Annotated in this window: 48 protein-coding genes (2 of these 48 running past the window's edge); 15 read left to right on the top strand and 33 right to left on the bottom strand. The window is 64.1% G+C overall.

The features are described from left to right. Nucleotides 1-102, top strand: the 3' portion of a protein-coding gene (locus ACSQ3E_RS26495; protein ID WP_436124949.1) for a MarR family winged helix-turn-helix transcriptional regulator. It extends 387 nt beyond the left edge of the window; the window shows 102 of its 489 coding nt (coding positions 388-489); its start codon lies off the left edge, out of view; its stop codon occupies nucleotides 100-102. A gap of 280 nt (nucleotides 103-382) precedes the next feature. Here ACSQ3E_RS26495 and ACSQ3E_RS26490 read toward each other — a convergent pair whose 3' ends face one another. After that, nucleotides 383-1,549, bottom strand: coding sequence for a cystathionine gamma-synthase (locus ACSQ3E_RS26490; RefSeq protein ID WP_310327505.1), 1,167 nt, complete (start codon nucleotides 1,547-1,549; stop codon nucleotides 383-385). After that, nucleotides 1,546-2,934, bottom strand: a complete 1,389-nt coding sequence (locus ACSQ3E_RS26485) for a pyridoxal-phosphate dependent enzyme (protein ID WP_436124948.1) — start codon at nucleotides 2,932-2,934, stop codon at nucleotides 1,546-1,548. Before ACSQ3E_RS26485 ends, ACSQ3E_RS26490 begins: the two co-directional genes overlap by 4 nt. A 271-nt stretch (nucleotides 2,935-3,205) precedes the next feature. On the opposite strand from ACSQ3E_RS26485, the gene ACSQ3E_RS26480 reads away from it, so the two are divergent. Next, nucleotides 3,206-4,129: a MerR family transcriptional regulator gene (locus tag ACSQ3E_RS26480; protein WP_436124947.1), complete on the top strand. Its 924-nt coding sequence runs from the start codon at nucleotides 3,206-3,208 to the stop codon at nucleotides 4,127-4,129. 86 nt (nucleotides 4,130-4,215) lie between these two features. Here ACSQ3E_RS26480 and ilvD read toward each other — a convergent pair whose 3' ends face one another. Both ilvD and ACSQ3E_RS26470 read right to left on the bottom strand, forming a co-directional pair. Further along, a complete protein-coding gene (gene ilvD, locus ACSQ3E_RS26475; protein WP_436124946.1) occupies nucleotides 4,216-6,057 on the bottom strand; it encodes a dihydroxy-acid dehydratase in 1,842 nt (613 codons plus the stop codon). Nucleotides 6,058-6,198: 141 nt separating this feature from the next. After that, nucleotides 6,199-7,077 (bottom strand): MurR/RpiR family transcriptional regulator, encoded by an 879-nt coding sequence (locus ACSQ3E_RS26470; protein ID WP_436124945.1) that lies wholly within the window; start codon nucleotides 7,075-7,077, stop codon nucleotides 6,199-6,201. Nucleotides 7,078-7,309: 232 nt separating this feature from the next. Here ACSQ3E_RS26470 and ACSQ3E_RS26465 point away from each other — a divergent pair, with 232 nt between their 5' ends. Then, entirely contained in the window at nucleotides 7,310-8,419 is a 1,110-nt protein-coding gene (locus ACSQ3E_RS26465) for a Gfo/Idh/MocA family protein (protein WP_436124944.1), read from the top strand. A 79-nt stretch (nucleotides 8,420-8,498) separates the two neighbouring features. Here ACSQ3E_RS26465 and ACSQ3E_RS26460 read toward each other — a convergent pair whose 3' ends face one another. Further along, a complete protein-coding gene (locus ACSQ3E_RS26460) occupies nucleotides 8,499-9,227 on the bottom strand; it encodes a hypothetical protein (protein ID WP_436124943.1) in 729 nt (242 codons plus the stop codon). 232 nt (nucleotides 9,228-9,459) lie between these two features. On the opposite strand from ACSQ3E_RS26460, the gene hrpB reads away from it, so the two are divergent. The 3 genes from hrpB (at nucleotide 9,460) to ACSQ3E_RS26445 (ending at nucleotide 14,085) form a co-directional block, all read left to right on the top strand. Next, nucleotides 9,460-11,922: an ATP-dependent helicase HrpB gene (gene hrpB / locus ACSQ3E_RS26455; RefSeq protein WP_436124942.1), complete on the top strand. Its 2,463-nt coding sequence runs from the start codon at nucleotides 9,460-9,462 to the stop codon at nucleotides 11,920-11,922. A 112-nt stretch (nucleotides 11,923-12,034) separates the two neighbouring features. After that, nucleotides 12,035-13,360 (top strand): ActS/PrrB/RegB family redox-sensitive histidine kinase, encoded by a 1,326-nt coding sequence (locus ACSQ3E_RS26450; protein ID WP_310327487.1) that lies wholly within the window; start codon nucleotides 12,035-12,037, stop codon nucleotides 13,358-13,360. Between the two features lie 164 nt (nucleotides 13,361-13,524). Further along, nucleotides 13,525-14,085, top strand: coding sequence for an ActR/PrrA/RegA family redox response regulator transcription factor (locus ACSQ3E_RS26445; RefSeq protein WP_067955409.1), 561 nt, complete (start codon nucleotides 13,525-13,527; stop codon nucleotides 14,083-14,085). Nucleotides 14,086-14,169: 84 nt separating this feature from the next. On the opposite strand, the gene ACSQ3E_RS26440 is transcribed toward ACSQ3E_RS26445, so the two are convergent. Next, the gene (locus ACSQ3E_RS26440; RefSeq protein ID WP_436124941.1) at nucleotides 14,170-14,670 is read right to left on the bottom strand and encodes an MmcB family DNA repair protein; all 501 of its coding nucleotides are present in this window, start codon (nucleotides 14,668-14,670) and stop codon (nucleotides 14,170-14,172) included. Nucleotides 14,671-14,966: 296 nt separating this feature from the next. Between ACSQ3E_RS26440 and ACSQ3E_RS26435 the strand changes: the two genes are divergently transcribed. After that, the gene (locus ACSQ3E_RS26435) at nucleotides 14,967-15,587 is read left to right on the top strand and encodes a L,D-transpeptidase (protein WP_310327480.1); all 621 of its coding nucleotides are present in this window, start codon (nucleotides 14,967-14,969) and stop codon (nucleotides 15,585-15,587) included. Between the two features lie 120 nt (nucleotides 15,588-15,707). On the opposite strand, the gene ACSQ3E_RS26430 is transcribed toward ACSQ3E_RS26435, so the two are convergent. From ACSQ3E_RS26430 to ACSQ3E_RS26395, 8 genes are all read right to left on the bottom strand, one after another. Further along, the gene (locus tag ACSQ3E_RS26430) at nucleotides 15,708-16,283 is read right to left on the bottom strand and encodes a NifU family protein (protein WP_436124940.1); all 576 of its coding nucleotides are present in this window, start codon (nucleotides 16,281-16,283) and stop codon (nucleotides 15,708-15,710) included. Between the two features lie 135 nt (nucleotides 16,284-16,418). Then, nucleotides 16,419-16,910 (bottom strand): universal stress protein, encoded by a 492-nt coding sequence (locus tag ACSQ3E_RS26425; protein ID WP_310327475.1) that lies wholly within the window; start codon nucleotides 16,908-16,910, stop codon nucleotides 16,419-16,421. Between the two features lie 83 nt (nucleotides 16,911-16,993). Continuing rightward, nucleotides 16,994-18,061 carry a tryptophan--tRNA ligase gene (trpS, locus tag ACSQ3E_RS26420; protein ID WP_436124939.1) on the bottom strand — a complete coding sequence of 356 codons (1,068 nt, stop codon included), beginning with the start codon at nucleotides 18,059-18,061 and terminating at the stop codon, nucleotides 16,994-16,996. A gap of 81 nt (nucleotides 18,062-18,142) precedes the next feature. Then, on the bottom strand, nucleotides 18,143-19,456 hold the full coding sequence (locus tag ACSQ3E_RS26415) for a glycosyltransferase family 2 protein (protein WP_436124938.1): 1,314 nt from the start codon (nucleotides 19,454-19,456) through the stop codon (nucleotides 18,143-18,145). Between the two features lie 3 nt (nucleotides 19,457-19,459). Beyond that, complete coding sequence (locus tag ACSQ3E_RS26410; protein WP_436124937.1) at nucleotides 19,460-19,990, bottom strand: dTDP-4-dehydrorhamnose 3,5-epimerase family protein; 531 nt, start codon at nucleotides 19,988-19,990, stop codon at nucleotides 19,460-19,462. 160 nt (nucleotides 19,991-20,150) lie between these two features. After that, nucleotides 20,151-21,749 (bottom strand): murein biosynthesis integral membrane protein MurJ, encoded by a 1,599-nt coding sequence (gene murJ / locus ACSQ3E_RS26405; RefSeq protein ID WP_436124936.1) that lies wholly within the window; start codon nucleotides 21,747-21,749, stop codon nucleotides 20,151-20,153. A gap of 46 nt (nucleotides 21,750-21,795) precedes the next feature. Next, a complete protein-coding gene (locus ACSQ3E_RS26400; RefSeq protein WP_436124935.1) occupies nucleotides 21,796-24,591 on the bottom strand; it encodes a [protein-PII] uridylyltransferase in 2,796 nt (931 codons plus the stop codon). Nucleotides 24,592-24,673: 82 nt separating this feature from the next. Next, on the bottom strand, nucleotides 24,674-25,741 hold the full coding sequence (locus ACSQ3E_RS26395) for a glycosyltransferase family 10 domain-containing protein (RefSeq protein ID WP_436124934.1): 1,068 nt from the start codon (nucleotides 25,739-25,741) through the stop codon (nucleotides 24,674-24,676). Between the two features lie 138 nt (nucleotides 25,742-25,879). Between ACSQ3E_RS26395 and ACSQ3E_RS26390 the strand changes: the two genes are divergently transcribed. Beyond that, nucleotides 25,880-28,372, top strand: a complete 2,493-nt coding sequence (locus tag ACSQ3E_RS26390; RefSeq protein ID WP_436124933.1) for a heavy metal translocating P-type ATPase — start codon at nucleotides 25,880-25,882, stop codon at nucleotides 28,370-28,372. A gap of 185 nt (nucleotides 28,373-28,557) precedes the next feature. On the opposite strand, the gene ACSQ3E_RS26385 is transcribed toward ACSQ3E_RS26390, so the two are convergent. Continuing rightward, complete coding sequence (locus ACSQ3E_RS26385) at nucleotides 28,558-30,552, bottom strand: TonB-dependent receptor domain-containing protein (RefSeq protein ID WP_436124932.1); 1,995 nt, start codon at nucleotides 30,550-30,552, stop codon at nucleotides 28,558-28,560. Between the two features lie 673 nt (nucleotides 30,553-31,225). Here ACSQ3E_RS26385 and ACSQ3E_RS26380 point away from each other — a divergent pair. Further along, the gene (locus ACSQ3E_RS26380) at nucleotides 31,226-32,065 is read left to right on the top strand and encodes an aldo/keto reductase (RefSeq protein WP_436124931.1); all 840 of its coding nucleotides are present in this window, start codon (nucleotides 31,226-31,228) and stop codon (nucleotides 32,063-32,065) included. A gap of 17 nt (nucleotides 32,066-32,082) precedes the next feature. Here the strand turns inward: ACSQ3E_RS26380 and ACSQ3E_RS26375 are convergent, their stop codons facing one another. The 4 genes from ACSQ3E_RS26375 to ACSQ3E_RS26360 form a co-directional block, all read right to left on the bottom strand. Then, nucleotides 32,083-32,388 (bottom strand): hypothetical protein, encoded by a 306-nt coding sequence (locus tag ACSQ3E_RS26375; protein ID WP_436124930.1) that lies wholly within the window; start codon nucleotides 32,386-32,388, stop codon nucleotides 32,083-32,085. A gap of 75 nt (nucleotides 32,389-32,463) precedes the next feature. Then, nucleotides 32,464-34,917 carry an EAL domain-containing protein gene (locus tag ACSQ3E_RS26370; RefSeq protein WP_436124929.1) on the bottom strand — a complete coding sequence of 818 codons (2,454 nt, stop codon included), beginning with the start codon at nucleotides 34,915-34,917 and terminating at the stop codon, nucleotides 32,464-32,466. 175 nt (nucleotides 34,918-35,092) lie between these two features. Next, nucleotides 35,093-35,923: an EamA family transporter gene (locus tag ACSQ3E_RS26365; protein WP_436124928.1), complete on the bottom strand. Its 831-nt coding sequence runs from the start codon at nucleotides 35,921-35,923 to the stop codon at nucleotides 35,093-35,095. Further along, entirely contained in the window at nucleotides 35,920-36,504 is a 585-nt protein-coding gene (locus tag ACSQ3E_RS26360; protein WP_436124927.1) for a TetR/AcrR family transcriptional regulator, read from the bottom strand. Before ACSQ3E_RS26360 ends, ACSQ3E_RS26365 begins: the two co-directional genes overlap by 4 nt. Before the next feature lie 149 nt (nucleotides 36,505-36,653). Here ACSQ3E_RS26360 and ACSQ3E_RS26355 point away from each other — a divergent pair, with 149 nt between their 5' ends. Then, entirely contained in the window at nucleotides 36,654-36,872 is a 219-nt protein-coding gene (locus ACSQ3E_RS26355) for a hypothetical protein (protein WP_436124926.1), read from the top strand. A gap of 9 nt (nucleotides 36,873-36,881) precedes the next feature. Next, nucleotides 36,882-37,400, top strand: a complete 519-nt coding sequence (locus ACSQ3E_RS26350; RefSeq protein WP_436124925.1) for a Clp protease N-terminal domain-containing protein — start codon at nucleotides 36,882-36,884, stop codon at nucleotides 37,398-37,400. A gap of 15 nt (nucleotides 37,401-37,415) precedes the next feature. Here the strand turns inward: ACSQ3E_RS26350 and ACSQ3E_RS26345 are convergent, their stop codons facing one another. Together ACSQ3E_RS26345 and ACSQ3E_RS26340 are read right to left on the bottom strand one after the other, a co-directional pair. Further along, a complete protein-coding gene (locus tag ACSQ3E_RS26345) occupies nucleotides 37,416-37,715 on the bottom strand; it encodes a DUF6958 family protein (protein WP_436124924.1) in 300 nt (99 codons plus the stop codon). Next, complete coding sequence (locus tag ACSQ3E_RS26340) at nucleotides 37,699-38,238, bottom strand: GFA family protein (protein ID WP_436124989.1); 540 nt, start codon at nucleotides 38,236-38,238, stop codon at nucleotides 37,699-37,701. The genes ACSQ3E_RS26345 and ACSQ3E_RS26340 overlap by 17 nt, the downstream gene beginning before the upstream one ends. Nucleotides 38,239-38,364: 126 nt before the next feature. Here ACSQ3E_RS26340 and ACSQ3E_RS26335 point away from each other — a divergent pair, with 126 nt between their 5' ends. Beyond that, the gene (locus tag ACSQ3E_RS26335; protein ID WP_436124923.1) at nucleotides 38,365-39,006 is read left to right on the top strand and encodes a TetR/AcrR family transcriptional regulator; all 642 of its coding nucleotides are present in this window, start codon (nucleotides 38,365-38,367) and stop codon (nucleotides 39,004-39,006) included. A gap of 39 nt (nucleotides 39,007-39,045) precedes the next feature. Here ACSQ3E_RS26335 and ACSQ3E_RS26330 read toward each other — a convergent pair whose 3' ends face one another. Next, nucleotides 39,046-40,104: an alpha/beta hydrolase family protein gene (locus tag ACSQ3E_RS26330; RefSeq protein WP_436124922.1), complete on the bottom strand. Its 1,059-nt coding sequence runs from the start codon at nucleotides 40,102-40,104 to the stop codon at nucleotides 39,046-39,048. A gap of 127 nt (nucleotides 40,105-40,231) precedes the next feature. On the opposite strand from ACSQ3E_RS26330, the gene ACSQ3E_RS26325 reads away from it, so the two are divergent. Next, entirely contained in the window at nucleotides 40,232-41,269 is a 1,038-nt protein-coding gene (locus ACSQ3E_RS26325) for a helix-turn-helix domain-containing protein (protein WP_436124921.1), read from the top strand. A 40-nt stretch (nucleotides 41,270-41,309) separates the two neighbouring features. Here the strand turns inward: ACSQ3E_RS26325 and ACSQ3E_RS26320 are convergent, their stop codons facing one another. The 3 genes from ACSQ3E_RS26320 to ACSQ3E_RS26310 all read right to left on the bottom strand — a co-directional run bounded on the left by ACSQ3E_RS26320 (nucleotide 41,310) and on the right by ACSQ3E_RS26310 (nucleotide 44,346). Further along, complete coding sequence (locus ACSQ3E_RS26320) at nucleotides 41,310-42,314, bottom strand: hypothetical protein (RefSeq protein WP_436124920.1); 1,005 nt, start codon at nucleotides 42,312-42,314, stop codon at nucleotides 41,310-41,312. Between the two features lie 106 nt (nucleotides 42,315-42,420). After that, a complete protein-coding gene (locus ACSQ3E_RS26315) occupies nucleotides 42,421-43,545 on the bottom strand; it encodes an epoxide hydrolase family protein (RefSeq protein WP_436124919.1) in 1,125 nt (374 codons plus the stop codon). A 135-nt stretch (nucleotides 43,546-43,680) separates the two neighbouring features. Beyond that, nucleotides 43,681-44,346, bottom strand: a complete 666-nt coding sequence (locus ACSQ3E_RS26310; protein WP_436124918.1) for a helix-turn-helix domain-containing protein — start codon at nucleotides 44,344-44,346, stop codon at nucleotides 43,681-43,683. A gap of 387 nt (nucleotides 44,347-44,733) precedes the next feature. On the opposite strand from ACSQ3E_RS26310, the gene ACSQ3E_RS26305 reads away from it, so the two are divergent. Beyond that, on the top strand, nucleotides 44,734-45,936 hold the full coding sequence (locus ACSQ3E_RS26305) for an MFS transporter (RefSeq protein WP_436124917.1): 1,203 nt from the start codon (nucleotides 44,734-44,736) through the stop codon (nucleotides 45,934-45,936). On the opposite strand, the gene ACSQ3E_RS26300 is transcribed toward ACSQ3E_RS26305, so the two are convergent. The 4 genes from ACSQ3E_RS26300 to mutS form a co-directional block, all read right to left on the bottom strand. Next, entirely contained in the window at nucleotides 45,927-46,049 is a 123-nt protein-coding gene (locus ACSQ3E_RS26300) for a hypothetical protein (RefSeq protein ID WP_436124916.1), read from the bottom strand. The genes ACSQ3E_RS26305 and ACSQ3E_RS26300 overlap by 10 nt on opposite strands. A gap of 8 nt (nucleotides 46,050-46,057) precedes the next feature. Continuing rightward, entirely contained in the window at nucleotides 46,058-47,749 is a 1,692-nt protein-coding gene (locus ACSQ3E_RS26295; RefSeq protein ID WP_436124915.1) for a hypothetical protein, read from the bottom strand. A gap of 266 nt (nucleotides 47,750-48,015) precedes the next feature. Next, nucleotides 48,016-48,420 carry a VOC family protein gene (locus ACSQ3E_RS26290; RefSeq protein ID WP_436124914.1) on the bottom strand — a complete coding sequence of 135 codons (405 nt, stop codon included), beginning with the start codon at nucleotides 48,418-48,420 and terminating at the stop codon, nucleotides 48,016-48,018. A 29-nt stretch (nucleotides 48,421-48,449) separates the two neighbouring features. Then, on the bottom strand, nucleotides 48,450-51,098 hold the full coding sequence (gene mutS, locus ACSQ3E_RS26285; protein ID WP_436124913.1) for a DNA mismatch repair protein MutS: 2,649 nt from the start codon (nucleotides 51,096-51,098) through the stop codon (nucleotides 48,450-48,452). 217 nt (nucleotides 51,099-51,315) lie between these two features. Here mutS and ACSQ3E_RS26280 point away from each other — a divergent pair, with 217 nt between their 5' ends. Next, complete coding sequence (locus ACSQ3E_RS26280; protein WP_436124912.1) at nucleotides 51,316-53,604, top strand: NADP-dependent malic enzyme; 2,289 nt, start codon at nucleotides 51,316-51,318, stop codon at nucleotides 53,602-53,604. A 285-nt stretch (nucleotides 53,605-53,889) separates the two neighbouring features. Here the strand turns inward: ACSQ3E_RS26280 and ACSQ3E_RS26275 are convergent, their stop codons facing one another. From ACSQ3E_RS26275 to ACSQ3E_RS26260, 4 genes are all read right to left on the bottom strand, one after another. After that, nucleotides 53,890-54,366 (bottom strand): hypothetical protein, encoded by a 477-nt coding sequence (locus ACSQ3E_RS26275; protein ID WP_436124911.1) that lies wholly within the window; start codon nucleotides 54,364-54,366, stop codon nucleotides 53,890-53,892. A gap of 9 nt (nucleotides 54,367-54,375) precedes the next feature. Next, complete coding sequence (locus ACSQ3E_RS26270; RefSeq protein WP_436124910.1) at nucleotides 54,376-55,341, bottom strand: toll/interleukin-1 receptor domain-containing protein; 966 nt, start codon at nucleotides 55,339-55,341, stop codon at nucleotides 54,376-54,378. Between the two features lie 132 nt (nucleotides 55,342-55,473). Next, complete coding sequence (locus ACSQ3E_RS26265; RefSeq protein WP_436124909.1) at nucleotides 55,474-56,178, bottom strand: outer membrane protein; 705 nt, start codon at nucleotides 56,176-56,178, stop codon at nucleotides 55,474-55,476. A gap of 811 nt (nucleotides 56,179-56,989) precedes the next feature. After that, nucleotides 56,990-57,065 carry the final stretch of an adenosine kinase gene (locus ACSQ3E_RS26260; RefSeq protein ID WP_436124908.1) on the bottom strand. It continues 917 nt past the right edge of the window, so only the last 76 of its 993 coding nucleotides appear in the window; the start codon falls outside the window, past its right edge — the gene reads right to left on this strand; the stop codon is at nucleotides 56,990-56,992.

The following is a 57,065-nucleotide window of genomic DNA, read 5'->3' as shown; positions in this document are numbered from 1 at the left end:
GTCGCGACGCAGACACGCATCGTCTCGATGCTGACCAAGGAAGAGCGGGCGGCGCTCGACGTGCTGCTGAGCAAGTTTCTGGTGAGCTTCGAGAGCGTTTGAGGCTGACCGGTGAAGGTTAGCGCTGCATCTCATTCTACCGGAGCTTGAAGGGGCGGGCCCACTCTCAAATGAGGGTTACCCCCACCCCTAACCCCTCCCCCAAAAGGGGGAGGGAGACTAGGTTGCCGACGTCTAAGCAACCTCCTCTGTCAGAGCCAATGTCATTAAGGTCGGCGCTTCGCGTGTGAGATGGCTGTCGTGGCAGCGCCGCCGCAGAATCCCCCTCCCCTTGTGGGGAGGGGGTAGGGGTGGGGGTAACAGCCGCGCACGTCTCGGCGCTTCACCCCGCCAGCGCCTGCTCCAGATCGGCGATCAGATCATCCCCGTCCTCGATGCCCGCCGACAGCCGCACCAGTGAATCCGAGATGCCGATCTCGGCGCGCTTTTCCGCCGGGATCGAGCCGTGCGTCATCAGCGCCGGGTGCTCGATCAAGCTTTCGACGCCGCCGAGGCTTTCCGCCAGCGTGAACAGCTGCGTCCGTTCGAGGAAACGTTTGGTCGCTGCCAAGTCGCGGTCGAGGTCGACCGATATCATGCCGCCGAAATGATACATCTGCGCCTTGGCGATGGCGTGCTGCGGATGGCTTTCGAGGCCGGGATAGATCACCCGGCGCACGTCCTTGCGCCCTTCCAGCCAGCGCGCGATCTGGGCGCCGTTCTGCGAATGCCGCTCCATGCGAAGTGCGAGCGTCTTGATGCCGCGCAGCGCCAAAAAGCTGTCGAACGGCCCGGAGATCGCGCCGATGGCGTTTTGCAGGAATTTCAGCTGGTCGCGCAGCTCCTTGTTGTCGCCCACCACCACACAGCCGCCGACCATGTCGGAATGGCCGTTGAGATATTTGGTCGTCGAATGCACGACGATGTCGATGCCGAGCTCCAACGGCCGCTGCAGGTAGGGGCTGCAGAAGGTGTTGTCGGCGACAGACAGCACGCCCTTGCGCTTGGCCAGTGCGGCGACCCCTTCGAGGTCGACGACCCGCAGCAGCGGATTGGTCGGCGTTTCGACCCACAGCATCTTGGTCTCCGGCCGGATCGCCGCCTCGACGGCGGCGAGGTCGGTGAAGTCGACGAAGGTCACCTGCAGCCCTGCGGTGCGCTTGCGCACCCGTTCGAGCAGCCTGAACGTGCCGCCATAGATGTCGTCGGTGGCAACGATATGCGCGCCCGCGTCGAGCAGTTCGAACACAGTGCCAATCGCCGCCAAGCCGGAGGCGAAGGCGAAGCCGGCGGAGCCGCTTTCGAGGTCGGCGATGGCGCGCTCGAAGGCAAAGCGCGTCGGGTTCTGGCTGCGGGCGTACTCAAAGCCCTTGTGCACGCCGGGGCTCTGCTGGCCATAGGTCGAGGTGGCGTAGATCGGCACCATCACGGCGCCCGTCGTCGGGTCGTGGCTCTGGCCGCCATGGATGGTGCGCGTCGAGAATGCCAGCCGGTTCTTCACAGTGGTCATTTTGCTCGCCTGAGATGGTTGATGAGATCGACCCGGGTGATCAGCCCGACAAATTCCTCGCCGTCGAAGATGATCGCCACTTCGTTGCGGTCGAAAATCGGCAGCAGCGCGTCGAGCGTCTGGTTGGCCTGCAGCGTGTGCAGGTCCTTTGCCATCGCCGTCGAGACGGGCGCGTTGAAGCGGTTCCAGCGGCTGTCATAGGGTCCTTCGACAACGGCCAGTATGTCGCCCTCGTCGATGATGCCGACAAGCTTGCCCTCTTCCAGCACCGGCAGCTGCGACACGTCTCCGCGCCGCATCCGGCCATAGGCGGTGAGCAGGCTGTCGCCGGGGCCGACAAACACCGTGCCGCCCTCGCGATGCGAACGCGCCACCAGATCGCTGAGGTCGCCATGATGCTCGCGCTCGTCCAGCCCCTGCTCGGCCAGCCAGAAGTCGTCGAACACCTTGGACAGGTACTTGTTGCCGCTGTCGCAGACGAAGGTCACGACGCGCTTCGGCGTCTTCTGCTCGCGGCAGTAGCGCAGCGCTGCCGACAACAGCGTGCCCGACGACGACCCGGCCAGGATGCCTTCCTTGGCGAGCAGGTCGCGCACCGCCAGCATGCTCGCCTTGTCGTTGACGGTGTAGGCCTTTTTGACCAGCGACAAGTCGCAGTTCGGCGGCACGAAGTCCTCGCCGATGCCTTCGACAGTCCAACTGCCAGCCTCTTCCATCTTTCCGGTCTTGACCAGCGGCGCCAGCACCGAGCCCAGCGGGTCGGCCAGCACCATCTCGGTCTTCGGCGAAACTTTTGCGAAGAACCGCCCGAGCCCGGTCAAAGTGCCGCCTGAGCCGACACCCACCACCACCGCATCGACATCGCCTTCGAGCTGCTCCCAGATCTCCGGGCCAGTCGTCGTCTCATGCGCCAGCGGATTGGCCGGATTGGCGAACTGGTTGACGTAGAACGAGCCGGGGATCTCGGCGGCGATCTTTTCCGCCATGTCCTGGTAATATTCTGCATGGCCCTTGCCAACGTCGGAGCGCGTCAGCCTGACCTCGGCGCCGAGGGCACGCAGGTGCTGGATCTTCTCGCGGCTCATCTTGTCGGGCACGACGAGAATGATGCGGTAGCCCTTGGGGATGCCCACCTGCGCCAGCCCGAGCCCGGTATTGCCGGCGGTCGCCTCGACGATGGTGCCGCCACGCTTGAGCTTGCCCTCGCGCTCGGCCGCCGCGATCATCGACAGCGCGATGCGGTCCTTGATCGAGCCGCCGGGATTCTGGCTTTCCAGCTTGATGAACAGCCGGCACAGGCCGGTGTCGAAGCGCGTCAACTCGACGACAGGCGTTTCGCCGATTAAATCGAGCACGGACCTGAAGGGCGGGTTCAAGCGGCTCATGGCGGCGTCTCCCTCGGCAGGCAGGTTCATCGGAATATCCCATGTCGGGCGGGCGGACACCAGCCGCCCGGAAGCTTCTTGCGGCCACTTGGCCATCCTGGCCGCATTTACCGGTGCTGCCCCAAACGAACAAAGGCAGGGCTTTTCGTTTAGTGCGAAAGCTTGAGAAGGAAATTCTCACGCGCCACCTTTAGTTCCGTTTGCGGGCAATACATTTCTCTTTCCGGCTGTTGTTGACTCTCCACTTGGTGGAGCACCTAGAAGGGCTGTCATGGACGACAGGATCTACACCATCGGTGAGCTTTCGAAGCTGAGCGGCATCACCGTTCGCAAGCTCCGTTTCTACTCCGACAAGGGGCTTTTGCCCCCGACGGTCAGGGCGGAGAGCGGCTACCGCATGTTTTCGGGCGCTGATCTCGAGCGGCTCGGGCTCATCCTCGCGCTTCGCGATGCAGGCGTGAGCCTCGCCGAAATCGGCAAGATCCTGTCGAACCGCCTCGCCATATCGGCCGTGCTGGAGCTCAGGCTCAAGGCGCTCGAGGCGGAAATCAAGTCCAAGCGCCGTGTCGCCGCCGCCCTCAGGGCGGCCATCCGGGTTCCCGACCCGACAACAGACGACCTCAGGAGAATATGGACCGTGACAAAGCTCTCCCAGACTGAATTCCGCGCCGCCATCGAGCATTTCTTCGACGACGTGGCGTCCCAGGCGAACGTGTCGCCGGAATGGAAGAAGCAGATGATCGACGCTTCGACGCCCGACCTCCCCGACGACCCAACGCCCGAGCAGGTCGACGCCTGGACCGAGATCATGGCCTTCGTTTCGGACAAGGAATACGCCGCCGAGCTGCGCAACAGCATGTCGTCGATGTGGGACGGCGAGTTCGATCCCGCCGCCTATGCCGAGGCCTCCAACGCCATCTTCGCCCGCGTCCGCGAAGCCATCGACAAGGGCGAGACACCGGAGTCCGAAACCGGCAAGGCGATCGCCCGCGATTGGCTGGTTAGTTCAGCCAAGGCGATGAACAGGACGCCTGACAAGGCGTTCCTGGAGTGGCACGACAACCAGTACCGCAAGTACCATTCCCGTTCGGCGCGCTACTACGAACTGCTCCGCATCCTCAGGGGCGACCGCCAGCCCGACACGATCAGCGAGGAGTGGAGCTGGATCAACGCCGCCATGGCCGGGGCGCTGTAACTGGCGACCATCCTGGCTTGCAGGAAACCTCCAACGAAAAAGGGCCCGCGATGCGGGCCCTTTTGTATTCTTCGTCTTTGGCGAACTTATTCGAAGTCGCCGAGGTCGCGCACCGCGCCGCGGTCGGCCGAGGTGGCAAACGCCGCGTAGGCCTTCAACGCCTTGGTCACCTTGCGCTTGCGCACTTCTGTCGGCTTCCAGCCCTTCGCGTCCTGCTCGGTGCGACGGGCAGCGAGCGTCGCTTCGTCGACGCGCAGGCTGATCGTGCGGTTCGGGATGTCGATGTCGATCATGTCGCCCTCGCGCACCAGCCCGATCGTGCCGCCATTCGCCGCTTCAGGCGAAACGTGGCCGATCGACAGGCCTGAGGTGCCGCCCGAGAAGCGCCCGTCGGTCAAGAGCGCGCAGGCTTTGCCCAGGCCCTTCGACTTGAGGTAGCTGGTCGGGTAGAGCATTTCCTGCATGCCGGGGCCGCCCTTCGGGCCCTCGTAGAGGATGACCACCACGTCGCCGGCCTTGATCTCGTTGCCAAGGATCGCCTTGACCGAGGCGTCCTGGCTTTCGAAGACGCGGGCAGGGCCCGAGAATTTCAGGATCGACTCGTCGACGCCGGCGGTCTTCACCACGCAGCCGTCGCGCGCGATGTTGCCCTTCAGGATGGCAAGGCCACCGTCCTTGGAGAAGGCATGTTCGGCCGAGCGGATGACGCCCTTCTCTCGGTCGAGGTCGAGCTCGTCCCAGCGCCGGTCCTGGCTGAAAGCTGTCTGGGTCGGCACGCCGCCGGGAGCGGCGAGGAAGAAGTCGCGCACTGCCTGGCTTTTGGTCCGCGAGGTATCCCAATGGTCGATGGCTTCGCCGATCGACGCCGTGTGCACGGTCGGCAGGTCGCGGTTCAGCAGGCCAGCTTTGTCGAGCTGGCCGAGGATTGCCATGATGCCGCCAGCACGGTGCACGTCTTCCATGTGCACGTCAGCCTTGGCAGGCGCCACCTTGCACAGCACGGGCACCTTGCGCGACAGCCGGTCGATGTCGTCCTGGTCAAAGTCGATCTCGCCTTCATGCGCGGCAGCCAGGATGTGCAGAACGGTGTTGGTCGAGCCGCCCATGGCGATGTCGAGCGCCATGGCGTTTTCGAACGCGCCCTTGGACGCGACGTTGCGCGGCAGCACGCTTTCGTCGTCCTGCTCGTAGTAGCGCTGGGCCAGGTCGACGATCAGGTGTCCTGCTTCGACGAACAGGCGCTTGCGGTCGGCATGTGTCGCCAGCGTCGAGCCGTTGCCGGGCAGCGACAGGCCGAGCGCCTCGGTCAGGCAGTTCATCGAATTGGCGGTGAACATGCCCGAGCACGAACCGCAGGTCGGGCAGGCCGAGCGCTCGATCACCTTGACCTCTTCGTCGGTGACCTTGTCGTCGGCGGCGGCGACCATGGCGTCGATCAGGTCGAGCGCATGGGTCTTGCCGTTGAGCACGACCTTGCCGGCTTCCATCGGGCCGCCCGAGACGAAGACGGCCGGGATGTTGAGGCGCATCGCGGCGTTCAGCATGCCGGGCGTGATCTTGTCGCAGTTCGAGATGCAGACCATGGCGTCGGCGCAATGAGCGTTGACCATGTATTCGACGCTGTCGGCGATGATCTCGCGGCTCGGCAGCGAATACAGCATGCCGTCATGGCCCATGGCGATGCCGTCATCGACGGCGATGGTGTTGAATTCCTTGGCCACGCCGCCGGCCGCCTCGATCTCGCGTGCGACGAGTTGGCCGAGGTCCTTGAGGTGCACGTGACCCGGCACGAACTGGGTGAAGGAGTTTACCACCGCAATGATCGGCTTGCCGAAATCGGTGTCTTTCATGCCGGTGGCGCGCCATAGGCCACGCGCGCCAGCCATGTTGCGGCCGTGGGTGGTGGTACGCGAACGATAAGCAGGCATGGGGGCTCTCTCATACAATAGATGGCTAACAGTGGGATTGAGCCACTATCGCCCTTGCGTCAACCATTTTTCGCCTGACCAGGCGTCTGGCATGACGACAGCGGGCAGCTGCCATGCATTTCGTGCAGCACAGACGCGGTTTCAAGCCTTGGAGTTGGCCGATTTCCTGCCTTTTCGGCCGCGCCTGAGCTCGGCGACGCCGACAGTCAGGCCCATCGCCAGCGCCATAGTGGCGGCCAGCGAGCGGAAGCCGCCGAAATCGGCCTCGGCCACCTCGAACCAAACCCTGGCGAACTGCGCCAGCGGCGAAAACGCGCTGTCGGTGATCGCCACCACGGGCACGCCGTTTGCCGACAGCACCCGGGCCTCCTCGACGGTTGCGGAGGCATAGGGCGAGAAGCTGATGGCGATGACGGCATCCCTCGGCGTGGCGAAGGAAATGATCTCCGGGCTCAGCCCCGAGGCGGATTCGATCAGCTGGCTGCGCACGCCGAGCTTGCCCAGCGCATAGGCGATGTAACTGGCAACCGGGTAGGAGCGGCGGCGGGCCAGGATGTAGATGGTCTCGGCGCCATTGAGCAGGTCGATGGCGCGGTCCAGCGTCTCGTCGTCGATGTTGCGCGACATCACGTCGATCGACTTGCTGGCCGCTGCCAAAAAGCCGTCAACGATGCGGCGGTTGCTGGTGCCGTCGTCGGCGTCGCCACGCACGACGGTCAGCCGCTCCTCATAGGAAGTCGTGCGCTCCCTCAGCCGCTCGCGAAAAACCTGCTGCAGGCTGGTGAAGCCGTCATAGCCGAGGTGCTGGGCAAAGCGGATCAGCGTCGAGGGCTGCACGCCGGCTGAGCTGGCGATGCTGGCGGCGGTGCCGAAGGCGATCTCGTCGGGATTGTCGAGCGCATAGGCCGCCACCTGGGCGATGCGCTTGGGCAGGCTTTCGCGGCGATCGAGGATCAATGCCCTCAGCGCCTCGAAATCGCGTGGCAGTGCCTCCGAAACCGTGTCCGCCATGTCGTCCATTCCGCCTCCGCCTATTCCACCATAACGCTGCCGCTGCAGGCTGTCCAAATAAAATGAACTGTATGTTCCATTTTCGCCAAAATTCGACTATTCAATCCGCCGTGAGCATGAACCCGAACCGAAGGTCCGCCTAACGAACAGCGGGAACCAGTTTTGGGCAAGATCATGCTCCGGCAAAAAGATTGAGCCCATTCCGGCGGGATGCGAGCTCTATAAACCGGGAGAGCGTGAAGTGACAGGCGTAGGTCTTATCGGAACCGGCTTCATGGGCAAGTGCCATGCGCTGGCGTGGAATTCGGTGCGCACGGTGTTCGGCGACGTCGACAGGCCCAGGCTCGTCCATCTCGGCGAGGCCAGTGCCGACCTTGCCGCCCAACGCGCCTCCGAGCTCGGTTTCGAGAAATCGTCGGGCGACTGGCGCGCAGTTATCGCCGACCCCGAGGTCGATGTCATCTCGCTCACCACACCCAACCAGTTCCACCCCGAGATGGCCATCGCCATCCTCGAAGCCGGCAAGCATCTGTGGTGCGAAAAGCCGATGGCCCCGACACTGACCGAAGCGGAGGCCATGGCCGCTGCCGCGCGCAAGTCGGGCAAGGTTGCCGTGCTCGGCTACAACTACATCCAGAGCCCGGCCATCCGCCACATCAGGCAATTGCTCGACGAAAAGATCATCGGCGAGGTCAACCATCTCCGCGTCGAGATGGACGAGGACTTCATGGCCGACCCCGAGGCGCCGTTCTTCTGGAAACACGAGGCCAAGTCCGGCTACGGCGCGCTCGACGATTTCGCCGTCCATCCGCTGTCGCTGATCACGGCGCTGTTCGGGCGCGTCGGAAGCGTCATGTGCGACATGGCCAAACCCTACCCGGACCGCCAAGTATCAGGCGGCGGCCGCCGCGCCGTCGAGACCTATGACATCGCATCCAGCCTGATCCACCTCGAAAACGGCGTCTCCGGCACGCTTCTGGTCAACCGCTCCGCCTGGGGCCGCAAGGGCCGCATCCAGGTGCAGATATTCGGCTCCAAGGGCTCGATCGTCTTCGACCAGGAGCGCTTCAACGAAATCCAGCTCTATGTCACCTCGGATCGCCCCACCGAGCAGGGCTACCGCACCATCTTGGCCGCCCCCGTCCACGAGCCCTACGGCAAGTTCATCCCCGCCCCCGGCCACGGCCTAGGCTTCAACGACCTCAAGACCATCGAGTGCCGCGAACTCCTCGCCCGCATTGCCGGTGCGCCCGCGCGCGTCATCGACTTCGACGAGGGCCTGGAGATCGAGCGCACGGTTCACGCGATGGCGCGGTCGTTTGCCGAGCAGAAGTGGGTGAAGGTGAGGTAGGGGCTCTCCAGCTTGGGTTCCTCGCCCTCACGCAGTGGGGAGAGGTGTCACGGCAAAGCCGTGACGGAGAGGGGGCGTTTCAGCGTATATCACCGACCCGACGTCGAGTGGTTTCCATCCATCCCACCTGCACGACATAAAACGCCAGCAACATCGCCGCGTTGAGTTCGAGCACTTCCTCGACGGCGGCGAGCGCGCGTGACGAGGCCGCGATGTCGATCGCCTGCGCCAGCCCGATGAAGCCGACATGCAGGAAGAGCAGCACATGGCCCGACAGCCATGTCGTTGTGCCCGCCATGCCACGCCCGATGTGGCGCAGGGCCAGCAGCATCAGCCCGACCGACAGCACGAGCAGCAGTGCCACCAGCAGCCAAGCAAGGCCGTGGCTGACGTCGCGCAGCAGGCGGTAGGCGAGGATCAAAAGGTCGTGGAAGCCGTCGAGCTGCCCGCCGCCATAGAGCGGTAGCGGCTGGAAACCGAACAGGCGCGTGCCGAAGCTGGTTTCGTCGAGCAGCTCTGCGAGCCCGATCAGGCCAGCCAGCATGACCGGGATCCTTGGCCCTCGCAGCAGCGTCGATGCCCCGGCACCGAGCACGGCGGCTGCCAGGAACATGACTGTTCCCATTTCGACGATGCCGTCTTCCCGCAACAGCAGGTGGCGGATGCCGGGCGCGAGGATCGCGGCAAGGGCTGCAGCCACGGTGACTGCGCCGACAAGCACCAGCGCCATCGCTACAAAGCGAAGCTGGCCGCTCCGGTGCAGGTCCGGTGCTGCGCCGGCAAATGTTGGATGCGCAAATTCTGCCACGGACCCCTCCTGTCGCAAGACCGTCACGAAAGCGTCACGGTACGCTTCATTCCGGCGAAGCAAGGGCAAGGCCGATCACTCTTGGCGACCGTCTGTGACGAGCCGGCTTCATTTCGGGCAGGTCGGCCTCCTTGCGCCGCCTTGTCGGGGGGCGATGTTGCCTCGCCCCGCTTGTGCCTGATATTGCCGGCCTGCCGCTCATGCGGCGGCGCCAAAGGCCGGAACGTAACTGATGACCAAGCTTCCCGACCTGCCGGTGACGGCGGTCCTGCCGCAACTTGCCGAGGCCCTTTCGGCCGGCAACAGCGCCGTGCTGGTGGCGCCCCCCGGCGCTGGCAAGACCACGCTGGTGCCGCTGGCGCTGCTTGATGCGCCCTGGCGCGGGGATGGCAAGATCATCCTGCTTGAGCCGCGCCGGCTCGCTGCCCGCGCCGCCGCCCGCCGCATGGCGTCGCTGCTCGGCGAGGAGCCGGGTGGAACGGTCGGCTACGCCATGCGCATGGAAAACAAGGTCAGTGCGCAGACCAAGATCCTCGTCGTCACCGAGGGCGTGCTCGCCCGCATGATCCTCGACGATCCAGAGCTTCCCGGCGTTGCAGCCGTCTTGTTCGACGAGTTCCACGAGCGCTCGCTCGACGGCGATTTCGGTCTCGCGCTGGCGCTCGACGTGCAGGGCGCGCTCCGCCCCGACCTCAGGCTCGTCGTCATGTCGGCGACGCTCGACGGCGCCCGTGTTTCAAGATTGCTCGACGGTGCCGAAATCATCGAAAGCCAGGGCCGCAGCTTTCCGGTCGACATCCGCTATGACGAGCGCCCGGCGGGTGTGGCCATCGAGGACGCCATGGCCAAGGCGATCCGCGATGCGCTCGCCGATGAGCCGGGCAGCGTGCTCGCCTTCCTGCCTGGCCAGCGCGAGATCGAGCGCACTGCCGAGCGCCTCGACGGCCGCGTCGGCACTGATACCGACATCGTGCCGCTCTATGGCATGCTCGACGGCAAGGCTCAGGACGCCGCGATCAAGCCCGCGCCGGTGGGCCGGCGCAAGGTGGTGCTGGCGACCGCAATCGCCGAGACCTCGATCACCATCGACGGCGTCCGTGTCGTCATCGATTCCGGCCTGTCGCGGCTGCCAAAATACGAGCCGGCGAGCGGCCTGACCCGGCTGGAAACGGTACGCGCCTCGCGCGCCGCCGCCGACCAGCGCGCCGGCCGTGCCGGCCGCACCAGCCCCGGTGTCGCCGTGCGCCTGTGGAGGGCCGAGCAGACGGCAGCGCTGCCTGCCTTCTCGCCGCCGGAAATCCTTGAGGCCGATCTGTCCGGCTTCTTGCTCGACTGCGCTGCCTTCGGTGTCGCCGACCCGACCACGCTCGCCTTCCTCGACCCGCCGCCGGCACCCGCCTTGGCCGAGGCAAAAGCGCTTCTCGTCGAACTCGACGCCATCGACGCCGATGGCCGCCTGACCTCCTCCGGCCAGGCGATGCGCAAGCTGGCGCTGCCGGTCCGGCTCGCCCACATGGTCGCCGAAGCGGCGCGCCAGGGATCGGCGCTTGAGGCGGCACAGCTTGCCGTGCTGATGACCGAGCGCGGCCTCGGCGGCGACAGCGCCGATCTCGAACGCCGCCTGCAGCGTTTCCGCAATGAGCGCTCGCCCCGTGCCAACGCCGCAAAGCAACTGGCCGAGCGGCTGGCGCGGCAGGCAGGCAGTGCTGGGCAGTCGTCAGGTGATGCGCCCGCGCCTGGCGTCCTCCTGCTCCTCGCCTGGCCCGATCGTGTCGCCAAGGCGCGCGGCGAGCGCGGGCGCTTCGTGCTGGCCAATGGCAGCGGTGCTGCCGTCGATGCCGCCGATCCGCTCGCCGGCGAACAATACCTCGTCGTCGCCGACCTGCAGGGCAGGGCGCAGAACGCACGCATCTCGTCTGCCGCCGCAGTTTCGGAAGTCGACATCCGCACCGTGCTCGCGTCGCATCTGGAGCGGAAAATCGATACCAGTTTCGACAAGGACAAACGTTCCGTCCGTGTTCGCGAAACCGTCCGTATCGGCGCCGTCACCTTGTCCGAGCGCATGCTGCCAGCGCCGAAGGGCGAAGAAGCCGACCGCGCCATCCTTGAAGCACTCCGCGCTCACGGCCTCGGCCTGCTCGACTGGGGCAAGGAGGCCGAGACGCTTCGCCAGCGCCTGACCTGGCTGCATCGCGGCCTCGGCGACCCTTGGCCCGACATGTCCGACGAGGCGCTGCTCAACCGGCTCGAGGATTGGCTTCTGCCTTTCCTGCGTGGCGAGACATCCTTCGCCCGCATCGGTGCCGGTGTGCTCCACGATGCCCTGTTGACGCTCGTGCCGCACGATCTCCAGCGCAAGATCGGCTCGCTCGCCCCTACCCATTTCAGCGCACCGTCCGGCAGCCATGTGCCGATCCGCTATGACGGCGAATGGCCGGTGCTTGCCGTGCGCGTGCAGGAACTGTTCGGCATGGACAAGCATCCCTCGATCGCCGGCGGTACAGTGCCGCTGACGCTCGAGCTTTTGTCACCGGCGCACCGGCCGATCCAGACGACGCGCGACCTGCCCGGCTTCTGGCGCGGCTCCTGGGCCGACGTGCGCTCCGACATGCGTGGCCGCTACCCCAGGCATGTCTGGCCAGACAATCCGCTCGAGGCCCAAGCAACCGCGCGCGCCAAGCCGCGCGGCACCTGAAGCATCCGAAGGTCCGCGCAGCGAAAAGTGGACGCCGGTTTTCGGACAGTATCATGCTCAAACAACAAGCCAGGGCTTGGCGCGGGGGCGGCTTGCGGCGCATATAGCTGGCATGAACTCACTGATGCGCGCCCCCGATCTCCAACAGAGCCACAGGCTTCGCCTCAACACGCTGATCCGCCTGCGCTGGCTCGCCATCGTCGGCCAGAGCTTCACCGTCGTGGTGGTCGCCTACTGGCTCGAATTCCCGCTGCCGGTCAGCTTGTGTTTTGCGCTCATCGCCAGCTCCGCCTGGCTCAACCTGTTTCTCGCCTTCCGCTACCCGGCCACGCATCGGCTCAACCCCTTCGCTGCCTTCGGCATCCTCACCTTCGACAGCCTGCAGTTGGCCGGGCTGCTGTTCATGACCGGCGGATTGACCAATCCGTTCTCGCTTCTGATGACCGTGCCCGTCGTTATTTCGGCGACGTCGCTGCCGCTGCGGCTGACCGCCATGCTGGCGGTCGTGGTCATCGTCATGGTCAGCCTGCTCGCCTTCTTCCACCTGCCATTGCCCTGGTATGACGGCATCGTGCTGGCCATGCCCTTCATCTACACCGCGGGCATCTGGATCGCCGTCGTCTGCTCCATCGCCTTCACCGCCATGTATGCCTTCCGCGTCGCCGACGAGGCGCGTCTGCTCGCCAACGCGCTTGCCGCCACCGAGCTGGTGCTGCAGCGCGAGCAGCATCTGTCGGCGCTCGACGGCCTCGCCGCCGCCGCCGCCCATGAGCTTGGCACACCGCTCGCCACCATCACCCTCGTCGCCAAGGAGATGGAGCGTGCTCTCGGCAATGATCCGAAATATGGCGAGGACGTCACGCTGCTGCGCAGCCAGAGCGAGCGCTGCCGCGAGATCCTGAAGCGCCTCACCAGCCTGTCGTCGGAGGGCGAGGAGCATCTCGCGCGACTGCCGCTGACCTCGCTGGTCGAGGAGGTCATAGCCCCGCACCGCGATTTCGGCATCTCGATCAAGCTCGACCCCGGCGATCGCATCGGCCCCGAGCCGGTCGGCCACCGCAATCCGGGCGTCATCTACGGCCTCGGCAATCTGGTCGAGAACGCAGTCGATTTCGCCCGCAGCCGCGTCACCATTCGCTGGAGCTGGGACGACGAGGACGTCAGCTTCGTCATCATGGACGATGGCCCCGGTTTCCCGCCAGACATCATCGACCGCATCGGCGAGCCCTACATGTCGACTCGCCAGGGTGCCGAGCCCGGCGGCGGCCTGGGACTCGGCCTGTTCATCGCCAAGACGCTGCTCGAACGCTCGGGCGCCGAGATCAGCTTCACCAATTCGAGCGGCCCGGGCGAGGGCGCCATCGTCGAGATCTCCTGGCCGCGTGCCGCCTTCCTGAGCCGGCTGCCGGTTGGCACCACGATGTTCGATACAGCCTGAACCGAGGCCGCGAGAGGTGTTCCGGAGCGCTGGAACCCTTGCGGCAAGACGGTTGCGATCGTCGCAGGAAGGGGCTCGCCATTGGACATCGGCGCTTTGCACCTATATCTGCATGGAAAAACCATAAGAACGACTGGGATCAACGACAAAAAGGATCAAAGGCGATGACCACCCAGGACATTGCATCCGGGTTGCCGGGCGAAGACCACTCACTGCTGCTCGTCGATGACGACAAGCCATTCCTGACCCGCCTGGCCCGCGCCATGGAAAGCCGTGGCTTCGCCGTCGACACCGCCGAAAGCGTCGAGGAAGCCGTCGCCAAGGTGCGTAGCAACCCGCCGGCCTACGCAGTGGTCGACATGCGGCTGGGCGATGGCAACGGCCTCGACGTCGTCTCGGCCATCCAGGAGCGCCGCGAAGACACCCGCACCGTCATCCTCACCGGCTACGGCAACATCGCCACCGCTGTCACCGCCGTGAAGCTCGGCGCCATCGACTATCTCTCCAAGCCGGCCGATGCCGACGACGTCTACGCCGCGCTGACCAATTCGTCAGGCGAGCGCGCAGCACCGCCGGAAAACCCGATGTCGGCCGACCGCGTTCGCTGGGAACACATCCAGCGCGTCTACGAGATGTGCGAGCGCAACGTGTCGGAAACCGCGCGCCGTCTCAACATGCACCGCCGCACGCTCCAGCGCATCCTCGCCAAGCGAGCACCGCGGTAACGCACAAGGACTAGGGGAGTAGGGCATTAGGTAAAGTCGGCTGAGCAGCTACTGCCCTACTGCCTTATTCCCCGACTCCCTCTCTTACTCGCTTTCCCCCTCCAGCGCCGGCACCGACACTCCTGCCAGTTCCGCCGCCAGCAGGCGGGCGGCACCCGCACGGGCAATGCGCAGCATCAGCGCTTTGCGCGTCGCCGCCACCATGCGGTGCTCGGGCGCTTCACGCATGATCTCCGCGCCGTAGCCGTCGGAGAGAATGAAGCCGCACTCTTCGGGGAAGATCTCGGCCGGCACCTCGGGATGGGTGGCGAAGAAGAAGCGGTCGGAATGCAGTCGGTAGTCGGGCCATTTGCGGTCGACGCGAAAATCCTCGATCGACGACTTGATCTCGATGATCCAGATGTCGCCCTGGCGCGTCAGCGCCACGAGGTCGGCGCGGCGTCCCGTCGCCAGCGACAGTTCGGGCAGCACATGGGCGCCCATCTGCATCAGCAGGCGCTGCACGCCACGGCGTACCAGCATGGCTCGCTCGGATTGGCGACCATCGACGAGAGGGTTGGAAACAAGAGGTGAAATGATCGGCATGGACCAATCATCGCATCATTTGTTCACGTTTTGAACCCGCCTGCTGGATTATTCCAACCACTCTCCCGCCAGGCGGCTGAAAGTAGCTCCAGGTTGCATCATTGCGGCCTGTCGTTGAATCTGTTGGATTTTCCCGCGATGCGTGTTGCCGAAATGCCATAACCCTTCCCTTACGTTGGGTCCCGCGGGGCTTTGGATGCACGCAAGGCTTGGCAAGCAAAACGCCTGCCCGGTAAGAATGGTGGCAAAAATGAGGCCGAATCGGTCCGGATGCGCTCTTGCTTGGGAAGCCCTACATGCAATTGAAGTCTCTTGCCATTGTCGCCGCCCTGGCGCTGACCACCGCTCTGGCGGGCTGTTCGACCGACGGCGTGTCGCGCATGTTCTCCAACGACTATGGCGGTCGCGTCGATGCCGGTTACCAGCTGCCGACGATTCCGATCAGCAAGGTCCCGCGCCAGTTCCATCGCCAGATCGTGCGCTACGAGACCGACGAGCAGCCCGGCACCATCGTCGTCGATACCGCGCAGAAGTTCCTCTACCTCGTCCAGCCCGAAGGCAAGGCCGTGCGTTATGGCATCGGCGTCGGCCGTGAAGGCTTCGAGTGGCAGGGCACGGCCCGCATCGCGGTCAAGCGTGAATGGCCGGTTTGGACGCCGCCGCCTGCGATGATCAAGCGCCAGCCCGAGCTCGCCAAGTGGTCGGGCGGCATGCCCGGCGGCCCCAAGAACGCGCTCGGCGCCCGCGCGCTGTACCTCTTCAACAAGGGTGGCGACTCCGGTTACCGCCTGCATGGCACGCCGGAATGGAGCTCCATCGGCAAGGCCATGTCGTCGGGCTGCATCCGCCTGATGAACCAGGACATCATCGACCTCTACAACCGCGTCGACGTCGGCGCCAAGGTCATCGTGAAATAACTGCGAGCCGTCCAGGCAACACGGACGACGCAAACGAAAAACCGGGCACTTTGGCCCGGTTTTTTGTTGTCAGGATTTTGGTTCGCTCCGCCTTGGATGGCTGCGGAGCCGGGGACGGGATCAGGAAACCTGTTCGACCTGCTGCACTTCAGGCACGAAATGGCGGAGCAGGTTCTGGATGCCGTGCTTCAGGGTTGCCGTCGACGACGGGCAGCCGGCGCAGGCGCCCTTCATGTGCAGGAACACGGTGCCGTTCTCGTAGCCGCGGAAGGTGATGTCGCCGCCGTCCTGGGCAACGGCGGGGCGCACGCGCGTGTCGAGCAGTTCCTTGATCGTCACCACGATCTCGGCGTCGGCCTTGTCGAAGAACTCGTTCTCGTCGTCATGATGGCCGCCGCCGCCGGCAGCCTGGCCGGCCATGACTGGCACGCCCGACATGAAATGCTCCATGATCGAGCCGAGAATCGCCGGCTTGAGATGCTGCCAGTCCGGGCCGTCCTTGGTGACGGTGATGAAGTCGTAGCCGAAGAACACGCCGGTCACACCCGGGATGTCGAACAGCCGGCCGGCAAGCGGCGATGCCGTGCGCGCGCTGTTGGCGTCACGGAAATCGGCCGTGCCTTCGAGCAAAACTTCCTTGCCCGGCAGGAACTTCAGCGTCGCCGGATTGGGGGTCGCTTCGGTCTGGATGAACATGGACGTGTCTCCGTGCCCGCGCGCGCGGGATGTCTCAGTTTGGAATAGTTCTAATTAGGCTTTGCACGGCCGACATTCAAGCCGCTAGCGCGCCTCCGCGCCAATATGTTGCGCCCAGTCTATTGGGCCAGAGGCCTAGGCCAGGCTGTCGATGTCCTCGTCGGACAGGTTCTGCGGCACCACCGTCACCGGAATCGGGAAGGCGGCACCCTTGCCGGCGATCGACGCGACGAGGGGACCGGGGCCTTCCTTGCCGGCGCCTGCCGCCAAGACCAGGATAGCGATATCCTGGTCGTCTTCAATCAGCTTGTGGATCTCCTCGGCCGGCCGGCCTTCGCGCACGACGAGCTCCGGCTCGATGCCGAGCGTCTCGCGCACCTTCGCGGCATGACCGTCGAGCGCTGCGTTGGCGGTAGCTGTCGCTTCCTCGCGCATGATCTTCTCGACCCCCAGCCAGTGCTGGAAGTCGTCGGGCTCGATGACATAGAGCAGCACCAGCACGCCGCTGGTGCTTCTGGCGCGCTTGGAGGCGTAAGCGACGGCGCGCTCGCATTCCGGCGTGTCGTCGATGATCGCCAGGAACTTGCGCCGGTGGCCGGCTTCCTTGCTGAGGCGTTTGGAGACCATTTCCTACCCTGCTGCGCGACGTTTTGATCTTCAATCTGCCACCGGCGCCGGCTGCCCGCAAGCAGCCAGCGCCGATGATGCTGTCAGTCGCCGAGCAGGCCGATGATGTCGCGCACGTCCTTCATCGTCGTTTCGGCAATCGCGCGGGCACGGTCGCCGCCGTCACGCAGCACGGCGTCGATGTGACCGGGATCGGCCATCAGGCGGCGCATTTCGCCGGCGATCGGCGCCAGCTTCTCGACCGCGAGGTCGGCAAGCGCCGGCTTGAACACCGAGAACTGCTGGCCGGCAAACTGGCTGAGCACCTGTTCCTTGGTCATGTCCGCCAGGCCGGCATAGATGCCGACAAGGTTTTCCGCCTCGGGGCGTTCCTTCAGTTCGTCCAGTTCGCTCGGCAGCGGCGCCGGGTCGGTCTTGGCCTTGCGGATCTTCTTGGAGATCGTGTCGGCATCGTCGGTCAGGTTGATGCGCGAGAGGTCGGAGGGGTCCGACTTCGACATCTTCTTCGACCCGTCGCGCAGCGACATGATGCGCGCCGCAGGCCCGCCGATGATCGGCTCGGTGATCGGGAAGTAGCCGTTCACAGTCTCTTCGCCCACCTGCATCTCGACGCCAACGCCGAGATCGGCGATGCGGGCCGAGAAGTCGTTGTTGAACTTCTGGGCGATGTCGCGGGTCAGCTCCAAGTGCTGCTTCTGGTCCTCGCCGACCGGCACATGGGTGGCGCGGTAAAGCAGGATGTCGGCAGCCATCAGGCTCGGATAGGCAAGCAGGCCGAGCGAGGCGTTCTCGCGGTCCTTGCCGGCCTTGTCCTTGAACTGCGTCATCCGCTGCATCCAGCCGATGCGCGCCACGCAATTGAAGATCCATGCAAGCTCGGCATGCTGCAGCACGCGCGCCTGGTTGAAGACGATGTGCTTCTTCGGATCGATGCCCGAGGCCAGGAACGCGGCAGTAATCGAGCGCGTCTGGCTCTGCAGGTCGTCATGGACGAGCTGGGCGGTCAGCGAGTGCAGGTCAACGACGCAATAGATGCACTCGTTGGTGTCCTGCAGGGCGACGAACTTGCGGATGGCGCCGAGATAGTTGCCGAGATGGAGATTGCCGGTCGGCTGGACGCCGGAGAAGATGAGCGGTTTGAAGGCGGTCATGATGGATCCCGTGGCTTGTGGAGGGCCGTTTCGCGCGCGGCGAAATTCGAGTGGCGCTTATGAACGATGGCGCCTAACCGATCAAGAGGGACGGCGCCCCGGGCCAATTGCCGCCAGCACCTGTCCGATGCGTGCCGGCAGCTCTTGCCATCGCAGGGGGATGACCTCGATCTTGGCGATGCCGATGCCCCTGGCTTGACGGCCGAACCGCTGCAGCTTGTTCAGGTGCAGCTCCAGCACGGTGTGGGCGTCCTGCTTGAGGTCGGTTTCGAAGCTGGCCCTGGCTCTCCAGATTTCGCCGCGTTGGCTCAGGCTTGAGATGCGTGCGACAACCGGGTGCTCATTGACCGCGAGCTTGAGCCGGGCCAGCCCCTCCGGCTTTTGGTGCCAGATGCTCAAGCGAATTCGCGCCTTGCCCTGGTATCTGAACGGCACGAGAAGTTTCGGGCGCGGATTGTAACTCACCCAGCGTATCCAGTCGTCGCCAGCCTCGAACGGGCTCCAGTCGAGCGATTTTGGCGAATTGTCCTGTACGATGACTTCGGTGCGCGTGAGGGGCCGCAACTCCGCCCGCAGCACGCCCTTGTGCATCGCGTTCTGGATAGCAAGCTGGCCTTTTTCATACAGGGCAAAATCGGGATAGGTGGATGCCATGAAGGTATTCGCAGCTTTGGCTCTGGCGACTTCGGAAGCCAGATAGCCCTCATATTCCGCTGCCAGCATGCGTCGGACCATTCGCTCCTGTTCGTCCGAGCTGTGGTTGACGTAGCTCAGGTAGCGATGGCCCGCCGCAAACTTGTGGACGGTGACGCGCTGCGTCGAGGCAAACGTCATACTGGCGTTTGCGGCCCGCAGCAGAAACTCTGCGTCGACCGGCGGAACGATCTCCCTTGGGTTCCGCCACATCCCGATCCGGTCGGCGACGTCACGGCGGTGGCCGAAGCTCGATGGCGGAAAGAAGTGCTCGAACGCCGCCTTGCTCTCGGCGAACACACCGGTCACCTGGCGGAAATTGCTCGCGCGCGGACCGTGGTAGATTGCCCCGCTCACGGCAAAATCGGGGCTTGGGGCGCCGGCAAACACACCGGCAAGTGCCTCGAGATGGTTCGGCATCCAGATGTCATCATGCCCGATATAGGCAATGTAGTTGCCGCGCGACATCTCGATGCCGGCATTGTTGGGGAAGGACTGGCTACCGCCGCGCTCAGCCAGGTTCAGCCAGCGGACCTTTGGCGAAGCAACCGACGACACCACCTCGGCCGTATCGTCGGTGCAGCAATCGCCGACAACGATCAGTTCGAAGTCCTGGCAATTCTGGCGCAGCACCGACTGAATCGACGGAAGGATGTGCCTTCCGCGATTGTAGGTCGCCATGATCACGGAGAAGCTCGGCACGGTTTAGGTGAACTTGTAAGGGATGCCAGGATGATCGTAGCGTACCCGAGACTTGTCCGGGTTCGCCGGATCGTAGGCATTCGTCGGCATGTTGACGAAAGTCGCCGTGGTGGTTCCCTTGTTCTGGACGCCATGGACGACAAAGGGCGGGATCGTCAGAAGCACCTTGTTTGCGGCGCCAACATCAAGAACGTTGACCTTTTGATATGTCGGGCTGTCCGTGCGCAGGTCGTAGAGGACAACCCTTATCTCGCCGTTTGTGTAGGCGAGGCGGTCGGATTGCCGCTTGTGGTAGACCCACGCCCTGATCGACTCCGGTTCTGCCGACACCAGATAGACATGCGGCGGCGACACGATGGGCTCCTTCAACGCCGACAACAGGACGGTGAGGTCTCCACGCTTGTCGGCGCGCGTGCTCAGGCGCTGTAGCCGCACGCCCTCGATCAGGTCGTCGGAAACGACGTCATCCAGAAACGGAATGTCGTCGCTCCACGGCTTGTCATCGACGAAGTCCTCAAGTGACAACATATCCATGTAACCTCCCTAACGTGCGACACGCCCGCATCTAAGCGACACCCAGCGCCTGTATCTGTCCGGCCGCTGCAGAAGGCAATGCTGAATTGGCTCGCCGCTGTGGAGATGCACGGATCGGCGCTTGAATCAAACGAGTTGCCTGTACCAGCCCGGCAAATCTTCAGTCGGGTTCGACCGGCGATGGCGCGGGCTTGGCGCGATTGCGTTTGATGTTGCGGCGGATCATGCCGGCATCCGCGCCGCCGATGCCGAAGGCGACGGCGAAATAGACGATCATCGCGCCCGCCACCAGCACGGTGAGCGCCGCTGCCTGGGTGTAGACGGGGGCCGCCGACCCGAGCCATTGGCCGGCCTCGCGGGTGGCGAACCACAGCCCACCGGCCATGGCGGCGGAGGCGACGACGAGGCGCGGAATCCGCTTCATCAGGGCGGCGTCGCGATCCCACTGGCCGCGCCAGACCAGCGTGCCGAGCAGCATCGCCGCGTTGACCCAGCCGGCGACCGCGGACGCCGCGGCGATGCCGGGCGCGCCCCATGAGGGAAACAGCGTCAGCGCGACCGAAATGTTCACCGCCACTGAGATGGCCGCGAAATACATCGGCGTGCGTGTGTCCTCGCGGGCGAAGAAGCCCGGCGTGAATGCCTTGATCAGCACGAAGGCCGGCAGGCCGAGGCCGAAGATGGCGAGGATCGACGCGACCACTGGCGTGCTGTTGGAGGCGGCAAACGCGCCGCGCTCGTAGAGCACGCGCACGATCGGCTCCGAGATGACCATCAGGGCCGCGGCGGCTGGCAGCGTCAGGAACAGCGTGAACTCGACCGAGCGGTTCTGCAGGTTGGCGGCCTCGACCTTGTTGCCCGACTTCAGCGCCCGCGACAGCTCCGGCAGCAGCACGATGGCCACCGCCACGCCGACGACGCCGAGGGGCAACTGGTAGACGCGGTCGGCGAGGTTCAGCGACGACACCGCACTGTCCTGGCCCGAGGCGATGGCCGTGCCGATCAACGTGTTGATCTGGGTGATACCGCCTGTGATCGCGGCCGGCAGCGCCAGCCACAACAGCCGCTTGACGTTGGGTGTCAGCTTCGGCCGGCGGAAGCCGATCGCTATGCCGGCATGGCGCACCGCGATCCAGACGATGATCAGCTGTACCAGGCCGGCGGCCAGCACGCCCCAGGCCAGCGCATAGCCGACTGTCAGCCCGTCATGGCCGCGATACCAGGCATTGGCCAGCAGGCCGACGAGGATGATGTTGAGGAACACCGGCGCGATCGCCGCGGCGAAATAGCGGCGCAGCGAATTCAGCATGCCGCTCATCATCGCCGCCAGCGACATGCAGATCAGATAGGGGAACATGATGGTGGCGAGCGCCACCGTCAGGTCGTATTTCTCGGGATTGTCGGCGAAGCCGGGTGCCACGACGAAGCGCACGATCAGCGGCATCGCCAGTTCCATGGCGATCGTCAGCACCAGCAGTGCCGAAAACAGCACGCCGAACACTTCCTCCGAAAAGCGCTTGGCGCCCTCCGTGCCGTTGGCCTCGATCTCCTTGGCGAACAATGGCACGAAGGCGGCGTTGAAGGCGCCTTCGGCAAACAGCCGCCGGAAAGTGTTGGGAAACTGGAACGCGGCGTAGAAGGCATCGGCCACCGGTCCGGTGCCGAGCGCTGCCGCCATCAGCATCTCGCGCGCAAAGCCCAGCACCCGGCTCATCAGCGTGCCCGAGGCAACGGTCGCGAATTTCTTGATCAGTGACATGGGGCGCGACGATGCCTTGCGGATTTGGGCGGGATAATGGCAGGCGTCATTCGGCGGCCGCCGCCTTGGCCTTGGTCCGTTCGGCGGTTGCGCCCTCGAGCGTGGCAATCAGGCGGGCGCGGATGTTTTCGAGCCGTGTCGGGTTGTCGATCTTCTGGCCGGTCAGGTCGGTGACGTAGAAGGTGTCGATCACCTTCTCGCCGAAAGTGGTGATGTGCGCCGAGGCGATGTCGAGCGACAGGTCGGACAATGCGCCGGTGATCTCCGACAGGAAGCCGGGACGGTCCAGACCCTCGACCTCGATCACCGAGAAGCGGTTCGACAGCGCGTTGCGGATCTCGGCGCGCGGCTGGATGCGGAAGGTCTTCTGCCCGCGCTTCGGCTTGGCCCGCTTGGCGATCATCTCCGGCAGCCAGGCACGGCCCGACAGCACGTCCTCGATCAGCTGGCCGACGCGTTCGGCGCGGCGGCGCTCGTCCTCGTCGCGGTCGAATTCGCGCGAAATCAGGATGATGTCGAGCGCGCGCCCGTCGGCGGTGGTGAAGATCTGCGCGTCGACGATATTGCCGCCGGCAGCCGCACAGGCCCCCGCAATTACCGACAAGAGCCGCGGATGGTCCTGCGCCAGGATGGTGATCTCGGTGACCGCCTCGAATTCGTGGGTCCGTACCATCGTCGACAGCTGCTTGCCGGCCGCATCTGCGCCACGGATGAACTCGGCGTGGCGCTTCTGGTCTTCCAGGTCGACGGTCAGCAGGTAGTTGTCATAGTGCAGCTTGACGTATTTCCGCCGCGCCGCCTCGGGCCAGTCGGCCAGCGCCTCGGCCAGGATCTCGCGTGCTGCCGTAGTCCGTTCCGCCCGCGACAGCTCGGAAAAGCCGCCGGTCAAAAGAAGCTCGGTCTCGTAGTAGAGCGTGCGCAGCAGCTGGCCCTTCCAGCCGTTCCATACGCCGGGGCCGACGCCGCGGATGTCGCAGACGGTCAGGATCAGCAAAAGCTTCAGCCGCTCGACCGACTGCACCACGTCGGCGAAATCGTCGATTGTCTTGCGGTCGTTGAGGTCGCGCGTTTGTGCTGTCATCGACATGACAAGGTGGTTCTCGACCAGCCAGGCCACGGTCTCTGTGTCGGTCGGCGACAGCCCCATATGCGGGCAGATGCGGCGGGCGATCTTGCCGCCGGCTTCCGAATGGTCCTCCGGCCGGCCCTTGGCGATGTCGTGCAGCAGCACCGCGACATAGAGCACTTCGCGCTGCTTCTTCAGCCCGCCGATCAGCGAATGGCTGAGCGGGTGGATCTTGGCGCCGTCGCCATGCTCGATCTCGGAGAGCACGCCGATGCAGCGCAAAAGATGCTCGTCGACGGTGTAGTGGTGATACATCGAGAACTGCATCATCGCGACGATCTTGCCGAAGTCGGGGATCAGCCGGCCGAGCAGCCCTGCCTCGTTCATGCGCCGCATGTTGAGCTCGGGGCTGCGGTCCGAAGTCAGGATTTCGAGGAAGTAGCGGTTGGCTTCCTCGTTGCGGCGCAGGCCCTTGTCGACGAGCCCGAGCGAGCGGGTCAGAAGTTTCAGCGCATTGGGGTGCAGCTCCAGCCCGTGCCGGTCGGCGAACCAGAAGAAGCGCAGCATGTTGACCGGGTCGCGCTCGAAAACCTTGTCGTCGGCGACATTGATGCGCTGGTTGTCGATGATGAAGTCGCTGGTGCCGGCCAGCTTGCGCCGCCGCCTGGAAAAGCCTTGCAGCAGCCCGTGGAAGCCCGGCGCGTCCTTGGCCTGCTCCTCTTCCAGCGCTGCACAGAAAATGCGGGTCAGGTCGCCCACTTCCTTGGCCACCAGGAAGTAGTCTTTCATGAAGCGTTCGACCGCAGACAGGCCCGGCTGGGTGGTGTAGCCGAGCCGCTGGGCGATTTCGCGCTGGATGTCGAAATGCAGCCTCTCCTCCGGTTTGCCGGTCAGGAAATGCATATGACAGCGCACCGCCCAGAGAAAATCCTCGGCCTCGACGAACTGGCCGTATTCGCCTTCGGTGAACACGCCCTTGTTGATCAGCTCGGCGCCGGTGCGCACGCGGTAGTAATATTTGGCGATCCAGAACAGCGTGTGCAGGTCGCGCAACCCGCCCTTGCCGTCCTTGATGTTGGGCTCGACAAGGTAGCGGCTTTCGCCGGCCTTGGCGTGGCGGGCATCGCGCTCGGCGAGCTTCGCCTGCACGTATTCGGGTCCCGTGCCCTTCACCAGCTCCTTGTCGAAGCGGTCGATCAGCTCGTCGCACAGCTTCTGCTCGCCCCAGATGAAGCGCGCTTCCAGGATCGCCGTGCGGATGGTGATGTCGCTGCGCGACAGGCGGATGCACTCGTCGATGTTGCGGGTGGCGTGGCCGACCTTCAGCCCCATGTCCCACAGCATGTAGAGCATGTATTCGACGATCTGCTCGCCCCAAGGCGTCTGCTTGTAGGGCAGCAGGAACAACAGATCGATGTCGGAGCCGGGGGCGAGGGTGCCGCGGCCATAGCCGCCGACGGCGACGACAGCCATGCGCTCTGCTGAAGACGGGTTCTTGGCGCGGTAGACGTGGGTGACGGCGAAGTCGTAGAGGACGCGGATGATCTCGTCCATCAGATGCGAGATCCGCACGGCACAGAGTGTGCCGCCGGCATCATCCATCAGCATGTTCTCGGCGATCTTCTTGCCGGCGGCGATGTGTTCCTTGAACAGCTGCAGCGCCTTGGCCCGCACGGCGGGGTCGGTGCCGTCGCCGTCGCTGGTCTGCGCCGTCAGTTCGCGGCGCAGCGCGTCCGCGTCGATCAGCTCTTCGAGTTTGAGCGGAACTTTGTTCATCTGCCTCGGCTGGCCTCGCCCCTGTGGCGGCGTCTATAGCGCGATTTTCCAACCATGTGTATGGCCGACGTCGGTGCCCTGTTCAACCGGCTGCCGCGCGCTGCTTGGCCGTGGCCCGCCCAATCGCTGCGCGCAGAATCTTCTCCCACTGCCCGGCGATCGCCTTCTCGTCGAGGAACGTTCTCGAATACTCCGTAAGTGGGCTCTGCGCGAAGAACGCCTCGTAGAGGGCTGGGTCGCGGTCGGCCTCGACAGTTCGGCGCGCCACCGAAATCAGTGTCAGTGGCGTAGCCAGTTTCTGCATCAGGCGCGAATTGGCCAACGGCTGCCAGCCAAACGCCAGCCTGTCGCAGATACGCTTTTCGTGCGCATGCCAGTTGATGAAGCAGCGCTCGTCGAAGTCCTCGGCGACCCGCGGGTTGCCCCAGTAGATCGGCACGCTGCCGGCCAGCATCGCATCGACAATCTTCTCGGTGGTGTAGCCCGAGGCACTGCTGTTTTCGAAGGCGATGGTGAAGCGCCTGTCCTTCAGGAACGCCAGCTTGTCGTTGCGCGAGTTGCCGATTGGCGCGCAGTTGCGCTGCACCCTACCGGGGGCGTCGACCCGGCGGTAGAGCGACAGCGCCCGGAACAACCAGCGGCGCAGCTTGGCGCGCTTGTTGCCATAGATGAAGGCGCAGAAATGCGGCCGGGCTGCGCGCTGTTCGGGTGTTTCAGGCTGCAGCCTCGCCAGCATGTGCAGGATCGAGTCGCCGCTGCTCCCCCAGACATAGAGCGGGTAGCGCATGTAACGCTCATTGGCGATATCGGCCTCGTAGTCGAAAGCCAGCGCCCACTCGCAATGGTCCATCAGCGGCGTCGCGTTTTCGCCGGTCAGGAAGACGCGCTCATAGTCGCCGGCCGGAACGTCTGGCATGCGAGTGCGGCCGACATTCTGGTTCTTCGGCGCGAACGGCCCGATCAGCACGAGGTCGGCCTTTTCAAGCTCGTCGCAATATTCGATCGCCACACCGGACGCCCGCGCCCAGGGCGCCACATAGGTCTCGACGGCGCGACGCGGCGGCATGTCTTGCCAGAAATGGCAGCAATGGACCTTCACCACGGCCTGGCCGGGAAGGGAAGTCGTGCTGGCTACGGCTCTATCAGTCATGCTGCATCTGTACTCGCGTCAGCCGTCCCAGCATCGCGCAGCCCGGACGACATTCCATCCTGTGGAAGCCTTGACCTTCCAGCAGGTGGAACATCTACCTTACTGGCTCATGCCGCCGCATATACTGGATTTTTTCAGATGAAACACGCCGAAGATCACGCCGGACACGCCCATCATGGCCACGGTCACGGAGCTGCACCTGAAACGGTGATTCGCGACCCCGTCTGCGGCATGACCGTCGACCCAGCCGTCGGCAAGCCGTCGCTCGAACATCAGGGCCACCTGTTCCATTTCTGCAGCGCCTCGTGCCGAGACAAGTTCCAGGCAGCACCCGACAAGTATGTGAGCGCCAAGGACCCGGTCTGCGGCATGGACGTCGCCCGCGACAGCGCAAGACACTTCCTCAAGCATGAAGGTGCCGGCTACTATTTCTGCTCGTCGGGCTGCGAGGGCAAGTTTACCGCCGAGCCGGCAAAATACCTCTCCGGCAAGCCGGCTGCCACGCCTGCGCCCAAGGGTTCGCAATACACCTGCCCGATGCATCCAGAGATCGTCAGGGACAAGCCCGGCTCGTGCCCGATCTGCGGCATGGCGCTGGAGCCGATGATGCCCTCGGCCGACGATGGTCCCAATCCCGAACTCGTAGATTTCACCCGCCGCTTCTGGGTCAGCGCGGCACTGTCCATCCCACTGCTGGTCATCGCCATGGGGCCGATGGTCGGCCTGCCGGTGCGCGACTGGATCGGCGAGCCGCTCGCCACTTGGTTCGAGCTCATCCTGGCAACGCCCGTCGTGCTCTGGGCAGCACTGCCCTTCTTCCATCGCGGCCTGGATTCGTTCCGCAACCGCAGCCCCAACATGTGGACGCTGATCTCGCTCGGCGTTGGCGCCGCCTATCTCTTTTCGGTCGTCGCCACCCTGTTCCCCGACCTGTTCCCGCACCAGTTCCGAGGCCATGGCGGCTCGGTGCCTGTCTATTTCGAGGCGGCCAGCGTCATCGTCGCCCTCGTCTTTCTCGGCCAGGTGCTGGAGCTCAGGGCGCGCGAGCGCACCGGCTCGGCCATCCGCGCCCTTCTCGACCTCGCGCCCAAGACGGCGCGCCGCATTGCCACCGACGGTTCCGAAACCGAGGTGCCGCTGGAGGACGTCGTCAGCGGCGACCGCCTGCGCATTCGCCCCGGCGATGCCGTCCCTGTCGACGGCATCGTGCTCGAAGGCCGCTCCTCTGTCGATGAATCGATGATCACGGGTGAGCCGGTGCCGGTCGAAAAGGTCGAGGGCGAACGCGTCACCGGCGGCACGCTCAACAAGAACGGCTCGCTCATCATGCGTGCCGACAAGGTCGGCGCCGACACCGTGTTGTCGCAGATCGTCGACATGGTCGCCAAGGCCCAACGCAGCCGCGCGCCGATCCAGGGCCTCGCCGATCGTGTCTCGTTCTACTTCGTGCCCGCTGTGGTGCTGATCGCCATCGTTGCCTTCGTCGTCTGGGCGATCTTCGGCCCCGAGCCGAGCATGGTCTTTGCCACCGTCTCGGCGGTGTCGGTGCTGATCATCGCTTGTCCCTGCGCGCTTGGCCTCGCCACGCCGATGTCGGTCATGACCGCCACCGGGCGCGGCGCCCAGGCCGGCGTGCTGATCAAGGATGCCGAGGCGCTGGAGCGCTTCGCCAAGGTCGACACGCTGATCGTCGACAAGACCGGCACGCTGACCGAGGGCCGGCCACAGCTGACGGACGTGGTCGCCGCCGACGGCATCTCCAGCGACGAACTGCTGTCGCTCGCCGCCGGTCTCGAAAAGGGCTCCGAGCACCCGCTCGCCGAGGCCATCGTCGACGGCGCGGCCAAGCGCGGTGTGACCGTGCCAGATGCGCAGGACTTCGAATCGATCACCGGCAAGGGTGTTTCGGGCACCGTCTCTGGCCGCAAGGTGGCGCTCGGCAATGCCGCCATGATGGCCGACCTCGGCCTTGATCTCGCCGGCCTCGCGTCCCGCGCCGACGCCCTGCGCGGTGACGGCAAGACGGCGATGTTCGTTGCCATCGACGGCAAGCCGGCCGGCATCGTCGCCGTCGCCGACCCGATCAAGGCTTCGGCTGCCGCCGCCATCCGCGAGCTCCACGACCTCGGCCTCAGGATCATCATGGCAACCGGCGACAACGCCCGCACGGCAAAAGCCGTCGCCGAAAAGCTCGGCATCGACGAAGTCCGCGCCGACATGCTGCCGGAGAGCAAGAAGGCGCTGGTCGACGAGTTGCGTGCCAAGGGGCAGGGCGTTGCCATGGCTGGCGACGGCGTCAACGACGCACCGGCCCTTGCTGCCGCCGATGTCGGCATCGCAATGGGCACCGGCGCCGACGTCGCCATGGAAAGTGCCGGCATCACGCTGGTGAAGGGTGACCTCGGCGGCATCGTCCGCGCCCGCAAGCTCGCCCGAGGCACCATCCGCAACATCAAGGAAAACCTGTTCTTCGCCTTCATCTACAACGTGCTGGGTGTTCCAGTCGCCGCAGGCGTCCTATATCCGGTCCTCGGCGTACTCCTGTCGCCGATGATTGCCGCTGCCGCGATGAGTCTGTCGTCGGTGTCGGTGATTGCCAACGCACTGCGGCTCAGGGCGATCAAGCTTTGAGACGCTGCCATCAACAAGGACTTTTGAATGCTGAGAAAGATCGTGCTCGCCCTGATGGCGGCTGGAATGCTGGTGGCCGTCCTGCTTGAGTCGGCACCGGTCTAACCCGGTCATGGCGGCCATGCGGCAAGCACAGAACGGCTGAGGAGCAGGGGTCCCACCCCGCTCCTCGCCGGCTGGCCGCGTCAGAACTGGGTCGTCAGCCCCACGGTGATGGTGCGCCCCCGCCCGGTCTTCTCGCCCATCTCGCCCGACACCGCCGGGCTGTAGGCCACGTCGGTCAGGTTCTCGACGTTCAGGAACGCCGTAGCGTTCTTGTTGAACTTGTACGAGGCGTAGGCGTTGAACAGCGTGTAGGCCTCCTTGGTTTCGGTATCGCCGAAGCCGACCGCATAGCGGCTGCCGCCGACATGGTTCATCGTCGCGCCGACGGTCAGTGCTTCCTCGAAGGCACGGATGCCCACGTCGACCGAGATTTTGCTTTCCGGCAGGAAGGTCGAATCGCCATTGCCGATGCCTGCGCCCCAGCCGACCGGCTGGTTGTTGCTCGCCTGCGTGTAGGACAGATTGACGTAGGCGACGCCCGCGTCATAGCCGCCCTCAACCTCGAAGCCCCGGGAGTGGGTGGTGCCAGGCACATTGACCCAGATCGCCCGCTCGTAGGGATCGCCGGGGATACTGATCAGGTTGTTGACGATGTAGTTGTCGATGGCGTTGTTGAAGTAGTTCACCTTCAGGCGCAGCTCGTCGCCGCCATAGAGCACGTCGTTCTTGACGATGTTGGCGCCGATCTCCCAGCCCTTGGACGTCTCCGGGTTGAGGTAGAAATTGGAGTACTGGCCACCGCCGACACCTGATCCGATTGGCACCAGCGCCCATAGCGCCTCGCGCGCCGATGGTGGCCTGAAGGTGTGCGAGTAGGTCACGTAGGGCTGCAGCCAGTCCAGCGGCTTGGCCGACAGCGTGATCTTCGGGTTGAGCGCGGACTCGTGCCTGGAGACGTCGACATTGCCGCCGGTCGGCGGGCAGAAGCCGATATTCGGCTTGCATGGGCTCTGGCGCCCGCTCAGGTCCCAATAGTCGTAGTTGAGGCCGGCGCTCAGTTCGAAGATGCCCTGTGACAGGGTGAGGTCGGAGAAGGCGCGCGCCTTCTGCATGTGCCCGGGCGGGTTGGCGCCGCGGAACAGGTTGACCTTGTAGTCGTTGGACGAATAGGCCGCACCATAGTCCCAGCGCGCGCTGAGTTCGTCGGTGATGTCGAACCGGCTGGTGTTGGCGATGTCGAAGCCAAAGCCGAAGTCGCGCGTGTTGCGCTTGCGATACGATCCGCCCGTCGTCGGATCGTAGGACATGTCGGTGCGGTTGTAGTAGCCGTTGATCCTGAGGTCGATCCAGTCGCTGCCCGGCTGGTATTTGTAGTTGGCCGTATAGGTCGCGTTGTCGACACCCCAGTTGTAGCCCGAAACCAGGAAGTCGTTCTTGTACCAGCGCGCGCCGAGCTTCAGGTCGTGCACGTCGTCGGGCTGGAAATGCAGCTTCACCAGGCCGGACCCCGACTTGTTGCTGGCATCGGGCTTGTTGTAGCTGCCGTCGCCGCGCTGGTAGTTGCCATGCTCGCCATAGCTGAACGCGCCGACGATCGATGCCTGCCCGCCGCCGGACAGATCTGTACGCGCGCCTGCCGCGACCATTCCCGAGGCGCCATAGCCGTTGCTGCCTGCCTTGACCGTCGTCTTGACGCCGCGGTCCTGGCCTTCGAGCACGACATCCTCGAACTCGATGGTGCGGAAATTGACGGCACCCGCCAGCGATCCCATGCCATAGGCGCCGTTGACCGCACCGCGTTCGGCGCCGATGCCGGCAAGAAGATTGGTGTCGATGTAGAGCAATTCGCCGCCCGTGGAGGCGTGGCCTGCCGTGTTCCTGAAGGTCTGCGGCACGCCGTCGATCATCGTGTTGACGCGTCCGTCGGCCTCGAAGCCTCGGATGTTGACGGAGACACCGGGCTGGCTGGAGGACATGCGGGTGAATGTCCCCGGCATGCTGCGGACAATGGCATTGGCGTCACCGCCAAACTTCTCCTGGACGATCTTGCCGTCGATCACGCTGACACCACCGGGCGTCTGGAAGGGCGCCTTGGTGTCGCTGCCGGCGCTGACGGTGATGGGCGGCAGGACCAATGGGCTGGTTGCTGCCGGGGCCTTCCGGTCCGATTTGACCAGCTTGGGCGGCTGTTCCGCGCTGTTGGGGGATTGGGCGTTCGCCACGCTGAGGGCGATTGTGCTGCAGACGGCCGCGAGCGCGAATGTGCTGCAACGGATGATAGGGCGATTGTTCACTGTGTTCCTCGGTATGCTGGGAATCAGTGGCTTGCTGTGGAGAAAGAACTGCTAGCTTCTGATGCGTGTCTTCGCTTGCGAAGACCTGTCGCCTGAATGATGGTGATGAGCCCGCTCTCAACGCGCCATTGAAAACACTGGCAATGAGAACCGAAGCACGGGCGGTCGGACTCTCGTTCAGGCTTCCGAGAGAAGACATCGATATATCAGTATGTTGCTTGACCACCCCGCCGGCCGGTCGACGGCCATGGAGCTGAGCTACATTAACTTGATATTTGGAGTCAAGTTTTAAGCAAAGCGATTTTAAGTGACCCACAAGCGCGTGCGGACGGCGATGTCCGTCCCATCCAGCGTATCTGGAACACCTCTCGAAGACGGGCGTATTGGCCTTCTGTCCGGATTTGCTCGCCAGCAGGAACATCCAGCGAAGCGGCGTGAAAACAGTTGCAGCGTCCACGCTGTAGCCAACGTGCCCCGGTGCGGTAAGCTGCAGCAAATCGCCGAGGAGACCGTCATGCCTTTCGCAACCACCACGCTGCCCTCGGGCGAAGCCGTGCCGACCCTCGGCCAGGGCACCTGGATGATGGGCGAGGACCGCAACCGCGCCGCCGATGAGGTCGCGGCAATCAGGCTGGAGCTCGATCTCGGCGTCACGCTGATCGATACCGCCGAGATGTATGGCAGCGGCGGTGCGGAAAAAGTGGTGGGCGAGGCCATTGCCGGGCGCCGCGACGAGGTGTTCCTCGTCTCCAAGGTGCTGCCGTCCAACGCCTCGCGCAATGGTGTCATCCGTGCCTGCGAGGCAAGCCTCAAGCGTATGCACACCGACCGGATCGACCTGTACCTGCTGCACTGGCGTGGCGGCGTGCCGCTGTCGGAAACCATCGCCGTGTTCGAGGAGCTGCGCCAGTCGGGCAAGATCCGCCACTGGGGCGTCAGCAATTTCGATGCCGACGACATGGAAGAGCTGAACCGTCTGTCCAGGGGCAGCGCCTGCCAGTCCAACCAGGTGCTTTACAATCTTACCCGCCGCGGCATCGAGTTCGACCTCGTGCCATGGAGTCGCGAGCGCGGCATGCCTGTCATGGCCTATTCGCCGGTGGAGCAGGGCGCGCTGGCCAGTAATAAGGGCCTCGTCAACATCGCCGCCCGCCACGACGCGACCGCTGCGCAGATCGCACTCGCTTGGGTCCTGGCGCAAACAGGCGTCATCGCCATCCCCAAGGCGACACGCCTCGAACATGTCAGGCAGAACGCCGCCGCGCGTGATATCAGGCTGACCACCGAGGACTTGGCCGAGCTCGACCGCCTGTTCCCACCGCCATCACGCAAGCGCCCGCTCGAGATGATCTGACTGGTCGCGAACGCCGGTCAGTTCGCCTTGACGGTGCAGACACCGTTGGCGCCGCCCTTGCCGGTATAGGAGACGCTCGGTGAGCCATCGGGGTTGATGCTCAGCGAGATGGTCACGCCCGCGCCCTTGATCTCGAAGTAGTTGTCGTTGAACTTCTTCAGCGCGCCTTCCTTGCCGTTGATGTAGACCGGCCCGCCTTCGTCGGCGTGGACCTCGATGTTGCCGGGGCAGGTGGCGTTGAGCAGCGGGATCGCCGCATGTGCTTGCGTCGCAAGTCCGAAGGTGGCCGCAAGCACGGCCATGCAGGCAAAAGTCCTGATCATTTCAGCTTCCCCCATGTCGGAATGACGAGCGAGCATTGTCGCGCCGCACAGCCCTTTCCGCAAGCAATCGGGGGCTCAGCTCGCCAGCGCCACGTCAGGCGTATCGATCAGCGACTCGAAGCTACGGCTCTTGATGCCGACATAGTGCTCGCCGAACGGCCGCGGCTTGGCGATGCCAAAGCCTTGCGCATAGTCGACGCCGATGTCGCGCAGCACCCTGGCGATGTCGTCGTTCTCGACGAACTCGGCGATGGTGCGCTTGCCGGTCACCTCGCCGATATGCTGGATCATCTCGACCATGGCGCGGTCGATGCGGTCGACCAGCATGTCCTTGACGAAGCCGCCGTCGATCTTGAGGTAGTCGACGGGCAGGGCCTTGAGGTAGCTGAACGACGACATGCCCGAGCCGAAATCGTCGAGCGAGAAGCGGCAGCCATGCGCCTGCAGGGTGGTGATGAAGTGCGCCGCCCGGTCGAGGTCGGCGATAGCACTCGTCTCGGTGATCTCGAAGCAGATCGTGGCGGGCGAGATGCCGCTGCGGGCGAACTGCTCCAGCACGAAGTCGGCAAAGCTGTCGTCGCCGAAGCTCGCGCCCGACAGGTTGATGGCACAGGTGGTGATCGGCGTCGCATCAGCCGTCTGCCGGGCCAAAATGCCGAAGGCCTGACGCACCATCCAGCGGTCGATCAGCGGCATCAGCCCGTAGCGTTCGGCCGCCGGGATGAACTCGCCGGGCGCGATCAGCTTGCCTTCGGCGTCGGCCAGCCGGACCAGCAGCTCGACATGGGCGCCGGCCGCACCGTCGCCATGCAGCGGCACGATCTCCTGCGCATAGATGCGGAAACGGTTCTGCTCCAGCGCCTCGCGCAGGCGCTGCACCCAGGCCATCTCGCTCAGCCGCTGCTCCACCTCCATGTCGCCGATCTGCTGGATCTGGATGCGGTTGCGGCCGCGTTCCTTGGCCATGTAGCAGGCGACGTCGACGCTGCGCAGGATCTCTTCCAGCGTCATGCTGGCATCCGACATGCCGACGACGCCGATGCTGACGCTGATCTTGAAGGCGCGTCCGGCCCAGACGAAGTTCAGCTCGTCGACGGCCTTGCGCAGGCCCTCGGCGGTGCTGGCGGCGAGCTCCTCGGGGCAGTTCTCCAGCAGGATGCCGAATTCGTCGCCACCCAGCCGCGCCAGCAGGTCGGTCGGGCGCAGCTGGCTGTGCAGTGCCGCCGACACCTTGCGCAACAGCTCGTCCCCGGCGGCATGGCCGCAGGTGTCGTTGACGATCTTGAACTGGTCGAGGTCGAGATACATCAGCGCGTGCACCGCCGGCCGCTTGGCCAGGCCCGCGAGCGACGCGTTCAGCCGCGCCTCGAATTCGCGGCGGTTGGCCAGCGACGTCAGCGTGTCATGGCTTGCCTGCCACGACAGCTGCGCCATGAATTCCTGTTCCTTGGTGCGGTCGTGGAACACCAGCACTGCACCCGCGACCTTGCCGTCGACATAGAGCGGGGCGGCTACCAGCGACACTGCGACACTCGACAGGTCAGGCCGCATCAGCTGCTGCGGCACGCCGCTGCCGCCGATCGCCTCGCCGGCCAGAACGCGCGCGATGAAGCCATTGTCCTCTTCGTCGCTTTCTTCGCTGACCAGCCTGAACAGCTGGTCGAGCGGCTTGCCCTTGGCGCTGGCGCCATGCCAGTCCAGCATTTGCTCCGCCGCCTCGTTCATGTAGTCGAGCCGGCCCTCCGCATCGGTCGCAACGACAGCCTGGCCGATCGAGGCCAGCGTGATCTGGGCGCGTTCGCGCTCGGCGTTCAAAGCGCTTTCAAAGGCCCGGCGCTGCTCCAGAAGATTGCCCGTGCGGCGCATCGCCAGCAGGATCAGCGCGCCTGCCGTCACCACGTTGACGCAGAGCAGCAGCACGGTGATGTCGCGCGACCCGCGCCCGAGCGAGACGGAGAAGGCCTCGGCCAGCGGCGCCGTCTCCTCATGCAGGCGGTGGATGTCTTCCTTCCAGGCAGCAAGCTGCTGTTCGGAGGCAGTCGAGATGCCGGCATGCATGGCCTCGCCGAGTGCCGCGATCTCCAGGATCTTCGGATCTGCATCGACCCAGCGGTCGACCGCATTGGAGAGATAGGGGACGTGGCGGAAGTTCTTGAACAGCCAGATCAGGCCGGGATTGTCGTTCGGATGGTTGCCGCCGCGAATGAAGCCGTCATAGGCGGCATCATAGTCGAGCAGCGGCTTTTCCATCGCCAGCCGCGCATCGCGGTCGGCCAGCGGTACCGCGATGGCGTGGCGGAAACGTTCGAAATACTCGGCATCGCCGGAATTGGCATACAGCGTCAGATAGTAGATCGCGTCCTTGTGGCCTTTCGACCAGGCGCTTTCACCGGCGGCATAGGCGCGCACGGCTGACAAGGTATAGAGGCTGGCACCGGCAATGATGGTCTGGATCAGGACAACGGCGATGAAGGGCCACAGCAGCCCGATGAGCTGAAACCTGGATCTGATGTCGCGTTGTCTCGTCACATGTATGGCGAACGAACTCGCCCCCCAGCTTGTTCTCCTCGCGTTTCCGGCGCGAATAGTTGCAATACCTATATGAGCAAGCTTTAAAATTCCTTTCCCTGTAAGGTTCAAAGTAGATATTCAGAATAGTGACGTAGCGGAAGGTTGATTGGCTGATGCCGCGACTGTCTGCCGATCAAGCGCCGAGGCAAATGGCGCCGGCAGCGACGACGGCGCATGCAATGATGCGCCGCACTGTCAGTGTCTCTCCGAGAAACAGCCAGCCGATCAGCACCGCAAACACCACGCTTGTCTCGCGCAACGCAGTGATCGGACCGGCCGGCCCAATTGCGAACGCCGCCACCACCACGGCATAAGCGACGAGGGCGATGACCCCACCCGCCAGCGCCTTCCACGTTTCCGGAGATCGAAGATCGATAACCAGCCTGCCGCGCGTCAGCACGAAGGCCACAGGCAGCAGCAGGCCGTAGAGGAGCAGCACCCAGGCTGTATAGGTGCCGCTATGGCCGGCAAGGCGCACGCCGATTGCATCGACCGTCGCGTAGCTGGCGATGATCGCGCCGGTCGCCAATGCCAGTAGGATCGACGAAATGCCGGCTCTTCCCTTGCCGAATGACAGGCTGATGATGCCCGTTGCCACCAGCGCGACACCCAGCATTTGCAGCACGACGAGGTGCTCGCCGGCGAACATCAGTCCGCCGAGGGTCACCAGCAACGGCACCGAGCCGCGGACGATGGGGTAGACCTGCCCGAGCTCGCCATATCTGTAGGCGGCGACCAGAAAGACGCTGTAGCCGACCTGAAGGCATGCGGAGAGCACGATGTAGACCCATGCCGAAGACGCCGGCATTGGATAGGCGAGGGCAAACGGCAGCGCGATAATTGTGCCGGCAAAGCTCATCACTGTGATGGTCCACAGCCTGTCTGTGCCGGTGCGTAGGAACGCGTTCCAGGTCGCGTGCAGGATGGCGGCGAACAGCGCGAGCCCGATGACGACCGCGCTCATGACGGCGCTGTCGACTGGGCAAAAAAGCCCAACGCCGCTTTCCGGGCATCCCGGATGGCGATTTCGCCTTGCCCCATTTGTGCCAGAAGCGTTGCGCCTTCGATCAGCATGAGCAGTGCGGCTGCCACGGTTCCGGCGCGCCCGTCAGGCAACGCCTCTGCGACAATCTCGTGGATGCGCCGTTTCAGGCTGTTCTTCTGGCCGGTGGCAGCCTTGAACACCGCATGCGCGGGGTCGCCATACTCCGCCAGCGCATGGGCAAACAGGCACCCATGAAAATCGGAACTCTGGAACCAGCGGCCATACCAGTCGAAGATCCTGTCGATCTTGTCTTCAGGCGTGCCGCCGGCCTCTGCGAGTTGGTCAAGCTGGCGCTCGAAGCGCTCCATCCGCCAGTCGAGCACTTCGACGATGAGGCCGTCCTTGCTGGGAAAGTGACGGTACATCGTCATCTTGGCCACATCAGCCTGGGCAATGATCCTGTCGATGCCGGTGGCGTGAAAGCCGTCGCGCTTGAACAGCCTATAGGCCGTTTCCAGTATGTGCTGGCGCTTCTCGCGATTGCCGTAGGGTGTTGGCATTTGCAGGCCTCTTCACCTTAGGGGTGAGACAGGTCTGTATCATTGCGCTAGCGAGGCTATCCGTCAATGCAAAAGATGCTTCGCCTTGCCGTTAGCTTTGAGCGTCAACCTTTGTTGACAGACGAAAAAGCGTCAACTAATGTTGACGAATGATTGACCTGAACGCCCTGCATTTGCCCGACGATCCCGAAGAGGCCTTGGCGGCGGTTGTTGCCTTGCGGCGGCTGGCCGACACGCTCGAACAGCGCGCGGTCAGGTCGGCGCTCGGGCAGGGCTGGTCATGGGCGCGGATCGCCCAGGCGCTCGGCGTCAGCAAGCAGGCGGCGCACAAGCGCCTTTCCGACATCGGCGATGGGCCGGCTACCTAGGAGACATGCATGTTCAGCCGCATCAAGGCGCGTTTCAACGACATGGGCACGATCGGCACGCTATGCACCGGCGCGGAGCAGCACGCGCTGCGGGACCAGCAGCGCGAGCCCGGCGCCGAGCACTTCCTGCTCGCCGCACTCGACCTGCCCGACGGCACGGCGCGCCGCGCTTTCGAAGAGGTCGGCGCGGACCCAGCAGCGCTGAAGCATGCCATTTCCCGCCAGTATGGCGACGCCCTTGCCGCCATTGGGCTGGACATCGGTTCGCCATTGGCTGCAGCGGCCGGGCAGGAGCAACTGGCCGCCAGGCCGGGCGCATTCAACGCGTCAGCTTCCGGGCAAGAGGTCATGCAGGCGCTGGCGGCAAGCCGGAGCCAGCACGGCCCGCTGCTCGGCGCGCATGTCGTCGCCATCCTTGCCGCCATGCCGCACGGCGTTGCCGCCCGCGCTTTGCGGGCGATGGGTGTCGATCTCGGCCAGCTCAAATCCGCTGCCGAAGCCGTCGCGAGGGCTGATGCGCGCCCCTGAGCCGGGACGTGCTCTTTAAGCCCGATGAAGCCTGAGCGGCTTTGTCGCCTCGCGCTGGATGATGCCTTGCGCTTCGAGGTCGAGTTGGGCTGCCTTCAGCCACCAGCCGGCCTTGTCGCCGCCGGGAAACAGCTCCTCGGACAGGATCGGCAGCACCGCAGCCTTGGTCTCCGCCACCGTCAGGCCGGGCGTCGTCGCTGGCAGCACTTGCAGCAGCGCGTCGCGCATGGCGGTGTACTTCGCCTTGTCGACGCGCACCACATGGTTGGGCGAGACGATGTTGCGGATCTCGATCTTTTCAGCCGCCTTGGACATCAAGCTCTCCCTTTACGTATTCCACCTTTGGGGCGCGAAAACCCATCGCCGCCCAGGCCGTCAAAAGCCGCCACATGAAGCGGCCGGAATGCTTGGCATAGCTCGGCAAGCTGTCGGAGAACTCGACGCCGGGCCTGCGGTCGGCTGTCATCGTGCGCATCTCGGCCGGCGGACGGTCGGCGGGATTGATGCGATCGCGATAGACCGACAGCCAGTGGCCGCCCTTGAATTCGAGAAACATCGGCGAATTGCAGCATGTGGCCACCACGCGCCGGGTTGGCGCCGTCGGGCTCAGCCGATGTTCGCGCAAAAGCTCGGCGCCATGCACGCAGCGAATCCGGTCCTTGCGGTAGAGCGTATAGTTCGTGCCGCCATCGCTTTCGAGCACTGGCGCACCGTCGGGCAGCGCGGCGAAAATCCCGCCCGCCTTCTGGCAACTGGTGCAATAGCAGATTGCGCCGACGATCGGCGTGCCGCTCGCTTCGAAAGCCACCTGTCCGCACCTGCAGGCGACCCGTCGCATGTCTTTCTCAGCCATGTCATCACCTCGTCGGTCAATGTTGAAACTAGACTGGACCGTCCAGTTTGATTTGTCAACGACTTCGGCTTATGCTCGAAATCGCGGCTGCCGATACAGGGAAGTGCATTGATGAAGACTGCGAAAACGCGCCAGGAACGGACACGCGACACGATCCTCGATGCCGCCGCCGGACTGTTTCTCCGCAACGGTTTCCTCGGCGCCAACATGGATGAGATCGCCGCGGTCGCCGACGTTTCCAAGCAGACGGTCTATGCCCACTTCCACAGCAAGGAAGCTTTGTTCCTCGACGTCGTCAGGGGGCTCACCGGCGTTGCCGGCGACGTCCACCAGGAGCAGGTCGCCGACCCTGTGGACGACCGTCCCATCGCCGACTACCTCCAGGAATTCGCCGAACTCCAGCTGACAATCGTCATGACGCCAGAGCTGATGCAGCTGAGGCGGCTGGTCATCGGCGAGGTCGAGCGCTTTCCGGAACTCGGCAGGGCGCTGCATGCGCTCGGGCCGCAGCGCTCGATCACCCGCCTGTCGCGCGCCTTTGAGCGCTACCGCAGGCTGGGCCAGATCGAAGCCGACGACCTCGAGTCCGCGGCGTCATTCTTCAACTGGCTGGTGATGGGCGCCCCGGTCAACGACGCCATGCTTCTGGGCGACAGCGCCATCCTGCCCGCCGAGGCCTGCCGCGGCCATGCCGCCGAAAGCGTGCGCATCTTCCTCGCCGCCTTCGGGCCAGGCGCCAGGCATCGGGCATAAGCACCGGCACCTGCCGTCGGCCGGTGCCGGGCAGGAATCTCATTGCCCTGGAGCGATCAGGTCGCGCACCAGCGCATCCTTCACCAGCCCGATCATCTCGGCATGCAGTTCACTGCGCGGCCGGCTGGCCTCGTCAGAGCAGATCGGGTCGAACTCGCCAAACGACTTGAGCAGTTCGGCTGCACCTTCCTTGCATTCCGGCAGGAAGCTGAAATGCGTCGCGCCTGCCACCGTCGCATATGTCCCTTTCGGCGTCAGCTTCGCCAACTGGTCGGAGATGACAGCCAGCGGAATGCTGTCGCCCTCGCCGAGATTGATGAAGTGCATCGGGATATCGATCTGCTTCAGGCTGTTGGCGTCATAGGCTTGCGCAAGGCCGGGATCGGCCAGCACCGCCGTCTTGATCCGCGGGTCGAGGTTCGACTGCTCGAAGCGTGCCCGATCGATGCTGCGCAGGTCTACCTTGTCGACAGTAACCTTCTCGTCATTGACGTAGCCGACGCCGCTCGCAAACCAGGCGCAGTCCCACTTCTTGTAGCCGTCGCAATAGCTGGCATAGGCCTCGAGATTGGCGCGAGCGCCCGACAGCTCCATGGCCGTGGCACCGCCGAGCGAGAAGCCGACGACGCCGATCCTGTCGGCGTCGACGACGCTGTTCCAGGCCGGATCCTTGACCAGCGCGTCGATGACGGCCGACAGGTCGCCCGCGCGCTGCCACAGCTTCGGCGTTTCGGCCGGGGTGGAAAAACCGCTGGTCGTGCCCGGATGGTTGGGGCCGGCAACGACGAAGCCAGCCTTGGCGAGCTCGGTGGCGAGCCAACCCATGGCCTTCACGCTGCTGCCCGAGCCGTGCGACAGAAGCACCAGCGGATGGCGGCCCGGCACCGCAGGTGCATCGACGCTGGCTGCCGCGCCCTTGAACACCTTGTTGTCGCCGACGACGGTCGGCTTGCCGCCGGAGCCGGCCGGATACCAGACCGTAACCGCAAGATCGCGGCCGGGCTGCGCTACCGACACCTCTTTGACGCCCGCTTCCGAGGCGAAGCAGGCGGAGACGAAGCCGATGAGGGCGGGAATGGTGGTGAGTAGCTGGAGCATGGGAACCTCGCTCTGTTTGCGAATGAAGACGAGCCACAAATGGCGAAATCGGCCGTCATCAGCGTCCTAGATCGCGATTCAGGTCGTGCTCGATCGCGATGCAGGCCATGATCGGTCGTCTTCTTCGGTGGGATTCGCCTTGATCTTCGTGCCCTTGTCCTTTGTCGCAGCCCTGCTGCTGGTCATCCTTCTCGTCTCGGCGCTGCGCGCTCGGGAAACCACCGGCGGCAACACGGCCTTCCTTTTTCTCGTCGCCCTCTGCGCCGTGCAGTCGGTCGTCGTCGGCCTGCGCTGGGGCTACCATGTCGAGGCGGCGCGCTACATCCAGCCGATCCTGGCTGCCGGCCTGCCGCCGCTGGTGCTTTTCAGTTTTCGCACCTTGCTCCAGCGCGACGATCTGGAAGACGGCCACATGCGCTGGCTTCACGCCTTGCCGCCGGTGGTCATGACCGCCATCGTACTGTTCGCGCCCGCTTTCATCGACGCAGCACTTGTCGTGCTCTTCGTCGGCTACGCGATCGCCGTGCTGCACCTCGGCCGCAGCGGCCCGGACGCCCTGGTTGAGGCGCGCCTCGACAGCGCCGTCGCCGCCCATCGCGCCCTGGTCATCGCCGCTGTCGCACTCTGCCTCTCTGCCTTGTTCGACCTCGGTGTGTTGCTCGCCTTCGAAAGGTGGCAGGGCGAAAACGCCGCCGTCATTGCCAGCAACGCCAATCTGCTTGGCCTGTTCTTCATCGGCCTGACCGCCTTCGTCGCCTCGCGCGCCCATCCTGCAGCTACGACCCAGCCCAATCCACCCGAGCCGTCGCCGTCCGAGCAGGACCGCGAGGTGCTCGACCAGGTCCAGCGCCTGCTGGTCGACCAGAAGCTTTATCGTGACGATAACCTGACCCTGTCGCGGCTGGCCCGCCGCGCGGGCGTGCCGGCGCGGCAGATCTCGGGTGCGGTCAACCGCCTCGCCGGCAAGAACGTCTCGCAATACATCAACGACATCAGGATTTCGGAAGCCTGCCGCCTGCTGCGCGACACCGACATGTCGGTCACATCGGCCATGCTCGACGCCGGCTTCCAGACCAAGTCCAACTTCAACCGCGAGTTCCGCCGCGTCACCACGCTCAGCCCCGCCTCCTGGCGCGAACAAAACCGGCCCCAGCCGGTTGCCTGAGGCCGGTGCGGGATGCGGTTCTCGTCAGTGACCTCCCCGGTCAGACTATCAGGACATCGCTGAAGTAGTCGCTTGGCTTGGGCATAAGCCACGCCGTGCGCAGGTGTTCGATCGCGCGATCCGCCGCGGCGGGTGTCAGTGCAGCCGGCGGTTTCGATTTGGGTGTCAGCAGAAGGCTGAAAGGGTGCGAAATGAGATCAACGGACAGCAGGGGAAGCGGCGTAATGGGCACCAATCCAAGCTCTTTCAGATTCACGTCTGCGAAGTTCTGCACATGAAGCGGGACTTTGATCTCGCCCAACTCCACCTCGCACCAACGGAAGCGAGGATCATCCCGATCCACGGGATGAATGAACACCCGGACGTCCGGCTCATCCTTCACCTGAAACCGCTCGCCGTAACCAGAATTGCTGTCGCGCGCATACTTGTCGAAAGGCAGCGCCGTCACGCGTTCCGGGGTGAATGTTGAGGTGAATTCCGCGCCGATTTCGTGAAGCTTTGCGATTTCCGGAGCAGGGTTTCGCCAGTTCCAATGCAGCTTGCCGGTGACCGGCCGCGCGTAACGGTTCCCGATGTGATCCTGGAATTCTTCGACTGTGCGCCGAAGAAGCGCCTCCAGGGGACGCCTGATGAAGGCAGCGATGCCGTCCAGATCGTCCTGGCTCAAGCCCTGGACCGCAGGCCGCCTCGCATCAGCGTAATTGATGCGCTCCACGGCGACATGACAGACAAGTCCGGACGCCTTCTGCAGGCCGGCAAAGTTCAGAGGCCCCCACGGCGAGGCGATTTCCTCTCGCCATGTGGAAATACAAACATTCACCCGGCACTGCTTGCCGAGGACAACATGGCTTTCCCGAAGCGTCCGGTCGCAAGCCATGGAGTTCCCCTGCAATCCAAACCGCAGTTCGCAACCGAGCCGAAATTCAGAATCGCCTGACGCCCATCGCCCAACCAAGCCGCCACGCTCGTCCAACACGAGTTCGACGTTGCGAGCCCTGTCGAGCCCGTCCCGCACCCTTGCTGCCGTCGCGAACTCTTCCGTCATTCTGCCCCCTGCTCGGCACAATGAACAATCCTCGACTGCTTCTAGCAAGTGCAAACAAACCGGCCCCAGGCGGTTGCCTGAGACCGGCTTTTTTCTCGCGCGTTTCTTACCGCCGCAAGCCCGCAAAGAACGCCGCCACCTCGTCCGCCCAGACTCCGGGCACTTCCATCGCCGCGAAGTGGCCGCCGCTGGTGAGTTCGGTCCAGCGCAGGATGGTGTTGCCGTCCTCGCCATAGCGGCGGATGGCGACCTCGTCGCGGGCGAAGACGGCGACGCCTGTCGGCACGCCCGAATTCGGCTTCGGCGACCAGGCCTCGGGGTCGTGGGCGTTTTCGTAATAGAGCCGGATCGACGAGGCGGCGGTGCCGGTGAACCAGTAGACCAGCACATTGGTCAGGAACTTATCCAACTCAACCGCATCCGGGCTGTCGCCGAAGCCGGCAAACATGTCGCCCAGCCAGGCGATCAGCCCCGACGGCGAGTCCGAAATGCCATAGGCCAGCGTCTGCGGCCGGCTCGACTGCAGCGCGTTGAAGCCGAAGCGTTCGGCCATGAACTGCTGCAGGCGCTGCAGGCGGCTCTTCTCGGCATCGCTGAACGTGGCGATCTCGCTCGGCTCGATAGGCCCGAGCGGAATGAAGCCCATCGTCGCCGCATTGACATGTACGCCGATGACGCGGTCCGGCGCCGCGCGGCCGATGGCGGGCGCGATGATCGCACCGGCATCGCCGCCTTGCACGCCGAAGCGCTGGTAGCCAAGCTGCGACATCAGCTCGAGCATGGCGCTGGCGATGCGGCCGTCATTCCAGCCAGCCTCGCGCGTCGGGCCGGAGAAGCCGAAGCCGGGCAGCGAGGGGATGACGAGATCGTACCCGGCCTTGGTCAGCGGCCCGATCGCGCCCAAAAACTCGACGAACGAGCTCGGCCAGCCATGCAGCAGAAGCAGCGGCACGGAATTGGCGGCCTGCGACTTCACATGCAGGAAATGGATTTTTTGGCCGTCGATCTCGGTGACGAATTGCGGGTGGCTGTTGATTGCAGCCTCTTGGCCGCGCCAGTCGAAGCCGTTCTTCAGCCGTTCGATCGCGCGGGTGACGAAAGCGGATGCCATGCCGTAGCTCCAGCCTGTAGCAGGAATCTCGTTGGCGAGCCGCGTGTTGGCGAGCCGCGCCTTGAGGTCTGTCAGCTCGGCCTCTGGAATGGCGATCTTGAAGGGGGTGATGTCAGACATTGCCGCGTGTCCATCTTGGTTTTGTGCACGGTCCCGTTCGAACATCGTTGCGATATCAGAGGTCGTGCACGGGGTTGAAAGTGCATCCTTTCTAGCCGGCGGCCGGGTCTTATGGATTGAAGATTTCCGACAGTTTCAGCTGCGGGCGGCCTGCCCGGGGGTGACGCCCATGATCGCCTTGACCGAGCGGATCATGTGCGGCTGGTCGGCAAACCCAAGCGCAAAGGCGACGTCGGCCGCCGGCCGCCCCTGCTGCAACAGCGTGAGCGCCTTCTGGGCGCGTTCGATCTGGGTGAAGGTCTTGTAGGTGACGCCGGTCGTCTTCAGAAAATGCCGCTGCAGCGTCCGCTCCGACATCGCCATGGGATGCCCCGAGACGATCGACGCGACCACCCGGTTGTCCTCGACATTGCCGTTGCGCACCAGCTTGCGCACGAAGCCGTCGACGGTATCGAGCGTCGGGATCTCCAGCACGTCGGACCCGAGCCGGAAGCGGTCCTTGCCGATCAGGTCCAGCACCACGCCCTGGTCGCGCATCACCTCGCCCGGCATCAGCGGCATGAAGCTGCTCGGCTTGAAGGCAATGGCCAGGATCTCGTCGCCGGCGGCATAGTCGTGGGTCACGGCAGCAGTGGTCAGCCCGGTGCGCAGCACGGTGGTCGTGTCCGCGTTCCGGAAAATGACCACGTCCCAGCACCCGTCCGGCTGCATCTTCACAGAGCCGCCGCTGCCAAACCTGGTCCGCGTCACCGACTCGACGTGCGGCGACGACCACCCCTCCAGTGTCACGACTTCATGCATCTCTGCCGCCAGTCTCCCCGCGAGGGGAGTGTCGCCGGAGTTGGAAGAGGAGGCAAGGGTGCACTGGCAGCAGCCAGCCGGCATCGTTCGGGCCATAGCCGATAGCTGTGGGCCCAAGCCGTTTCGAACGACGGCCGCGCCTTGACATGCCTGACATGGCGGCTAGTTTCCTGCCCGCGAGGTAACGTCCTCTCCCACAAGGGAAAGAATGTCCGGGAACGGCCCGGCCCAATCAAGGGGCCTGTTCATGCGCCGCCTGCATCCAGTTCTCGCGCGTTTTCTTGAAAACGGCCGGCTGACAGCCGAGACGTTTCAGGAACCCCGGTTTGCGTATCATGCTGCCGGGTATGGACCGCGCCTGATGATGTCACTGGTATGAAATTCAAGATGACCGACCTTGGCGCCCAACCCTCTGGCGACATCGCTTCCGAGCCGCTCGACAGGCCATTGAGCCGCTGGCCATTGCTCCGCTGGTTTGCCTCGTCGGCGACATTGAACGTTCCCCAGGCTTCCGCGCCGGTGGCGTTCTCGCTCGTCGCCTTGGGCGTCATGGGCGATGCACGGGGCGGTGCCGCGATGATCCTGGCAATGACCCTTGCACAGGTCGCCGGCGCCATCCCGATCACACGGCTCGGACGGAACCGCTCGGCCGCGACCTTCCTGAGGCTGCTGGTGGCCTTCCGCACGCTCGCGCTGGCTGCCGTCGTCCTGTGCGCACATTACCAGGCGCCCTTTGCCTTGCTTGTCGTCTTCGCGGCCGTAGCCGGCTTGGTCAATGGCGCGGCATTCGGCTATCTGCGCGCATTGCTCAATCACTTCACGCCTCCGTCGCATCTGCCCCGAACGCTCGGCATCGCCGCCACCCTCAATGAATTGACCTTCGTGCTCGGTCCGGTGGTGGCATCCGCCCTTGGCGCCGTCTCGCCGGTCTTTGCCTTGCTCGCGCTGACGCTGCTCGGCGCCATTCCGGCCCTGCTGGTGCCGCAGGCGGGCGAGAGCCATGTCGAGGACGTGCCTCATGCCGAGGGTTCGGTGCTCAGCCCCTCCATCCTGCTGTGGCTCGCCTGTGCGGCCGCAGGCTCGTCCACTGTCGCGGCCATCGAGATCGGAGCCGTCGCACTCGCCCTGAAATTCGGCTACCCGCCGACGCTGGCCATCCTGTTCACGGTGCCGCTGTGCCTGGCCTCGGTCGCAGGTGGCATCTGGGTCAGCGTGCGCAACCGCATGGTCAGCAGCAGGGCCGTCGTCTTGCTGCTGTGCGTCCTGACGCTTGGCGCCGCACTCGCCGCGCTCGGACCGTCGCTTGCGACAACGGTCGTCGGCGCCATTCTCATCGGATTGGTGCTGGCGCCCCTCGGCACCTACTACTCGCTCGTCCTCGACCGGCTGGCCCCACCACGCAGGCGGCCCGAAGTGTTTGCCTTGCTGCGCACGTCGAGTGCGATAGGCATCATTTTTGCCAGCGCGGTGCTGACGGCTGCATCCCTGTCGAGCGCGCTGATCGTCGTGACGGCGACGATGTTCGCGGTGACATTGACGGTAGGCGTCGCAACCCTCCGGCGCCGTACCGGAGCCGTCAATCAAGCCTGAGGCCGGAAGCCGCTCGCCTTGAAGGCGATCGCCAGGATCGCGTCGTCGCCGGCGGCATGGTCGTGGGGCACGGCAGCGGTGGTCAGCCCGCTGCGCAGCACGGCTTTTCGCACTGCACGTCTCACACTTCTTCATTGATTTCCTTGTCCACGGCCAATCGCTCGCGCGCTCGCGCCGCAGCGTGGTCCCACCACGGCAAGAATGCGCCAGGGGTGAACGGGTATGGCTTCACTGTCTCCGGCATGTTGCCCAAGTCGCGGCGGATTTCACGAGCTCCCCAACCCGCGTAGCGATCTTCGGTCGCCGCTTTGAATGTCGCAAGCATTTGGTCGCCGACGGAATGCCCGAGCAAATACTCTAGTTCGTTAATGGAGACAAATAGGGGGAGGCGCTTGTCGGCCTCCGTCATTTCAGGCTCCTTTACTGCCGCGATTTTCTCGGCCTCCTCAATCATCTTCTTGCGTAGCTCTTTGGAGGTCTGTGTCCACGGCTCCATGGTAAGAACGACGGCATTCACGCTGTCCGCCAGCAGAACATTGATGATGCCGCGCCTGACGTGTGAGAAAAACCGCCACAGTTGAAACACCGCATTGGCAATCTGCTTGTATTGGTCCTTCGCGTCTTCGGCCGGGTTGTCGCCATACTGAGCCTGAAATGATAGCTTTGTTGCCTTGCACTCGAACACAGACACCACCTGATCGGCGCGCTTCAAGAGAACGTCTGGCGTTTCTGCGTCACTGTTGTTGTGTCTATATTTGATGGCAGGCTCCGGATCGAACTCAGGGCAGTAGGCCTTGATAACTTCGCGGGCATATACCTCGAACCGAGTGCGAGCGTGGTTCATCACCGATGTATTCGCCCCGATGAGGTCATAATACAATCCGACCGTCGCCCGCATCAGTACCAGCTCTGGGAAGGGGGCGATGTAGTGGTTCTTGACACCCGTGTACCGGATAACAGGCTTCATTCGCAGGTAGCTTGGATGGTAGGCTAGGGGGATGGGGCCAAGCGAATTTCGAAACCTTGCATATAGCGCCCGGGATTCTGCACGAGCCCGATACAAGTCCTGCGACACCATTGCCAAAGTCTTTGCGATAGCTCCGTCTGCTACTGCGAAGGGCACGGCTTCAAGCGCCGGGCAAAACGGGTAAAACCCCATCTGGACGTAAAGCGCGAAGGCGCAACCGACGAAATCTGAGACAGACAGGCCGTATGTATCTTCGAAATACCTTGCACATGGCCCATCGCCATAAATGAATACGTGCCGGTAGAGGCTTGCAATGTTGTCCCAGCCGGTCTGCCATGGAAACTGCCTATGGCCCAACTTATGAAACTCGCGCGCGATGGTGTCGAGGTTGACGCGCTGGCGGCTGTCGTCGTCCTCCACTTCCTTCACCAGATTGAGAAGGTGCGCGAAGTGGCTGAATTCCTCGGTGTCGATCGGATCACGCATGTGAGCCGGGAACACGTTCTTTGGCGTGTTCAATGTCAGCGAGGCCAGCGTTTCCAATTCCCATTTCGGCGCGAAATACAGTGAGCCAATCTGGGCGTTGTAAGCCTCCATCGGGAAGCGAATATACTTATGAGCTAGAGCTGCCCGCTTCCCCTGCAGGGTGTGCATAGCCCATATCATCACCAAAAGTCGCGCATCGTCCGTATCGGAAAGGCGCTTCATGAGGGCTGCAATCGCTTTCGTTCCCTTTGGGTACATGTCCATTGGGTTCTTGCTAAATCGCACCTGCGTCGGCGGGCGCATGAACTTCGCAAAGCCGGACCTGATGAATACGCTCGATTGTCCTCCAGCGGCGTCCATGGCCACTCGCGATGTGGTCGTACGAAAGCTCTTATGATCCATTGCGAAGATGTATCAGATTCTCGGGCAATCCACCGATTGGGTCAGAAAGAAACGCCGGCCACGCGTGCCATGACATAACCGGTTCTTCTTGACGCATGTATGCAACCTCGCCTGTGCTTAGCATGGTCCGCTTTCGAAACGCCGCTGGGTGGCTCTACATCCGAAGGCGCTTAACGGCCGGCAAGCTTTATCGGCCTAGCTGCCAGCAAAGCCCTTAAGTTTGCCTAGCATGCTGAGCCCTCCCTATCGCCTGCCTCGATATGATGCCCATCCGGATCAATCACAAACGCTGCAAAATAGTTCGGCCCGTAGTGTTCCCGCAGGCCGGGAGCGCCATTGTCGGTGCCACCATGGGCAAGCGCTGCTGCGTGAAACGCCACCACGGCCTCCTGGTCGGCAGCGGCGAAAGCGAGGTGGAAGCCGGGGCCGGGCGGGCGCTGGCCGATGCTACGCTGCTTGAGTGCCAGCTTGTCGCCGCCGCCTGATACACCGTAGCCGACGGCCTGGTTGTCGGCGCCGGGCACAAGGTCTTCCCAGACCCTGACATAGCCGAGCGGCGCTAGGGCCGCGTCGTAGAAGGCAGCAGTGCGGTCGATGTCGGAGACGCCAAGCGAGATGTGGTGAAGCATGCCGGTCTCCGATTTGCCGCTGCTCGGGCCTAGCGTCCCGCCAGCCCCTTGAGCTTGTACAGCGCGTCCAGCGCCTCGCGCGGGGTCATTTCGTCGGGGCTCAGCCCCTTGAGTGCCTCGCTCAGCGCGTCGTTGGCGACGGGTTTGGCCGCCTCGCGTTTCACCGCGACGGAAAACAGCGGCAGGTCGTCGACAAGGCGGTTGGCCTTGCCTGATGTCTCGCCTTCCTCAAGCTGGTGCAGCACCTCCTTGGCGCGCGCCACCACCGCGTCGGGCAGGCCGGCGAGGCGGGCGACCTGCACGCCGTAGGAGCGGTCGGCGGCACCCTTGCCGACCTCGTGCAGGAACACCACTTCGCCTTCCCACTCTTTCACCCGCATCGTCACGTTGTGCAGGCGTTCGAGCTTGCCCGAAAGTGCGGTCAGCTCATGGAAATGGGTGGCGAAGACGGCGCGGCAGCGGTTCTTCTCGTGCAGATATTCGACCGCCGCCCAGGCGATCGACAGGCCGTCGAAGGTGGCGGTGCCGCGGCCGATCTCGTCAAGGATGACCAGCGAACGCTCGCTCGCCTGGTTGAGGATGGCGGCGGTCTCGACCATCTCGACCATGAAGGTCGAGCGCCCGCGCGCCAGATCGTCCGAGGCGCCGACGCGGGAGAACAGCCTGTCGACGACGCCGACATGGGCGCTCTCCGCCGGCACGAACGAACCCATCTGGGCGAGGATGGCAATCAGCGCGTTCTGGCGCAGGAAGGTCGACTTACCGCCCATGTTCGGGCCGGTCAAAAGCCAGACCGCGCCGTTGCGGCCGTTTGCGGCGGGCGACAGGTCGCAGTCATTGGCAACGAAGGGTGCCGAGGCCGTCCGCCTGAGTGACTGTTCGACGACCGGATGGCGGCCGCCGGTGACCTCGAAGGCCAGGCTCCGGTCGACCTGCGGCCGGCACCAGGCTTCGCCCGCCGCAAGTGCCGCCAGGCCGGTGGATACGTCGAGCACCGACAGCGCGTTGGCGCCGGCGCGGATCGTGTCGGCGTGGGTGACCGCCTCCTCGACGAGCGCGTCGAAGGCGGCGAGCTCGATGGTCAGCGCCCTGTCGGCGGCGTTGGCGATCTTGGTCTCCAGCCCGGCAAGCTCGGTGGTGGTGAAGCGCATCGCGCTCGCCATGGTCTGGCGGTGGATGAAGCGCGCCTTGGCCTCGTCGCTGCCGTTCAGCGCTGCCTGGTTGTTGGCCGTCACCTCGATGTAGTAGCCGAGCACGTTGTTGTGGCGGATCTTGAGCGAGCGGATGCCCGTCTCCTCGATCAGGTCGCGCTCCATGCCGGCGATCACCCGGCGCGACTGGTCGCGCAGCGCCCGCATCTCGTCGAGCTCGGGATGATAGTTCGCGCGGACAAAACCGCCGTCGCGCTTGAGCAGCGGCAGCTCTTCGCCAAGGGCGGCGTCGAGATGCCCGGCAAAGGTTGCGGGCAGGGCAGCGATGGCTTCGAGCGCGGTCGCGAGCTCACGCGGCACCGCCAGATTGGCGAACAGCCCGGCAATCGTCTGCGCCGCCGAAAAACCCGAGCGCAGCGCGCCGAGATCGCGCGGGCCGCCACGGTTGAGCGCCAGCCGCGACAGCGCGCGTGGCATGTCGGCGACGCCCTTCAGGCTGAGCCTCAGCGCATCTGCAAGCCGGGTTTCGCCCATGAAGAACGACACCGCGTCGAGCCGTCCGCCGATGGCTTCCGGATCGGTCAGCGGCGACATCAGCCGGTCGGCGAGCAGGCGGGCGCCGCCGCCCGTCACCGTGCGGTCGATGGCGCGGAACAGCGAGCCGTCGCGGCCGCCCGACAGGGTGCGCAACAGTTCGAGATTGGCGCGCGTCGCCGGATCGATGAACAGCGTCGAGCCTTCCTGCTCGCGCTCGGGATGCGACAGCGGCGGCCGCTCGGCCTTCTGGGTCTTTTCGACATAGGCGATGACGCCCGAGATGGCCGACAGTTCTGCCCGCGAGAACGCGCCAAAACTGTCCGGCGTCGCCACCTCGTAGAAGCGGGCGATGCGCCCCGGCGCCGAGGTCGAATCGAACATCGACGGCGGCTGCGGGTTGACGATGCGGCCGACGAGGTCGAACGTGGGCCTGAGCTCCTCGTCATGGAATGCCGGCTCGGCGACGATCAGCTCGCGCGGGTCGATGCGGAAGATGTCGGCGGCGAGCTTGTCCGGCGTCGTCTCGGCGACCCTGAAGACACCGGTCGAGATCTCGATCCAGGCGAGTGCGAGGCTGGCTTCACCCGATCCCTTCACCCGCCCCAGCGCCATCAGGAAACTCGATTCCTGCGGCGCCAGTAGCTTGTCTTCGGTGATGGTGCCGGGCGTCACCAGCCGCACCACGTCGCGCTTGACCACCGACTTCGAGCCGCGCTTCTTGGCTTCGGCCGGATCCTCGATCTGCTCGCACACCGCGACGCGGTAGCCTTGCCCGATCAGCTTTTGCAGATAGTCGTCCGCAGCATGGATCGGCACCCCGCACATCGGGATGTCCTGGCCCTGGTGCTTGCCGCGCTTGGTCAGCACGATGCCAAGCGCGCGCGAGGCCTTCTCGGCGTCGTCGAAGAACAGCTCGTAGAAGTCGCCCATGCGATAGAACAGCAGCGAATCCGGGTTCGCCGCCTTGATCTCGATATACTGTTCCATCATCGGCGTCGGTGCGGCATGCACCGGGGCGTCGGCCCGGGTTTCCCCTCCGGCTTCCGCAAAGTCAGCTTCCGCAGCGATTATCGGTCGATCGTTCACGCCTGAACCTTCGAAAAAAGGAAATTCCCTCGTCTGCTTGGCGGTTTACAGCGCCGATGTGTAGCCTTAATCCAAAACGCTCCACAAAAAGAAATTTTAAGGGACAGGAACGCTTCTCGCCATGGCAACTACCAGGAAACCCGACAATTCCGGTCCCTCCGTTTCCGCGGAGGAGGCGCTCGAGTTCCACGCCATGGGCCGGCCCGGCAAGCTGGAGGTCGTGCCGACCAAGCCGATGGCGACCCAGCGTGACCTCTCGCTTGCCTATTCGCCCGGCGTCGCGGTTCCGGTGAAGGCCATCGCCGAGGATCCCTCGCGCGCCTATGACTACACCACCCGTGGCAACATGGTCGCCGTCATCTCCAACGGCACCGCCATCCTCGGCCTCGGCAATCTCGGCGCGCTGGCCTCCAAGCCGGTGATGGAAGGCAAGTCGGTGCTGTTCAAGCGCTTCGCCGACGTCGATTCCATCGACCTCGAGGTCGACACCGAGGACGCCGACGAATTCATCAACTGCGTGCGTTTCCTCGGGCCCTCCTTCGGCGGCATCAATCTCGAGGACATCAAGGCGCCCGAGTGCTTCATCATCGAGCAGCGCCTGCGCGAGCTGATGGACATCCCCGTCTTCCACGACGACCAGCACGGCACCGCCATCATCGCGGCTGCCGGCCTGATCAACGCGCTCGAAATCACCGGCCGCGACATGAAGACGGCGAAGCTCGTCTGCAATGGTGCCGGTTCCGCCGGCATCGCCTGCATCGAACTCATCAAGTCGATGGGCTTCACCCCTGACAACGTCATTTTGTGCGACACCAAGGGCGTCGTCTACCAGGGTCGCACCGAAGGCATGAACCAGTGGAAGTCGGCGCATGCGGTCAAGACCGAGGCGCGCACGCTGGCCGACGCCATGGATGGTGCTGACATCGTCTTCGGCCTCTCCGCCAAGGGCGCGCTCACCCCGGCCATGATCCAGTCCATGGCCAAGAACCCGATCATCTTCGCCATGGCCAATCCCGATCCGGAGATCACGCCGGAAGAGGTCGCCGATATCCGCACCGACGCCATCATGGCGACCGGACGTTCGGACTATCCGAACCAGGTCAACAACGTGCTCGGCTTCCCCTACATCTTCCGCGGTGCGCTCGATGTCCGCGCCACAACCATCAACGACGCCATGAAGGTCGCGGCTGCCAACGCGCTCGCCGAGCTTGCCCGCCAGGACGTGCCCGACGATGTCGCCGCCGCCTATCAGGGCAACCGGCCGAAATTCGGCCCCAACTACATCATCCCGGTGCCGTTCGACCCGCGCCTGATCTCGGCGATCCCGATCGCCGTTGCCAAGGCTGCCATGGAATCGGGCGTCGCCGGCCGGCCGATCCTCGATCTCGACAAATACGCCAACGAGCTGTCCGCCCGCCGCGACCCGATCGCCTCGACCTTGCAGCGCATCTACGACCGCGTCCGGCGCCAGCCCAAGCGCATCGTCTTCGCCGAGGGCGAGGAGGAGCAGGTCATGCGCGCCGCCGTCTCCTATGTGAACCAGAAGCTCGGCACCGCCATCCTTCTCGGCCGCGACGACATCATCAAGGAAAACGCCAGGCAGGCCGGCATCGACCTCAACAAGCCGGGCCTCGAGATCATCAATGCGCGGCTGTCGCGTCGCAACGGCATCTATGCCGACTTCCTCTACGAGCGCATGCAGCGCAAGGGCTACCTGCTGCGCGACTGCCAGCGCCTGATCAACAACGACCGCAACCACTTCGCCGCCTGCATGGTCGCCCTTGGCGATGCTGACGGCGTGGTCACGGGTGTCACTCGCAACTACTCGACGGTGCTCGAAGACGTCCGCCGCGTCATCGACGCCAAGCCCGGCCACCGCGTCATCGGCGTGTCGATCGTTTTGGCGCGCGGCCGCACCGTGATCGTCGCCGACACCGCCGTCCACGACATGCCCAATGCCGAGCAGATCGCCGACATCGCCGAGGAAGCCGCCCACTTCGCCCGCAGGATGGGTTATGAACCCCGCGTGGCCATGCTCGCCTACTCGACCTTCGGCCACCCCGCCGGCGAGCGCTCCGAGCGTGTCCAGGAAGCGGTCAAGATCCTCGACAAGCGCCGCGTCGATTTCGAGTATGACGGCGAAATGGCCGCCGACGTCGCCTTGAACCACCGCCTGATGCAGCAGCAATACCCCTTCTGCCGCCTTTCGGCCGCCGCCAACGTGCTGGTCATGCCGGCGTTCCACTCGGCGGCGATCTCGACCAAGATGCTGCAGGAACTCGGCGGCTCCACCGTCATCGGCCCGCTTCTCGTCGGCCTCAACAAGCCGGTCCAGATTGTCTCGCTGAATGCCAAGGACTCCGACATCGTCAACATGGCGGCGATCGCGGCGTATAACGCGGGGACTTGAGGGCGCGCCAGCGAACGAAAAGCCCCCAAACGGGCTTTTCGAGCGGCTTTAGGCCCTGAGCCGTAGCGAAGGGCATAGCCGTCGAAGGACTTAGCGCTGCCGCCCTCCTTGCGCCGCTAGCCGATTGGGCGAGGCGCCAAAGCTGCCAATCTCCCTCCTTGTGGGGGTGAGGAGTGGTTGCCGCAGGCAACGAAAAGCCAATTGCTTGGCTTTTCGAACGACGAACGCCCGGCAGGGCAGAGGGGGGTGCGAAGGATCGCGAGGCTTAAGTAATCCGGGAGACGTTCAGGCGGACGCTTTTGGAGAAACGTCGACGGTCCTCAGCACTTTCCGCCCCATATCTTGGCCTATGACAATTTGCCAGCGCAAGAAGCCAACTCGAGACCGTTCACGTATCGGCGCAAGCTGGTCGACTAATACGACCGGCAGGCGACTAAAGCCACGTTCGCTAGCTGCAAAAATGCAGAGCTGAGTTTCTTGACGAATAATCGAACCTAGCGGCGCCGTATCGAAATCAGGATCAAAGATACTGGTCTCATCCATCTCGATACAGACGCCATTGATGATGAGCCCTGACCAATCATCCGACGTGTCATACGTAAAGTAGAGGAACGCGTGATTGTCGCCGATGAATACGGCGACACGTTTATCGCCGGACTGACCAACGAGAAAAGGCTCGTCGTACTTCCTCCGCGGCAGCACTAAGGCAAGCGGGTGCGCGTCACTCAACGTTCCGGAGGTAAACTCGCCTACGCTCAGCATCTTTTGGCATCACCTTCGTTGAAGCGGTTCAATCAGAAATCCCCAGTAGAGCTCAGCTGCCCCATCCTGTGACAGTTTTTGCTCGGATCCGTAGCGATAACGGGCCATGCCCATGCTGTTCAGAAACAAGGCATGTTCATCTGCCTCGACCCGAAGCGACTCATTCATGGAGTTGCCGTCAGTCGACTCGCCGTTGACATAGCAAATTCCGTCGCCAAATCCGCCGCCCATAAAGACAGTGCATCGAGCCTTTGCCTCCCCATTGTGATAGACGGCTGCAAAAAAGCGGTTGGCATCAACGCGTCGGAAACTACCTTCGATACCGGGGTTTCGCTTGCCTAGCTCTTCGAGTGAGTTCTCGAAGAAGCGAGCCAGGTATTCAAAGGTTTCTAGCTTGAACCGATCTCGGTCGCGCTCCGTGAACACCTTGGTAGTCCTGAGGTTACTGGAGCGCGGTCCCGTCGATCGAGTGGCTGTCGCGTGAAGAATTGGCGCCGTTCTACCAGAAGCATTTGTATCGTCAGTGGCAGTCGCAGCGCCAAGCTTCTTCAAGGCTCCGCGCAATGCTTTTGCTACCTCGAGAAATGCTTCATCCCTGTCTGCCCATTTGGTGATCGGCTTTCCGTCAGGTGGCGTGGCGTTCAGTTTGCCAAATGGCGCCGGATGCCAATCGCAGGGCCGTAGAATGACAGGAATGACAATCGCCTCGCCAGCGGCATGGCGTTCCAAGGCTCGTTTCATCTCTATGTCGTAACAATAATTGGATGCTAGGAAGTCTGGGCTAACAAGCAGGAGAATAATGTCGTCCCTGTTGATGCGCTCATCGATTGCCTTGTCGATTTCTTCCCCAGCGCCAATACGCCGATCATGCCAAGTCTCGATCAATCCCTGCCGCTTGAGCATGGATAGCTGTTTCTCTAGCTCGTCACGCAACGTCTCGTCGGCATGGGAATATGAAAAGAATACGCTAGGCACCGAATCGCTCCTAGATCGTCTCGAAAAGTATCTGATGTTGATGTGTGGAGAGCAACGGTTGATGAGCTGAGCCTGTCCCAAACAAAAGAAGCCCCGGCGCTTAGCCGGGGCTTCTCACAATCTGCGGTTCGCTCAGAACTTATACGCCAGACCCAGCCTGACCTCATGGGTCTGATACTCAAGGTCGGTATCAAGCATGCCGCTGGGAAGACCGGTGTGGCTGTTTGAGCCGAAGTCCGAATAGCGGTACTCGGCGCGGGCGATAAGGTTGTTGGTAAGGGCGTGTTCGCCGCCCACGCCGACAGTCCAGCCGACAAGCGTGTCGGAAATCTTTTCCCTGACGACGCCAAGATCACTGACGGTCGCTTCGGTGCCGGCGAAAGCTACGCCACCGGCGGCGTACAGCATGGTGCGCTGGTCGATCGCATAGCCGAGCCGTGCCCGGATCGCAGCCGTCCAGCTGATGTCGCTGGTCCAGGTCTCATCGGGGTTCGAGCCGATTTCGTCCCAGAACACGTCATTCCCATCGGCGGTCGAGAATGCGAAATCGCCTTCGATACCCGCTATGAAGCCGTTGCTGAACTGATGATTGTAGCCGGCATAGACGCCACCGACAAAGCCGTCAGCATCGGGGTTGGAATAGAAGGTCGGCTCCTCCGGAAATGCCACCGAGGTCGACCCCCAGAGATAGCCGGCCTGCAGGCCGACATAGCCGCCGGTCCAGACAAAGCCGGTGGGCACCACCTCAGGCGCGGCTTCGACAGGCACAGCATCCGCCGCAAGGGCAGCCCCCGCAGTTGCGATGAACAAAGTTGTAGCAAGAAGAATCGATTTCATTATTTCCCCCAAACCGGAATATTTCACTTATTTAGAAGAACGTGGTTGATGTTATATTAACGGCGCGTTCTGTCAGGTATTTCGAGAAGTGCATGACCCGCCCCTGCTGAAGATGGGCGCAAGCGCTTGAATGCATCTGGCTTTGTCTGTTTCGGTTGACTGAGCTTGGACATGTAGCCTGTCACCATCTGTCAGCAACCACCGTGGATAGCCGCCCCCATTTCTCCACGCCCTCACCACCTCCCGTATCATTCTCCTTGCGATCTTCCACGGGACCCCGGTGCGCACCGGGCAGCGGGGGGAAGCGTCGGTGCCGGGCTGGCAGGAGGTCGGTTCTCCTGCTGGGTGATGAGCCCCCAAGCCCGGGCCTTGCGGCGGCTGGCGGTGAAAGCCGAGGCGACTGAGCGGGGCAAGAACACCGAGCGGGGCGCGAACGTCGCGCCACTAACTTACAATTGGAAGGCACGGCCTCGCGCCCCGCTTCCCGGATTTTTCATCACAATGGCCAGACCGGAAACGGGGCGTGGCGAGGGAGAGGTGTGCGGGCCAGCACCCCCCTCTGTCCTGCCGGACATCTCCCCCGCAAGGGGGAGATTGGCAGCGTCAGGCGTGACGCCCGTTCTGCGATGGCAGCAATAGGAGGTTGGGGGTGGCGAAAGTCGAGGTGACGGCTGATCTCCCCCCTTGCGGGGGAGATGTCCGGCAGGACAGAGGGGGGTGGGAAGGAACGAGAGCGGGCAGGTTTGCGCCGCCCCTCATCCGCCCCTTCGGGGCACCTTCTCCCCGTAAACGGGGCGAAGGAAAAAGAGACCTACAGCAACCCCGCCTGCTCGGCTTCGCGCTTCAAATTCTGCCGCGGGCGCGGGCCGATCTGCTGGATCACCAGG

The organism is Aminobacter sp. LjRoot7 (genome assembly GCF_964252895.1).
GTDB classification, from domain to species: Bacteria; Pseudomonadota; Alphaproteobacteria; order Rhizobiales; family Rhizobiaceae; genus Aminobacter; species Aminobacter aminovorans_B.
The sequence above is the reverse complement of the archived record's forward strand: the minus strand, read 5'-3'. Positions and strand labels throughout refer to the sequence as shown.

Coding starts and splice junctions, on each gene's coding strand:
- ACSQ3E_RS26295 (WP_436124915.1), bottom strand. CDS start 47,749: ATGGACGCCGCTGGAGGACAATCGAGCGTATTCATCAGGTCCGGCTTT.
- ACSQ3E_RS26430 (WP_436124940.1), bottom strand. CDS start 16,283: ATGTTCATCCAGACCGAAGCGACCCCCAATCCGGCGACGCTGAAGTTC.
- ACSQ3E_RS26290 (WP_436124914.1), bottom strand. CDS start 48,420: ATGCTTCACCACATCTCGCTTGGCGTCTCCGACATCGACCGCACTGCT.
- ACSQ3E_RS26435 (WP_310327480.1), top strand. CDS start 14,967: ATGCAATTGAAGTCTCTTGCCATTGTCGCCGCCCTGGCGCTGACCACC.
- ACSQ3E_RS26280 (WP_436124912.1), top strand. CDS start 51,316: ATGGCAACTACCAGGAAACCCGACAATTCCGGTCCCTCCGTTTCCGCG.
- ACSQ3E_RS26375 (WP_436124930.1), bottom strand. CDS start 32,388: ATGATCAGGACTTTTGCCTGCATGGCCGTGCTTGCGGCCACCTTCGGA.
- ACSQ3E_RS26305 (WP_436124917.1), top strand. CDS start 44,734: ATGACCGACCTTGGCGCCCAACCCTCTGGCGACATCGCTTCCGAGCCG.
- murJ (WP_436124936.1), bottom strand. CDS start 21,749: ATGTCACTGATCAAGAAATTCGCGACCGTTGCCTCGGGCACGCTGATG.
- ACSQ3E_RS26315 (WP_436124919.1), bottom strand. CDS start 43,545: ATGTCTGACATCACCCCCTTCAAGATCGCCATTCCAGAGGCCGAGCTG.
- ACSQ3E_RS26425 (WP_310327475.1), bottom strand. CDS start 16,910: ATGGTCTCCAAACGCCTCAGCAAGGAAGCCGGCCACCGGCGCAAGTTC.
- ACSQ3E_RS26485 (WP_436124948.1), bottom strand. CDS start 2,934: ATGAGCCGCTTGAACCCGCCCTTCAGGTCCGTGCTCGATTTAATCGGC.
- ACSQ3E_RS26265 (WP_436124909.1), bottom strand. CDS start 56,178: ATGAAATCGATTCTTCTTGCTACAACTTTGTTCATCGCAACTGCGGGG.
- ACSQ3E_RS26390 (WP_436124933.1), top strand. CDS start 25,880: ATGAAACACGCCGAAGATCACGCCGGACACGCCCATCATGGCCACGGT.
- hrpB (WP_436124942.1), top strand. CDS start 9,460: ATGACCAAGCTTCCCGACCTGCCGGTGACGGCGGTCCTGCCGCAACTT.
- ACSQ3E_RS26335 (WP_436124923.1), top strand. CDS start 38,365: ATGAAGACTGCGAAAACGCGCCAGGAACGGACACGCGACACGATCCTC.
- ilvD (WP_436124946.1), bottom strand. CDS start 6,057: ATGCCTGCTTATCGTTCGCGTACCACCACCCACGGCCGCAACATGGCT.
- ACSQ3E_RS26330 (WP_436124922.1), bottom strand. CDS start 40,104: ATGCTCCAGCTACTCACCACCATTCCCGCCCTCATCGGCTTCGTCTCC.
- ACSQ3E_RS26490 (WP_310327505.1), bottom strand. CDS start 1,549: ATGACCACTGTGAAGAACCGGCTGGCATTCTCGACGCGCACCATCCAT.
- mutS (WP_436124913.1), bottom strand. CDS start 51,098: ATGATGGAACAGTATATCGAGATCAAGGCGGCGAACCCGGATTCGCTG.
- ACSQ3E_RS26340 (WP_436124989.1), bottom strand. CDS start 38,238: ATGCGACGGGTCGCCTGCAGGTGCGGACAGGTGGCTTTCGAAGCGAGC.
- ACSQ3E_RS26275 (WP_436124911.1), bottom strand. CDS start 54,366: ATGCTGAGCGTAGGCGAGTTTACCTCCGGAACGTTGAGTGACGCGCAC.
- ACSQ3E_RS26470 (WP_436124945.1), bottom strand. CDS start 7,077: ATGGACGACATGGCGGACACGGTTTCGGAGGCACTGCCACGCGATTTC.
- ACSQ3E_RS26350 (WP_436124925.1), top strand. CDS start 36,882: ATGTTCAGCCGCATCAAGGCGCGTTTCAACGACATGGGCACGATCGGC.
- ACSQ3E_RS26395 (WP_436124934.1), bottom strand. CDS start 25,741: ATGACTGATAGAGCCGTAGCCAGCACGACTTCCCTTCCCGGCCAGGCC.
- ACSQ3E_RS26445 (WP_067955409.1), top strand. CDS start 13,525: ATGACCACCCAGGACATTGCATCCGGGTTGCCGGGCGAAGACCACTCA.
- ACSQ3E_RS26345 (WP_436124924.1), bottom strand. CDS start 37,715: ATGTCCAAGGCGGCTGAAAAGATCGAGATCCGCAACATCGTCTCGCCC.
- ACSQ3E_RS26480 (WP_436124947.1), top strand. CDS start 3,206: ATGGACGACAGGATCTACACCATCGGTGAGCTTTCGAAGCTGAGCGGC.
- ACSQ3E_RS26410 (WP_436124937.1), bottom strand. CDS start 19,990: ATGGATATGTTGTCACTTGAGGACTTCGTCGATGACAAGCCGTGGAGC.
- ACSQ3E_RS26365 (WP_436124928.1), bottom strand. CDS start 35,923: ATGAGCGCGGTCGTCATCGGGCTCGCGCTGTTCGCCGCCATCCTGCAC.
- ACSQ3E_RS26320 (WP_436124920.1), bottom strand. CDS start 42,314: ATGACGGAAGAGTTCGCGACGGCAGCAAGGGTGCGGGACGGGCTCGAC.
- ACSQ3E_RS26440 (WP_436124941.1), bottom strand. CDS start 14,670: ATGCCGATCATTTCACCTCTTGTTTCCAACCCTCTCGTCGATGGTCGC.
- ACSQ3E_RS26400 (WP_436124935.1), bottom strand. CDS start 24,591: ATGAACAAAGTTCCGCTCAAACTCGAAGAGCTGATCGACGCGGACGCG.
- ACSQ3E_RS26380 (WP_436124931.1), top strand. CDS start 31,226: ATGCCTTTCGCAACCACCACGCTGCCCTCGGGCGAAGCCGTGCCGACC.
- ACSQ3E_RS26360 (WP_436124927.1), bottom strand. CDS start 36,504: ATGCCAACACCCTACGGCAATCGCGAGAAGCGCCAGCACATACTGGAA.
- trpS (WP_436124939.1), bottom strand. CDS start 18,061: ATGACCGCCTTCAAACCGCTCATCTTCTCCGGCGTCCAGCCGACCGGC.
- ACSQ3E_RS26355 (WP_436124926.1), top strand. CDS start 36,654: ATGATTGACCTGAACGCCCTGCATTTGCCCGACGATCCCGAAGAGGCC.
- ACSQ3E_RS26310 (WP_436124918.1), bottom strand. CDS start 44,346: ATGCATGAAGTCGTGACACTGGAGGGGTGGTCGTCGCCGCACGTCGAG.
- ACSQ3E_RS26450 (WP_310327487.1), top strand. CDS start 12,035: ATGAACTCACTGATGCGCGCCCCCGATCTCCAACAGAGCCACAGGCTT.